This window comes from Pseudomonas sp. PGPPP4, from assembly GCF_002256045.1.
In the GTDB taxonomy this organism is placed as follows: Bacteria; Pseudomonadota; Gammaproteobacteria; order Pseudomonadales; family Pseudomonadaceae; genus Chryseomonas; species Chryseomonas oryzihabitans.
On record NZ_NKID01000002.1, the window covers coordinates 112,309 to 168,561 of the forward strand.

Sequence of the window (56,253 nt, forward strand, 5' to 3'; positions counted from 1 at the left end):
CCTGTTCATGATCTGAGGTGTGTCCATGAGTGCGTCCCTGCGTATCGAGCAGCTCGAGGCTGCCGCCTTCACCCGTCACCTGGATGACTTCCAGCGCCTGCTGGCCGCCTGTGTCGAGCAGGGCGCCAGCATCGGCTTCATCCTGCCGCTCGCCGACAGCGTGAATCGGCGTTTCTGGACCGAAGCCGTGGCGCCGGGCCTGGCCCGGGGCACCCGGCTGCTGTTTGCCGCGCTGCAGGACGACCGGGTGGTCGGCAGCGTGCAGCTGGTGCTGGATACCCCGGCCAACCAGCCGCACCGCGCGGACGTGGTCAAGTTGCTAATGCATCCGGACTACCGGCGCCAGGGACTGGCGCGCCGGCTGATGCAGGCGGTGGAAGCGGCCGCGCGGGCCGAAGGACGGGAATTGCTAACCCTGGACACCCGCAGCGACGACCATGCCGAGCCGCTCTATCTGTCCCTCGGCTATCAGGTGGTCGGCAGGATTCCCGGCTATTCCCTGGATGCCCGCCAACCGGAACGCCGCGACAGCACCACCCTGATGTACAAGACGCTGAACGCTGTGCCCGTTAAGCTGGGCGCCTTCAGTTAAGGACGCCTATCCGCCATGCCGCCTCGCTCCGCTCCCGAACTCTGGCAACTCCTGCGCGCCCAGGCCGAGGCCGGGCGTCGCGATGCCCCGGCCCTGGCCGCGGGGCTGACGCGCGCGCTGCTGCAGCCGGTGGATCTGACGGCAGCCCTGGTCCGGCGCTGCGCCGAGGCCCTGGCGGAGGATCCAGGGCAGGCCGAGGCCCTCGCCGAGCGCTTCGCCGCCCTGCATGCCGAGGGGCCGGCATTGACCGCAGCGGCCTGCGCGGACCTGGAAGCGGTGCTGGCGCGGGATCCGGCCTATGCCAGCCTGCTGGAGATCTTCCTGTTCTCCAAGGGCTTCCTGGCGCTGCAGACCCAGCGCCTGAGCCATGCCCTCTGGTGCAACGACGAGCGGCTGCTGGCCCTGCACCTGCAGGTGCGTTGCAATCGGCTGCTGGCCATCGACATCCACCCGGCCGCCCGGCTGGGGCGCGGCATCATGCTCGACCACGGCACCGGTATCGTCATCGGCGAAACCGCGGTGGTGGAAGACGACGTCTCCATCCTGCAGCAGGTGACCCTGGGCGGCACCGGCAAGGAGCAGGGCGATCGGCATCCCAAGGTGCGGCGCGGGGTGATGATCGGTGCCGGGGTCAAGATCCTCGGCAATCTGGAGATCGGCGAAGGCGCCAAGATCGGCGCCAACAGCGTGGTCCTGCACCCGGTGGCGCCCCATACCACGGTGGTGGGCATTCCCGCCCGTCCGGTGGGGCGTCCGCGCGATGCTCACCCCGCCGAGAGCATGGATCAGTCCTTCGACGGCTGAGCGAGAAAGACCTCGGCCTTGGGATAGCGCTCGCTGTTCAGCGCACTCGTCTGCAGGCCCTCGGCCTGCGCCAGGCTGCGCACCAGCTCGCGATTGAAGGCGCTGTTGCCCGGATCCGCCAGGTACTCGGGCAGCGCCAGCCAGCGGGCGTCCTCGATCTCCTCCGGATCCTGGATGGCGATCTCGGCACTCAGTGGATCGAGGCGGCAGACCACATAGAGATTGGACTTGCCGAAGCGGTAGGGATGGGTGGTCACCAGGCCGACCACGCTGCGAAAGGCACTGCGGATGCCGGTTTCCTCCCAGACTTCGCGGACCACCGCCGGCGCCAGGTCTTCGCCCAGTTCGACATGGCCGCCCGGCAGCTTGTAACCCTGGCTGCCGCGCTCGCGGATCGCCAGCAATTCGCCGCGGTCGTTGAGTACCAGGCCGCCCACGCCCAGGCTGTGGGTCGGCACGAAGGGCGCGAAGGCCGTGGGTGTGCCGCGCCAGACCAGGGTCAGCTCCTGCTCCAGGCAGTTGTGAAAGACGAAGCCGGCGGCGGTGGCGACCCCCACCAGATCGCCGAGGGCCAGGGGCAGGGGCAGCCAGATCAGGTTGCGTCCCTCGCGCCGGGCGCTGGTGAGCAGCTCCGCTAGCGCCGGGGCAAAGGCCTCGCGGTCGGTGGGCAGCGAGGCGGCATCGATGATCAGGCCGTTGAAGGCGTCTTGGCGGTACTGCACGGGGTTTACTCCGCAGGGCGTGACGGGATGGGCGTGGAGGGTACGATACCGGCTTCGCTGGGCAGCAGCAGACTGGCGCGCGGATTGGCGATCTCGATGCCGCGCTCGCGGAAGCGTTCGAGGATGCGGCGATTGAGTTCGCGCTGCACGCCCCAGCGGCCCTTGTCGAGGCATCTCATCTGGCCGGCGATGGTCACCATGGAGCCGTCGACGGCGTCCACGCCCCAGATCTCCAGATCGGCGAGGATCAGGTCCTTGAAGGCATCGTCGGCGCGCATGCCGGCGCCGATGTCCTTGAGTTCGGCGATGACGCGCTCGATGTCTTCCGCGTAGCCCACGCTGATGCGCAGGGCGGCGTTGCCCAGGCCGCGGTTGATGTTGTTGACCGCCGACACCGAGCTGAAGGGCACGATGTGCAGGGAGCCGTCGCCGGCGCGCAGGCGCACGGTACGGATCGACAGGTATTCCACGGTGCCCGAGACCCCGGCCACGGTGACCCAGTCGCCCACCTGCATGGCGTTTTCCAGCAGCAGGAAGATGCCGGTGATGAAATCCTGCACCAGCTTCTGCGAGCCGAAGCCCAGCGCCACCCCGATGATGCTGGCGCTGGCCAGCAGCGGGGTGGTGTTGATGCCCAGCTCGCTCAGCGCGGTGAGGCCGACGATCAGCGCGACCAGGATGAACAGGCCGGTACGCAGCATGGGCAGCAGGGTGCGCAACCGGGCGGCGCGCACCGTATCCCCGCGTTCGCTCCAGCGGCTCAGCCGGCGATTCACCGCGGCGTTGGCGCCTTCCCAGATCACCACGGCGATGATGGCGGCGATGAGGATGGTGAGGAAGGCGGACAGCAGGTTGCGACCGATGCTGCCCTCGCCGAACCAGTCCAGCACGCCCCAGCCCCAGGACTGGAACAGCGCCAGGGCGGTGATCAGGGTGACGATCACCCCCACCAGCCAGCGCGCCAGCGGATAGTAGCGCTGCAGGTGCAGCTCGCTGCCGCTGGCGCCTTCGCCTGCCGCCGGCTGGAACAGCCGACCCAGCAGGCCGAGCAGGAACACCGCCGCCAGCCGCCCGAGGATGACGATGCCGGCGGACAGCGCGACGAAGTTCATCAGCCGCGGCAGGCCGTTCTCGATGTCCAGCGCCCACATGGTCCAGCCGCCCATGACGAACACCGCGGCGAATACCGCCCAGACCTGACCCAGCCAGGTGCGCAGCACGGCCAGGGCACCGCTGCCATCCTGACGCCCGGCGATGCGCGCGGCCACCGGCCGGCGCACGTGGAAGATCAGCCCCACCACCAGCAGGTGGGCCAGCAGCGAGACCAGCTTGACGATGGCCTCGCGGCCTTCTTCGTTGGCGCCGAGGATGTCCGCGGCCTGGGCCAGCGCCAGGCCGAAGGTGATCAGGGCGACGAAGGCGTGCAGCCAGCGCAGCAGGGTGCAGGCGAGGGGCGCCTTGACCTTGAGCAGGCGGATGCCGTGGGCGGCGGGGTCGATCAGCAGGCGGATGACGATCAGCGCCAGCCGGGTGGTGAGGTAGGCGCCGAGGAAGCCGCCGACCAGCTCGCGCAGGTTGGCATCCGAGCCCACCAAGTAGTGGATGAGCAGCGCTGCCATGGCCCAGAAGACCAGCAGCGGCAACAGCTCCAGCACCAGCAGCCCGAGGGCGAAGGGCAGGTGCCGCAGGGTGGTCCAGTGCTCTTCACCGCTGCGTCGGGCGGGGCTGGCGGGAGCGGGATCGGCCGGGATGGAGCTGGGCGCGGGCTCATCAGGCATCGGTGCGGCGCTATCGGACGGGGCGATGGGTACCTCTTCGAGCTGATCCACGCCGTCGCGCTGGGTCATGACCAAGGCGACCGCGGGTTCGGCCGGGCGGGTGGCGGCCTCTTCGGCGGCGGGTGCCGCGGCCGCAGGCGGTGGCTGCTGGGCCGCCTGCTGCTGGGCCTGGCGGCGGGCGCGGCTGTCGGCGTGATCGGCCTGGCGCTGCAGCCGTTGCCGAGGGCGCTGGAGTGCGCGGCGGATCAGCCACTCCACGACCAGACCGGCGGCGAAGAGGGTGGCCAGGGTCAGCAGGGCCTGCAATAGGGCCCGGCGACCCGCTTCGGAGGTGAAGCTGGCGCGTGACCAGTCCGGCAGGCTGCGCACCGCCCGCTGCACCTGATTCAGTTCGCTGCCCAGGTTGTCGGCCCAGCGCCCGACGCGACTGAGCGTCTGGGCGATCAGGCCATTGGCTTCCAGGGGCACCAGCGTCTTTTCCGTACCCGCCGCCGGGGTGGCGGCGGTGGCCGGCGCAGCGGCGGTCGTTGTGCTCGCCGGCGCCGGGTTGGTCGCGGCCGCGCTGGCCGGCTGGCTGGCGATGGCCTGCAGGGTCAGGATCAGCTCCTGGCGCCGCTGCGGATCCTGCAGCAGGGCCGCAACCTGGCGCGCCTGCTGGGAATCGAGGCCGGTCGCGGCCTGGGCGGGGGTTTCGGCGGCGCGCAGCGGCAACGCCAGGCACAGCAGCAACAGGGCAAGCAGGAAATTGGGCATGGGGCGAGCGCAGTCCTGGTGAAGGATCAGGCTGTTAGGACCCACGATCGGCGCCTATGCTCCCTTCAGCCGGCCACGCCCTGCCGCTGCAGGCGCCGCCAGTCGCCGGGGGTCTGGTCGGTCCAGCGCTTGAAGGCGCGCTGGAAGGCGGCGGGGGAGGCGAAACCGAGCAGGTAGGCGATCTCGCCGAAACTGGCCTCGGTGTCGCGGATATAGGCCAGGGCCAGGTCGCGGCGGGTCAGGTTGAGCAGGGCGCGGTACTGGGTGCCTTCCTCGGCCAGCTTGCGCCTGAGCGTCCAGGAGGGCAGGCGCAGTCGGCTGGCGATCTGCTCCAGGGTCGGCTCGCCATGCCGCAACAGCGGCCCCATGACCTCGACCACCCGCTCGGTGAGGCCGCGGGTGCGGGTCAGGCGGCCGTGTTCGACATCGCTCAGCGCCAGCAACTGGCGCCAGGTGGCGGGGCAGTGTTCGGGACCGGGCCGGCTCAGGGTCGCGGCATCGAGCAACAGGGCATTCTCGGCGGCGCCGAATTCCACCGGGCAACCAAAGGCGGCCGCGTAGGGCCCGAGGTCAGCCGGGGCAGGGTATTCGATGAGCACGCGGCGCGGTTGCAGCGCCTGGCCGGCCACCGTGCCCAGCAAGGCCAGCCAGGCGCTCAGCACCGCGTCCACCACGAAGCGGTTGTAGGCGTTGTAGGGGCTGATGCTATAGAAGTGCAGCCAGGCGTCGCGACCCTGGGCGGCATAGCGCGACCGGCCCCGGTAGTTGCGGCCATAGAGCGGCTCCAGCCTGAGCAGCGTCTCGGCGGCGTGGCGCACGTCCGGCGCCTGGCCCACGGTGACGCCGGCGAGACCGAGAAAGGCCGGGCGCATCGCCCGGCCCATGGCCAGGCCCAGTGCCGGATCGCCGGTCAGCTCCAGGGCGGCGTGGCCCAGGCGCATGTAGTGGGGAATCGACAGCCGTCCGCCGGGTTCGGCCAGCCGCGCCGCGCTCAGGCCAAAGCGCGCCAGCAGGCCGGCGGCATCGGCGCCCCGCTGGTCGACGGCCGCGGCCAAGGCCAGCACGAAGCCGGTGGAGAGATCGCCCAGGCGCAGCGCCGGCGCGCTCATAGCCGCAGATTGATCAGCTTGCTGCCGGAACGGGCAGGATCGGTGCCGGCTTCGGCGTCCGGGGTGAAGGCCCGGCTGCCGCCGCCGGCCTGCCATTCCCAGAGCCGTCCGCGCAACTGCACTTCCAGCGCGGCGCGAATGCCGGCGGCGCGCAGACGCTGCACATCGAAGGGCGCCGGTGCCGGGGTGGCACCCGAGGCGAGGGCGGGGATCGCCAGCAGTTCCACCTGGGGATCGTCGAGCACCCTGGCGCGACCGGTGTCGCTGCCCTGGATAACGCCCAGACGGCCCAGCGGCGTCTCCAGCCGCAGCAGGGGCGGGCTGAGATCGGCGCCGCGTTCCCGGGCTGTCAGGGGCCGCACCAGCGGCTGGCCGAGCACCTTGCCATCGGGTCCGAAGACCAGGGTGACATTGCGCAAAGGTCCCGTGCCCACCTGCAATTCGCCGTCGACCAGGGTCGGACCGGGCAGTACGATGGAGCCAGCCACCAGGGTGACGCCGTACTGGCGGGCGAGTCCGCCGAAGAGTTGCTGGTAGGCGCTGGCCATGTCCCAGGCCTTCATGCGCAACAGGCTGTCGGCCAGGCGGCGGTCACCCTCGGCCTGGAACCAGGCGCGGGCCACGCGCAGCGGATTGCCCAGCAGCAGCCACTGGATGGCGTCTTCGCTGCGGGCGGCGGCATAGACCTCGGGCTTCTCGCCCACCAGCGCCAGCGGGGTACCCAGGTGCTCGGGCAGCACCACGATGGTCTGGGCGCCGATCAGGCCCAGGCGCCGCGCATTGGCCAGATAGGCATCGAGCTTGAGGCGCAGTCGCTCGGGATTGCCGTAGTCCAGGGCGATCAGCTCGGGCTCGATCCCCAGCAGGTTGCCGGTGGTGGCGGCCGCCGGCGTGGTGGTCAGGTCCACCGCCAGGCTGCTGCGCAGATCCGACAGGTAATGGAAGGCTGGCCGCTGGGCCACCCAGCCCGCCAGCACGGCGAACAGGGCGATCAGCACCAGGAACACGAGCTTGCGCATCGGCACTCCAGAGCGGTCCGGCCTCCTGGGCCGGGCGGGATAAAGGTGCTCAGGGTAGGAGACCAGACCGCCACTGCCAAGGGGCGGCTGTGCATTTGGGTAAAGAGGTTGTCATTTCCGGTGATTGAGACGGGGGCGCGCTCCTCCTATCGTGGCGCCAGGCTTTCCCAGAAAGGCCAACCACCGGAGACCGCCATGATCGAGCTTGCCCCCCGTAATACCACCCCTATGGATAGCTATCCGCATCTGCTCGAACCCCTGCCCGTGGGGTCGATCACGTTGCGCAATCGCGTGGTGATGGGGTCCATGCACACGGGGCTGGAAGAGCGGCCCGGCGGTTTCGCGCGGATGGCGGCCTTTTTCGCCGAGCGGGCGCGGGGCGGGGTGGGGCTGATCGTCACCGGCGGCATCGCGCCGAACGAAGAGGGCGCCGTGGCCAAGGGCGCGGCCAAGCTGACCACCCCCGAAGAAGCCGAACACCATCGGCCGGTCACGGACGCGGTGCACGCCGCCGGCGGCCGTATCTGCCTGCAGATCCTGCACGCCGGTCGCTATGCCTATAACCCCCAACTGGTGGCGCCCTCGGCGCTGCAGGCACCGATCAATCCCTTCACCCCGCGCGAACTGGACGAGGCCGAGGTGGAGGGGCAGATCGCCGCCTTCATCCGCTGCGCCACCCTGGCGCAACAGGCCGGTTACGACGGCGTCGAGGTGATGGGTTCCGAAGGCTATTTCATCAATCAGTTCATCGCCGCGCGGACCAATCACCGCACGGATCGCTGGGGCGGCGACTTCGCTCAGCGCTGCCGCTTGCCGCTGGCCATCGTCGAGGGCATCCGCGCCGCGACCGGTCCGGATTTCCTGATCATCTTCCGTCTGTCGCTGCTGGACCTGGTGGAGCAGGGCAGCACCCCCGAGGAATGCCTGCAGCTGGCGCTCTGGCTGGAAGCCGCCGGGGTCAGCCTGATCAACACCGGCATCGGCTGGCACGAGGCGCGCATCCCCACCATCGCCACCCTGGTGCCACGCGGCGCCTTTGCCGCCGTGACCGCCCAGCTCAAGGGCCGGGTGCGGGTGCCGCTGATCGCCACCAACCGCATCAACACCCCCGAGGTGGCCGAGGCCATTCTCGCCGCCGGCCAGGCCGACTTGGTGTCCATGGCCCGCCCGCTGCTGGCCGATCCGGAGTTCGTCGCCAAGGCCGCCGCCGGCCGCGCCGACGAGATCAACACCTGCATCGCCTGCAACCAGGCCTGTCTGGACCATACCTTCGCCGGCAAGCTGACCAGCTGCCTGGTCAATCCGCGCGCCTGCCACGAGACCGAATTGCAGATCCTGCCCGCCGCCGAGCCCCGCACCTTTGCCGTGGTCGGCGCCGGGCCGGCGGGGCTGGCGGCCGCCTGCACCCTGGCCGAGCGCGGCCACAGGGTAGTGCTGTTCGAAGCCAGCGAACGTATCGGTGGCCAGTTCAATGTCGCCCGGCGCATTCCCGGCAAGGAAGAATTCGGCGAGACCCTGAGGTATTTCCAGCGGCGGCTGGAGCGCCTGGCGGTGGATGTCCGCCTCAACCATCGCGTCAGCGCCGCCGAATTGCAGGCCGAGGGTTTCGCCGCGGTGATCCTGGCCACCGGGGTGACGCCGCGGGTGCCGCCCATTCCGGGGGTCGACCATCCCAAGGTGCTGGGCTATTTGGACGTCCTGCTGGAGCGCAAGCCGGTAGGCCGGCGGGTGGCCCTGATCGGCGCCGGTGGCATCGGCTTCGACGTGGCGGATTTCCTCACCCATGGCCATCAGGAGGCGGAGCCCATCACCGCCTTCTACCGCGAGTGGGGCATAGACCCCAGCTTCAGCAGCCGTGGCGGCCTGGCCCCGGCCGCGCCGCCGGCCGTGCCGCGCGAGGTGTGGCTGCTGCAGCGCAAGCCGGGCAAGCCCGGCAAGGGCCTGGGCAAGACCACCGGCTGGATCCACCGCGCGCGCCTGCAGCAGCGCGGCGTCAAGGCCATTGGCGGGGTGGAATACCTGGGCATCGACGATGCCGGTCTGCACCTGCGCCTGCCCGATGGCGGCGAGCAGGTGCTGGACGTCGACAACGTCGTGCTCTGCGCCGGCCAGGAGTCCCTGCGCGAGCTGGAAGACGAACTGCTCGGCGCCGGCATGGCGGTGCATCGGGTCGGGGGCGCGGATGTCGCCGCCGAACTCGATGCCAAGCGCGCCATCGATCAGGCCACTCGCCTTGCCGCCGAGCTGTAACTCTTCGTTGCAATCAGGGATGATTTCTGTGATCCACTCCGCATAACATCGGTTCCGGACCGACCCTCGTCCCAATGTCTGGCCTCTCTTCCATCCCGCCGACCAGGATTGGCTAAGCTGCCGTCCTGATGCGTCGGGTGGGGGCCCGGCGCGTTGGAGCAGTCGGGCGGCGACGCGGATCAAGCGCGGCGCCGCCCGAGGTCGGCGCGCGGATGCAGGTCCGGTCGCCAATTGGCGAGATGCCGGCCTCGGTATTCATGTGGGATCGACAGAGCACGCGGCGAGAGATGGCAGAGACGTTGAACGAAGAGGCGGTACTGACCCCGGTGGTGCTGGGGTTCGGCGACCAGGGTGTGAATCGCGCCTTGCTGTTTCCCGATTTCCAGGCGCTCTGGCAGGGCGACCAGACGCTGCTCGACTGCGCCGGACGGCGCCATCGCTTCGTCTATCTGCTGCTGGACGACCACCGCCGGGTCAAGGCCGCGGTGTTTTTCCTGCTGGCCTTCGATGCCCAGGGCAGTCCGCTGCCGGAGTGGGACCTGCCGCTTACGGAGCTGGCCGAGCGCGGCGATGTCGGTCCCGACCTGGGCGCCGGGCCGATTCGCCTGGCCAGTCGCAGCCACTGTCCGATTTCCTGGCACCAGGGCGATCTCTGGGATCCGCGCAGCGAGGCCGAGCATGACGACTGGCAGGCGATCCGCGATTGCCTGGGTCTGGTCGCGCCGCGCGACGGCGAGGTGGAGCTGGCCGGGGAATACCACCCCAGCGCCGCCGACGGCATCGATGTCGAGGCCCGTCTCGAACGGGTCCGCCGCATCCTCGCCCAGGAACACCAGGAGGCACTGGACAAGCTGATCGCCGGCCAGCGCACCCGGCTGCTGACCCTGACCCGCCAGCACCAGGAAGACCTGGCCCGCCTGCAGCGCGACGCCGACGAAGTCCGCGCCGCCAAGGCCGAGCTGGAGGTGCGCTACGCCGCCCTGGCCCAGCACCTGGAGCAACAGCACGACCTGGCGCGCCAGGAGCGCGAAGAACTCAACGAACAGATGCGCACCCTGGAGCGCAACGCCCTCTACAAGATCGAGGCGCTGCGCATCCAGTCCGAAGCCGAAAGCGAAGCCCGGGTGGCCGCCGCGGTGGGCGAGCTGAAGAATCAGCTGACCATCCGCGAGGTGGAACTCAAGTACCGCGACGAGCTGGACGGCCAGTTGCAGGAAGACATCCGCCAGCTGCGCGAGCGCTGCGCCCAGCTGATCGGCGACAGCAACGAAGGCCAGCTGGAGCGCCTGGCGCGCCAGGGCATCCTGTTCGTCACCTTCCAGCCGGGGGCGGGTCATCTGATCCTCAGCCGCCAGGACGTGCCGCGGTTCAGCGCCGATCCCCTGGGCTATGTCGCCGAGCACTGCAAGGTCAGCCGCGAGCAATACCAGCGCTGGCTGGAGCATCACCAGCAGCCGGTGTGCCAGGCCGAGGTGGAGGGCGAGCGCTGCGGGCGGCCGGTGGTGCGGGTCGAGCACCCCGCCCAGTTCGATCCGCTGCGCTCGACGCTGTGCGCCGAGCACCGCGGCGATGACAGCGATGGCGACGTCGCCAATCTCTGAATCCCCGGCGGATGACATCTCTCCCACCCGCCGCGCTGCAGGAGGTACAGCTCGCCGCCCTGGCGCCGCGCGACCTGCGCCTGGCGGTGCTGCGCCTGGATCAGCGTCCGGCCGCGCATAACGGCAACAAGGGCTACAAGCTGCGGCCCTGGCGCGAACGCCTGGCCCGGGGCGAGGGCCGAGGACTCATCAGTCTCGGCGGTGCCCACTCCAATCATCTGCATGCGCTGGCCGCCCTGGGTCGGGAAGACGGCTTCGCCACCGTCGGCCTCCTGCGCGGCGAGCCCTGCCTGACGCCCACCGTCCAGGATCTGCAGGCCCAGGGCATGACCCTGCACTGGCTCGGCTATGGCGGCTATCGCCGTCGCCATGATGCCGACTTCTGGCAGCCCTGGCAGGCGCGCTATCCCGGCTTGCTGCCCATTCCCGAGGGGGGCTGCGACGAGCAGGCCGCCGCGGCCTGCGCGGCCATCGTCACGGAGTTGCGCCAGGGCCTCGCCGCCCTGGATTGGCCCGATTGCCAGCAAGTCTGGCTGGCCGCCGGCACCGGCACCACCCTGGCCGGGGTGATCCGCGCCGCCGATCCCGCCTGGCAGGTGGTGGGCGGCCTGGCGGTGCCGCCCGGGCACGGCGTCGAAGCCAACCTCGACCGGTTGCTGGCCCAGCACACGGCCCCGAACTGGCGCCTGCTGGACGCCAGCCGCGGTGGCTTCGGCCGCCTCGATGCCGAACTGGCCCGGGCCATGGCGGAGTTCGAGGCGCAGACCGGGATCGCCCTGGAGCCGCTCTATACCGGCAAGCTCTGGCTGGCCCTGCGCCAGGCAATCGAGGGCGGCGCGCTGGCTCCGGGCAGTCGCCTGGTGCTGATCCACAGCGGGGGCTTCCAGGGCCGCCGCGCGCTGAAGACTCAGCTGGCGACCTTGGCCAGCGGCTGAAGCGGCCAACCCGCAGGCACCAGGAACAACCGGGCGTCTTCGTCGCCACGTGCATCGCGACGCACCAGCAATTGCGGCCAGATCGGCTCGCCGTCCGGCAGCGGCAGGCAGGGCGTATCGGCGACCGCGGGTGCCAGCCAGTGGCCCTTGGGCAGCACCTCCCAGGGACCCCCCGGCAGTTGCCCGCGCGCGCACCACAGCTGGGGTTGCCGGGGTGGCAGGGCGTCCGCCGGCCAGGGCAGGGGGCGGTCGAGCGGCTGGAACAGGTAGCCGCCCAGCCACAGCGCCGCCCGCGGCGGGGCGATGTCCAGCGCCGCCAGGCTGGCCCGGGCCAGAGGCGTGGCCGACAGCGGCAACTGGCGCTGGCGCAGGTGGGCGAGTTTGCGCGCCAGCTGGTCTTCGCCACCGGGGCCCAGCCAGCGGGGTGCGTCCGCCGGGCCTTCGCCCAGGTAGAACTTCACCGCCAGCTCCAGGTGATGGACCCCCTCGGCGTCTTCCACCAACAGGTCCAGTTCACCCAGGGTACGGTCACCGTCGCGCAGGGGCAGGTTGGCCGCGCGCAACCTGAGTCCCGGCGCCCGTTCGAGGGCGAATTGCCAGAGTCTTTCGTACTGGCGCCCCAGGCGGCGGTCGCTGCCCTGGGCCAGCCAAGCCGCCAGGGCCGCGGGGGCCGCGTCCTGTTGCCGCAGCCAGTCGGCCAGACGTTCGGGGTGGCTCGCCCAGTCGCTGGCGGCCAGCGGATGACGGGTGTCGGCGGCTGCCAGCAAGGGCGGCGCGACCAGGGTCCAGGCGAGATCGCGCACCTGGGGCTGGCTCAGGCGGCGGGGCAGGGCGTGCAGCTCGGCGAAGGGAGTCATGGTGCCAGCATAGGCCAAGCCGGGCCGCTGCGGATCACCGGCGGCGACCCGTGGTCGGATGAGGGCGGTTTGCCGCTGCCACGGGCTTTCGCCCATACTTTCCGCACTTTCCAGCCAACGGGGCCGCCGGCGCGTCATGGACTCCTTTCGTAACATCGGCATCATCGGTCGACTCGGCAGCACCCAGGTGCTGGACACCATCCGCCGGCTCAAGACCTTTCTGCTGCAACGCGGGCGCAACGTCATCCTGGAAAACACCATCGCCGAGGTCCTGCCCGGACACGGCCTGCAGACGGTGTCGCGCAAACTCATGGGCGAGATCTGCGACCTGGTGATCGTGGTCGGTGGCGACGGCAGCCTGCTCGGCGCCGCCCGCGCCCTGGTGCGCCCGCGGGTGCCGGTGCTGGGGATCAACCGCGGCAAGCTGGGCTTTCTCACCGACATCCGCCCCGACGAGCTGGAGACCAAGGTCGCCGAGGTGCTCGACGGCCAGTACCTGATGGAGACGCGTTTCCTGCTGGACGCCTTCGTCGAGCGCGGCGGCGAGATGATCGGCCAGGGCGATGCCCTCAACGACGTGGTGCTGCACCCGGGCAAGTCCACCCGGATGATCGAGTTCGAGTTGTACATCGACGGCCAGTTCGTCTGCAGCCAGCGCGCCGACGGCCTGATCGTCGCCACCCCCACCGGTTCCACCGCCTACTCGCTGTCGGCGGGCGGTCCCATCATGCATCCCAAGCTGGATGCCATCGTGGTGGTGCCCATGTATCCCCATACCCTGTCCAGCCGACCCATCGTGGTGTCCGGCGACAGCACCCTGTCGATCCTGGTGTCGCCGAACATGACGATCTATCCGCAGGTCTCATGTGATGGCCAGAATCATTTCACCTGCGCACCCGGCGATACCGTGACCATTCAGAAGAAGCCCCACAAGCTCAGGCTGATCCACCCGCTGGATCACAACTACTACGAGATCTGCCGGACCAAGCTCGGCTGGGGCAGTCGCCTGGGAGACGATTGATGCCCTGCGGCTACGATCTGATCGGCGACATCCACGGCTGCGCCCATACCCTGGACCTGCTGCTGGAGCGCCTCGACTATCAACAGGTGGACGGCGTCTGGCAGCATCCCGAACGCCAGGCGATCTTTCTCGGTGACCTGGTCGATCGCGGCCCGCGCATCCGCGGCGCCCTGCGTCGGGTGCGCGCCATGGTCGAGGGTGGCCATGCCCACTGCATCCTTGGCAATCACGAACTCAATGCCCTGGCCTGGCACACCCCGGCGCTCCCCGGCACCGGCCAGACCTGGGTGCGCGAACACACCCCCCGTCATCGCCAGCTGATCCAGGAGACCCTGGCCGCCTTCGCCGATCATCCCGGCGAGTGGCAGGACCACCTGGACTGGCTCTACACCCTGCCGCTGTGCAAGGACTTCGGTCATTTCCGCATCGTGCATGCCTGCTGGGATCAGCGGCTGATCGACGAACTCCTCCACCACTATCCGGACGCCTGCATCGACGAGGACTTCGTCCGCCAGTCCATCGTCGGTGGCAGCCTCGCCAGCCGGGTCGCCTCGCGCCTGCTCAACGGCGTCTCGCTGCCCTTGCCCCACGGCCTGCGCCTCACCGGCAGCGACGGCTACGTGCGGGCGCGCTTTCGCACCAAGTTCTGGGAGAGCGATCCCCAGACCTATGGCGACGTGGTCTTCCAGCCGGATGCGCTGCCGGCGGAAATCGCCTGCGAACCCCTGAGCGACGAGGAAAAGGCCGGGCTGCTCTGCTATGGCGAAGAGGAGCCGATGCTGTTCGTCGGTCACTACTGGCGCGATGGCCATCCCGAACCCCTGCGGCCCAACCTGGCCTGCCTGGACTACAGCGCGGTCAAGTACGGCAAGCTGGTGGCCTACCGCCTCGACGACGAACGCCAGATCGATCCGGCCAAGTTCGTCTGGATCGACGTCCAGCGCGAGGAGGGGCGATGAACCAGCCGCAACCCGTGCTGCGCGTGCCCCTGGGTCGCGACCTGCTGGGCTTCACCCGCCTGCTGCGGCGCCTGCAGATCCGCCACCGGGTGGTGGAAGAGGGCGACAGCCAGGTGCTCTGGGTGCTGGACCCGGCGCGGGTCGAAGAGACCCGCAGCCTCTATGAGCGCTATCCCGATGGCGATCCGCGTGGCGAGGTCCAGGCCGCCCGCGGCCCCCGCGGCTTCGGCCTGCTGGCGCAACTCAAGGCCAGTCCGGTCAGCGCCGTCTTTCTCGCCATCACCCTGCTGCTGGGCCTGGCCACCGAACTGGGCGACAACCTGGCGCTGATCCACTACCTGACGCTGCAGGAATTCCGCCTGATCGACGCCGAGCACATCGCCTTCCTCGATCTCGACGCCAGCCTGGCCCGTGGCGAATGGTGGCGGCTGGTCACTCCGATCTTCCTGCACTTCGGTCTGCTGCACCTGGCGATGAACGCCCTCTGGTACTGGGAGCTGGGTCGGCGCATCGAATTCCGCCAGGGCGGCCTGATGCTGCTGCTCCTGACCCTGGTGTTCGCCGCCGGCTCCAACCTGGTGCAGTACGCCTGGACCGGCCCGGCCCTGTTCGGCGGCCTGTCCGGGGTGCTCTATGGCCTGCTCGGCCACTGCTGGCTGTTCCAGTGGCTGGCGCCCAATCCGGCCTATCGCATGCCGCGCGGCGTGGTGGCCATGATGCTGATCTGGCTGGTGATCTGCCTGACCGGCGTCTTCGACCTGCTCGGTTTCGGCTCCATCGCCAATGGCGCCCATGTCGGCGGCCTGGTGCTGGGTTGCCTTACCGGCCTGCTGGGCGGTGGCCTGGCACGCCTGCGGCAGCGCTAGCTAGCGCCGCCGCTTGAGCTCGGGCGAGAGGCTCAAGGCATTGCGATAGCGCCAGCGCCGCTGGCTGCGGCGGCGCAACCAGAGCCCTACCAGCAAGAGCAGCGCACCGCCACCCAGGAAGCCCTGGGCGGTCTCGCGGGCCATCGTCAGATAGGGCGCCAACTGCGGCAGCTGCAGCAGTGCGGCACCGCCTGCCAGCAGCGCGGCCAAACCCGTCAGCACCGAGAGGGTGCCGAGGCCGGCGGCGAGGGAGGTTAGAAAGGGCCGCCGCAGGCGCAGCGGCGGCGGATCGAAACGGTCTTGCTCGGGCAACTGCATGCTCATACCCCAGGCGCTGTAAGGCCGCCGAGGTTATACGCCTCGGCGGTCCTTGGCGAGCCTGAGAGGTGCGGGCTAGCGCAGCAGCTGTCGGGCCCCCTGCTTGAGCATGTCCCAGCGATTCGGATCACCACTGGCGATGGCGCCGAGAAAGGCCCGGGCCTGCTCGAAGCTGATGTGCGGCGGCAGCGGCGGCACGCTGGGGTCGGTGACGAACTCCAGCACCACCGGGCGATCCGCTTCGAAGGCCTGCTGCCAGGCATCGGCCATCTCGTCCGGACGATGGATGCGCAGGCCCTTGAAGCCGAGCAATTCGCCATAGCGGGCATAGGGGAAGTCCAGAACGTCCTGGGCCGGGGCGAACTTGGGATCACCGGCCAGGGCGCGTTGCTCCCAGGTCACCTGGTTGAGATCGCCGTTGTTGAGCACCATGACGATAAAGGTCGGGTTACTGAATCTCTTCCAGTACTGCTGCAGGGTGACCAGTTCGGCATTGCCGTTCATCTGCATGGCGCCGTCGCCCACCAAGGCGATCACCGGACGATCCGGATGGGCGAACTTGGCGGCGATGGCATACGGAATGCCACAACCCATGGTCGCCAGCTTGCCCGACAGCGACCCCAGCATCTGCCCGCTCATGCGGATGTCGCGGGCATACCAGTTGGTGTGGGAGCCGCTGTCGCCACAGAGGATGGCGTCACGCGGCAGTTGCTGGGACAGCTCATGGAAAACCCGCTGCGGATTGATCGGATCGGCGGGCGCCAAAGCGCGCTGCTCGATGGAATGCCAGGAGTCGGCCACGCTCTTCTCGATGCGCGCGCGCCATTTGTCGTGGGGCTTGCTCTGCAGCAGCGGCAGCAGGCGCCTCAGGGTCTCGGCGGCATCGCCCAGCAGCGGCTGCTCGATGGGATACCTCATGCTGATGTTGCGCGCATGCAGGTCGATCTGCACCGCCCGCGCCTGGCCTTCCTTGGGCAGGAATTCGGTATAGGGAAAGGTCGAGCCGACGATCAGCAGGGTGTCGCATTCCTTCATCAGCAGATCGCTGGCCTCGGTGCCGAGCAGGCCGATGGAGCCAGTGACATAGGGCAGTTCGTCGGAGACCACGCCCTTGCCCAGCAGCGCCTTGGCGACCCCGGCGCTGAGCTTCTCGGCCACCGCCATCACCTCGCTGCGCGCCTGCAGGGCACCGGCGCCCACCAGCAGGGCCACCTTCTTGCCGGCATTGAGGATGTCGGCGGCGGCCTGCAGGTCGTCTTCCTGGGCATAGGGCCGTGGCGGGATGGCACCGGCCCCGGAAAGGACATTGGCGTGCTGGTGCGGCGGGCTTTCCACCGCCGGCAACTGCTGGATGTCGTTGGGAATGATCACCGTGGCCACCTGGCGCTCGGCGATGGCCACGCGAAAGGCGCGGTCGATGACATGGCGCAGTTGCGCCGGATGCACCACCGTCTCCACGTAGGCGGAAACGTCCTTGAACAGGGTGTGCAGATCGACTTCCTGCTGGTAGTCGCTGCCGAGCGAGGAGGCGGCCTGCTGGCCGACCAGGGCGACCACCGGCATATGGTCCATCTTGGCATCGTACAGGCCGTTGAGCAGGTGGATGGCCCCGGGCCCGGAAGTGGCCAGGCAGACGCCCACCTCGCCGGTGAACTTGGCATGGGCGCAGGCCATGAAGGCGGCCATCTCCTCGTGGCGCACCCGGACATAGTCGAACTGCTCGGCCACCCGCCCCAGGGCACCCATGATGCCGTTGATGCCATCGCCGGGATAACCGAAGACGCGCTCGACGTTCCACTGCCCGAGGCGCTCCCAGAGATGGTCGGCTACGGTCTTGCTCATGACGTTCTCCTAACTGGACCTTTAGGGTTAGGAAGAAGGGGGCCGGCGTTAAGTTCCTGCAGCCGGACCGGGCGCGGGTTAGAATGCGCGGCTGATCATCCGGAGCCTTTCATGAGCGAATCCCGCCTGCGCACCTTGCGCGACCACATCCGCTGGGCCGTCAGCCGCTTCCATGCCGAAGAGCTGTTCTTCGGCCATGGCCACGACAACGCCTGGGACGAGGCCCGCGCCCTGGTGCTGGGCGCCGTGCACCTGCCCTGGGACACCGCCGACCGCTACCTGGACTGCGCCCTGGAAGACGACGAGCGCTACGAACTCGGGGTGCTCTTGCACAGGCGCATCCAGGAGCGCGTGCCCACCGCCTATCTGCTCGGCGAAGCCTGGTTCTGTGGTCTGCCGTTCACCGTCGACGAGCGGGTGCTGGTGCCGCGTTCGCCCATCGGCGAGCTGATCGAAGCGCACTTCGCCCCCTGGCTGCCGGCCACGCCGGCGCGCATCCTCGATCTCTGCACCGGCTCGGGCTGCATCGGCATCGCCTGCGCCTATGCCTTCCCCGAGGCCGAGGTGGCCCTGGGCGATCTGTCCTACGACGCCCTGGAAGTGGCCTGGCAGAACATCGAGCGCCACGGCCTGGAGGAGCGCGTCTATACCGTCCAGGGCGACGGCTTCGCCGGTCTGCCGGGGCAGCGCTTCGACCTGATCGTCAGCAATCCGCCCTATGTGGATGCCGAGGACTTCGCCGACATGCCGGCCGAGTACCAGCACGAACCGGCCCTGGGCCTGGCCTGTGGTGACGACGGCCTGGATCTGGTGCGACGGATGCTGGCCGAGGCGGCCGATCACCTCACCGAACAGGGCATCCTGGTCGTGGAGGTGGGCAACAGCCAGGTCCACGTCGAGGCGCTCTATCCGGAAGTCGATTTCACCTGGCTCGAATTCGAGCGCGGCGGCCATGGCGTCTTCCTGCTCGCTGCCGCCCAGTGCCGCGAGCACCAGGCACTGTTCCGCAGCCGTCTGGTCCCCTGATCACCTGCGGTCGCCGGTGGCGGCCGCCTTTCTTCACCGAGGTCTACCCCGTGTTTACCGAACTCGCTCTGCACGAGCGCCTGCTCAAGGCCCTCGACACCCTGGGCTTCAAGACGCCCACCCCGGTCCAGGCCGCTGCCGTGGGCCCGGCCCTGGACGGCCATGACCTGCGCGTCACCGCCCGTACCGGCAGCGGCAAGACCGCGGCCTTCCTGCTACCGCTGCTGGATCGCCTGCTCAAGGATCCCAAGCCGCGTTCCGGCGCCCGCGCCCTGATCCTGCTGCCGACCCGCGAGCTGGCCCAGCAGACCGCCAAGGAAATCGAACGCTTCGGCCAGTTCACCTTTCTCAAGGCCGGCCTGGTGATCGGCGGCGAGGACTTCCGCGTCCAGGCCGCCGGCCTGCGCAAGAATCCGGAGATCCTGGTGGCCACCCCCGGTCGCCTGCTGGAGCAGCGCAACGCCGGCAACGTGGATCTCAAGGACATCGAGATGCTGGTGCTGGACGAAGCCGACCGCATGCTCGACATGGGCTTTTCCGAGGACGTGCTGCAGATCGCCGCCAGCTGCGCGCGTGAAGGCCGCCAGACCCTGCTGTTCTCCGCGACCAGCGGGGGCAACAGCCTGCGCCAGGTGGTCGAGCAGGTCCTGCGCGAGCCGCAGAACCTCATGCTGGACCGCACCGGCGAGCTCAACGAAGCCGTGGTGCAGCAGGTGATCCTGGCCGACGAGCCGCCGCACAAGGAGCGCCTGCTGCAGTGGCTGCTGGCCAACGAGACCTATCGCAAGGCCATCGTCTTCACCAACACCAAGGTGCAGGCCGATCGCCTGACCGGCCGCCTGGTGGCCGAGGGCCTCAAGGTCTTCGTGCTGCACGGCGACAAGGACACCAAGGACCGCAAGCTGGCCGTGGAGCGGCTGCAGAGCGGCGCGGTCAAGGTGCTGATCGCCACCGACGTGGCCGCCCGCGGCCTGGACGTCGACGGCCTGGACCTGGTGATCAACTACGACCTGCCGCGCAGTGGCGACGAATACGTCCACCGCATCGGCCGCACCGGGCGCGCTGGCGAGGCCGGTCTGGCGATTTCCTTCGTCACCCATGGCGACTGGAATCTGATGTCCAGCATCGAGCGCTATCTCAAGCTGAGATTCGAGCGCCGTCACCTGCCGGGTCTCAAGGCCAGCTACAGCGGTCCGAAAAAGCTCAAGGCCTCGGGCAAGGCGGCGGGCGTGAAGAAGAAAAAGACCGAGGGCAAGAAGGACGGCAAGGCCAAGAGCAAGGCCAAACCCAAGTCCGAGCGTCGCCCCGGCGCCCTGGTGCCGACTTCGGCCGACGGCTTCGCGCCGCCGCGCAAGCGCACCCAGGAGTGATCCGGCGCCGGGCCTGAGGCGCCAACCCGCGGCAAGGCCGCGGGGCAGGGCGGGCTCAATGCTTGGCGGCGTTGTCGAACAGCTGGAAGACCGGCGCACGGCGGGTCGAGCGTTGCAGATCCGGTTGCTGGATCAGCAGCCAGGCCTGCAATTCCGGTTCGGGCATGGGTTTGCCGATCCAGAAACCCTGGCCTTCGTCGCAGCCCATGGCCAGCAGACTGGCCAGGGCCTCGGCGGTCTCGATGCCCTCCGCGGTGATGCGAAAGCCCAGTTGATGGGACAGTTCGATCAGCGAGCTGACGATCAGCCGGTCCTTGGTGCGATGGGTCAGCTCGCGGACGAAGCTGCGGTCGATCTTGATGGTGTCGGCCGGCAACTCGCGCAGGTGCGAGAGGTTGTTGTAGCCGGTCCCGAAGTCGTCGATGGCGATGCCGATGCCCAGCTCGCGCAGGGCGGCCAGCTGCCGATGGATCAGCGCCACGTCACCCAGCAGGGCATTCTCGGTGACCTCCAGCTCCAGCCGTCGGGGATTGACCGGATAGCGCTGCAGCAGGTCGGTGGTGTGCTCGGTGAAGTCCGGATCGTTCAGGTCATGGGCGGAGATGTTGATCGCCACCCCCAGGCCCCGGCCTTCCCGCTGCCAGGTATAGGCCTGGCTGATGGCCTGCTGCATGACCCAGCGACTCAGGGCGGTGATCAGCGCGGTCTTTTCTGCCAGCGGAATGAATTCCGCCGGACTGACCGGGCCCAGGTGCGGATGCTGCCAGCGCAACAGCGCCTCGACGCTGTGGCAGCGACCGGTGGCCAGGTCGATGCGCGGCTGATAGACCAGGCTCAGTTGGTCCTCGGCGCGCAGCGCCTGGGGCAGGGCGCTGAGCAGGGCGAAGGCGCGACGGTAGGCGGCGTCATGCTGCGGATCGAAATACCGGCAGCCGCGCATTTCCGCGCGGGCATCGTCGGCGGTGGCGATCAGGGCGCGCAGCCAATCGGTAGGATGATCGTCGGTCAGGGACATCACCCCCAGGCCCAGCCGGGTCTGGATGGGAATGCCGTTGTAGTCGAGCACCCCGGTCAATTCCTCCTGCAGGCGTTCGAGCAGCGCCCGCTGCGCGGCCTCGTCGGCATCGTGCAGCAGAAAGCCGAAGCGGGCCGGTCCGAGGCGATACAGCGGTTGTTCGGCCGGTAGCAGGCGGCGCAGGTGCTGCTTGATGGCCCGTTGCAGGCCATCGAAATGCGCCTGGCCCATGGCCTTGATGAAGTCGTTGAGATAGCTCTGGGCGAACAGATCGGCCGCCACGGCCACCACCGGGGTGCCCGCCCGCGCCAGGGCTTCTGCATCCTCGCTGAAGCGCTGGCCATTGGGCAGCTGGGTGACCGGGTCCCAGAAGGCCTCGGTGCGCAGCAATTCGATGTGCTGGCTGGCGAGGGCCGCCAGTTGCTGCAGCGCCACCAGCCGATCCTGGGGCAGGGCGGCGCGGGGGGCAACATCGAACAGGCATAGACTACCGAGCATCAGCCCCTCGGCGGTGCGCAGCGGTGCGCCCAGGTAATAGCGGATGTGGGGTGCGCCCGTGACCACCTGGAGATCGGCGAAGCGGGCATCGTGGCGGGCGTCTTCCACCTGCAGCGGCAAGTTGGTTTCCTGCAGGTGCTGGCAGAACGACTGGGCGCGCGGCACGGTCAGGGGCGCGCAGCCCACGGTGGCGCGACAATGGACCTGCTGGCCGTCAAGAAAGCAGATCATTGCATAGGGGACATCGAACAACCGGGCGCAGAGATCGGTGAGATCCTGGAAGGCACGGTCGGCAGGACGGTCGATCAGGGCAAGATCGCGCAGCAGTGCAAGACGCTGGCGTTCGTTGGCCGCAGTGAGTGGAGCGGGCTCCATAGCAACGTCTCAGTGCGCTGTAGTAGCAGATTGCTACTTAGAGCGTGATCGGGTCGAGAGTTCCCTCACTACCCGCCTCACAGTCTACCGGTTGTCATTTACCTGTCGAAAGGTTCAGGCCGCGAAGTAGAAAACGGCGAACAGCCCCTCGGGGTCGGTCCACACCCGCACCTGTCTGAAGCCGGCGTCTTCGGCCAGGGCTCGAAAGCTCTCCAGGCTGTACTTGTAGGAATTCTCGGTATGCAGCCGCTCGCCTTCGCGGAAGGTGAAGCGGCGGCCTTCGAGACGTACGGTCTGGTCGCGGGTACTGACCAGGTGCATCTCGATACGCGCCTGTTCCTCGTTGAAGAAGGCCAGGTGGCGGAAGCGCTGCGAGTCCAGATCGGTGTCCAGCTCGCGGCGGATGCGTTCGAGCAGGTTGAGATTGAAGTCGGCGGTCACTCCCGCGGCATCGTTGTAGGCCGCATCCAGCCGCGCCCTGTCCTTGATCAGGTCCACGCCGATCAGCAGGCCCCCGGTCGCCGGCAGCATCCGGTGCAGATTGCGCAGGAAAACGCCGGCTTCTTCCGGAGTGAAGTTGCCGATGCTCGAACCGGGAAAGAAGGCGATGGGGCGCAGGCCGTCGAGGCTGTCGGGCAGGGTCATGGGCCGGCTGAAGTCGGCGCAGGCGGCGCTGACGTCCAGCCAGGGATAATCGGCCGCCAGACGCTGGGTGCTGCTGAGCAGGAATTCCCGGGAGATGTCGATGCCCAGGTAGCCGGCCGGGTGCATGGCTTCGAGCAGCAGGCGCACCTTGCGACTGGCGCCGCTGCCCAGTTCGACCAGGGCGGCGTCGCGCCCCGCCAGGCGGGCGATCTCACCGGCCGCCGCGGCCAGGATGCCCTCTTCGGTGCGGGTGGGGTAGTACTCGGGCTGCCGGGTGATGGCCTCGAACAGCTCCGAACCGCGCTGATCGTAGAAGTACTTGGGTGACAGCGCCTTGGGGGTCCGGGCGAAGCCCTGGAGCACATCGTCCCGCAGCGAGCTGTCGGCGACGGTCACCGGTTGCTGATCGAAGAAGCGCACGGCTAGGGCCATGGGTCAGACCTCTCTGGCCAGGCGCAGACCGGAGAACTGCCAGCGCATGGTGGGATAGAAGAAGTTGCGGTAGGTGGCACGCACATGGTCCTGGGGCGTGGCGCAGCAGCCCCCGCGCAGGACCATCTGGCCGGACATGAACTTGCCGTTGTATTCGCCCAGGCTGCCCGGCAGCGGCTTGAAGCCGGGGTAGGGGCGGAAGGCGCTGCCGGTCCACTCCCAGACGTCGCCGAACAGCTGGCGCATGCCCTGGCCCGCATTGGCGACCGGTTGCAGGTGATCCTGGTCGACGAAGTTGCCCTGGATCGGCTGGCGCGCCGCCACGGTTTCCCATTCCGCCTCGGTGGGCAGCCGGGCACCGGCCCAGCTGGCGTAGGCATCGGCTTCGTAGAAGCTCAGGTGACAGACCGGCGCGGTCGGATCCACCGGGGTTAGACCGCCCAGGGTGAAGTGGTGCCAGACGCCATCGAGCTTCTGCCAGTACAGCGGCGCCTGCCAGCCGAGGGTGCGGATGGCCGCGGCGCCGTCGGACAGCCAGAGATCGCTGCGGCCGTAGCCGTTGTCTTCGATGAAGGCCAGGTATTCGCCATTGGTGATCAGCCGGTCGGCCAGCTGGAAGTCATCGACGAATTGCCGATGCACCGGCGTCTCGCAATCGAAGGCGAAGCCGTCGCCGCCATGGCCGACATGCCGGACGCCGCCCGGATGGGCTTCCCAGCCCAGCGGCGCGACCGCGCCCGCGGGACCCTTGGCCAGGTCGGCGCGATAGACCGGGTGCAGGGGGTTCTGCGCCAGGATGTGCTTGATGTCCATGAGCAGCAATTCCTGGTGCTGCTGCTCGTGGTGCAGGCCGAGTTCCAGGCGCCGGGCGATCTCGGCGGCATGTTCGGCCGGCGGCGCGCTGAGCAGCTCGGCCATGGCCGTGTCCACCGCCGCGCGAAAGCGATAGACGTCGTCCACGCCCGGCCGCGACAGGTGCCCGCGGGCCGCCCGCGGAAAGGGCTTGCCGTGGGTCTCGTAATAGGAGTTGAACAGGTAGTCGTAGGCCGGATTGGGCGTCTGGTAACCCTTGAGGAAGGGCTTGAGGATGAAGGCCTCGAAGAACCAGGTGACGTGGGCCAGGTGCCATTTCGGCGGACTGACGTCGGCCATGCTCTGGATGACGTAATCCTCGACGGTGAGCGGAGCGCAGAGCGCCTCGCTGGCCCTGCGCACACGCTGGAAGCGCTCGAGCAGGGTGGTGGCGGTGTCACTCGCTGCGGGCAGCTCGCGGGCGAGAGGATTCATGGCGTTCTCCCTGGTCGGCCATTTGGTTGTCAGGAAACCGACCGGGCGGCATAAGTTTAGTTCGCCCGGTTATGACGGGCGGTCTCGCTTACCCCTGTCTACCACCAGGTTTCCAGCTGCACGCCGAAGTTGTTGCCGTGACGGGCGTCGCCGAAGGCGCCGCTGTCGGACAGCGCCGTACCGGCCACGGCGGCATCCTGGGCACCGCGGTTCCAGCTGGCGTAGGTCCAGTAGAGGCGGATCTCCGGCCGGTCCATCAGCCCCATGCCGCCCAGCGCCAGGGTCGGCGCCACGGTGACCTTGTTCAGCGTGCGGGTGGCGCCGCTGTCGGGATGAATCTGGTCGTGGCCGAACTCCACCTGCAACTTGAACAGGCGGGTGAAGGCATAGCTGGGCCGCACGCCGAAGGAGTACCAGGTCTGGCCGCCATCGCCGGGGGCGCGGTCGCGCTGATAGAGCGCCAGCAACTGGCCGCCGAAGCGCGGGGTGAGCTGCCAGCGCGGCGATTCGAGCACGCGCAGGCTCTCGTAATCCCGGTCGGCGGTCAGGCTGCCGGTGGCGCCCAGGCCGGTGCCCGGCCCGCGACCGTATTGCACGGTGAAGACGTTGACCCCGCCAAAGAACTGCGCCTGTTTGTGCTCGGCGGTGGCCGACCAGCCGCTGTGGGCGTTCTGGACCTGACCGGCGCGCTGGATATAGGACAGCCCCAGTTCGATCTCGCCGCCGGGATTGGTCTTGATGCCGCCCAGGTTCAGGTCGTGGCGGTTGGCCTTGTCCGGCTGGTCGATGTTGTCTTCGCGACTGAAGGCGTAGCTCAGCCGCAGGCCGCTGTCGCCCAGGCCGTAGTCCTCCACGCCGAAACCGGTGCCGCTCGGATTCCAGTAGTAGAAGTCGTTGATATGGATGTCGTGACGCTTGTAGTAGCGACGCCCGGCCCAGAGACCGCCGCCATTGAGCGCCGGCAGGCTGAGGCTGGTCCAGATCTGCGGCAGGCGCACGTTGCCGTTGTCGCCACTGAAGGTGGGGGTCTGGTCATAGACGTTGTAGAGGCTGGCCATGCCGTGCACCTTGAATTCGGTGCCATCGACGCCCTTGTACAGGGTCTGGTGCAATTCGAGTTCCCAGTAGGTCTCGCATTCGTTACCCAGGCGATATTTGGCCGGTGCCCCGGGCAGCTGGAAGCAGCTCTGCTTGCCACCTTCCGCGGAGCCACCAACACCTACCCGGCCGTAGCCGCTGAATTCCAGCGCCGTGGCGCTCAGCGGCAGACCGGCGAGCAAGGCGAGGCAGGAGGCAGTGCCGGCCTGGCGGAGAACTCTGGTCATCCCGAAAATCCCTGTGTGGTTGGCGGACGCCGATCGGACCTGGACCCGGCTCGACAAGTTGCGCGAATTTCCCAGCCGATCAAGGACTTGGCTTGGTTCGAAGGCACGGATCAAGACCGCCGAAAGTGGCAGCCTAAAGAGAATGGTTGACGACCACGGCTCCTGCTGGCGACGCTTGGGTTTTGTCTCAGGGAAAGTATTACAAAATGAAACAAACGCTGCTGATGGCCCCGCAATTGCCCCAGGGACTGGTGACCCAGCTCGAAGCCCACTACCGGGTGCTCGGCCCGTTCCCGTCGGCCGACCCCGCGGCGCTTCCCGCGGGGGCCGAGGAGGCCGTAGCGCTGCTGACCATCGGCGGCCTGCCGACCCGCGCCGCGCTACTGGATGCCCTGCCGGCGCTGCGGCTGGTGGCCTGTTACGGCACCGGCTACGAAGGGGTAGAACTGGACGCCTGTCGCGCGCGCGGTATCGCCGTGACCACGGCCGGCGATGCCAACGCCACCGCCGTGGCCGAATTCGCCTTTGGCCTGATCCTGGCCAGCGCGCGGCGCCTGCTGCAGGGCGACGCCTTCGTCCGCAGCGGCCGCTGGCAGGGCAATGCCGTCGAGCGCATGCCCCAGGTCCCGGGCCTGGCTGGGCGGCGCCTGGGCATCTATGGCCTGGGTGAGATCGGTCGGCGCATCGCCCGGCGCGGCGCGGCCTTCGACATGGAGATCGGCTACTTCAATCGCTCAAGGCGGGAAGGGCTGGACTACACCTATCACGGCAGCCTGCTGGAGCTGGCGCGCTGGAGCGACGTGCTGGTGGTGGCGGTCCGCGCCAGCGCCGAGACCGTGGGGGCGGTGGATGCCGAGGTCCTGGCCGCGCTGGGAGCGGAGGGCCATCTGGTCAATATCTCCCGCGGCAGCGTGGTCGACGAGGATGCCCTGGCCGACGCCCTGGAGCAGGAGGTGATCGCCGGCGCGGCGCTGGATGTCTTCGCCCGCGAACCCGAGGTGCCCGCGCGCCTGCGCCAGCAGCCCAACCTGGTGCTCAGTCCCCATGTCGCGGCCAATGCGGCCTCGGCCCAGCAGGCCCAGCAAGAGGTGATGCTGGCCAACCTCCACGCCCTGCTGCAGGGGGGCGAATTGCGCAATCGCATCGCCTGAGCCGCCGGTCGGCTTGGGTTGTGGCCCCGGATGGCCCCTCCCATATTGGGCAGATGACCTCGAATTTGCCTGCCGCCGTCCTGGCGGACTTTCACGACGCGCCGCGCAGCTGGTTCACGACGCGCTTTCCCGCCCCGACTGAGGCGCAGCTGCAGGCCTGGCCGGCCATTCGCGCCGGCGCCTCGGTGCTGGTGGCGGCGCCCACCGGTTCAGGCAAGACGCTGACCGCCTTTTTCGCCGTGCTGGATGGCCTGGTGCAGGAGGCGTTGCAGGAGGGCGGCCTGCCCGAGGCCTGCCTCTGGCTCTATGTGTCGCCGCTCAAGGCCCTGTCCAACGACATCCGCCTCAATCTCGAAGAGCCTCTCGCCGGGATCGGCGCGGCGCTGGACGCGCGGGGTTTGCCGCCGCTGCAATTGCGCACGGCGGTGCGCACCGGCGATACCCCGCAAAAGGAGCGGGCCGCCATGCGCCGGCGGCCGCCGCACCTGCTGGTCACCACCCCCGAATCCCTCTATGTGCTGCTGGGTTCGGATTCCGGGCGACGGATGCTGGCCAGCGTGCGCGGCGTCATCGTCGACGAGATCCATGCCATCGCCGATGGCAAGCGCGGTAGCCACCTGACCCTTAGTCTGGCGCGTCTGGAGGCCCTCACGGGCCATCCGCTGCAGCGCATCGGCCTGTCCGCCACCCAGAAGCCGCTGGCCGCCGTGGCCGCCTTCCTGGTCGGCCGCGATGCCGCGGGGCAGCCACGGCCCTGCACCGTCATCGACATCGGTCACCAGCGCGCCCGCGATCTGGCGCTGGAGGTACCGCCCCTTCCCCTGGAGGCCATGCTGTCCACCCAGGCCTGGGAGCTTATCTACGACCGCCTGGCCGAGCTGGCCGAGACGCACCGCACTACCCTGGTGTTCGTCAACACCCGCCGGCTGGCCGAGCGGATGGCCCGGCAGCTCTCGGATCGCCTCGGCACTGCCCAGGTGGCCGCCCACCACGGCAGCCTGGCCAGGGAGCAGCGACTGGACGCCGAGCAGCGCCTCAAGCGCGGCGAATTGCGCCTGCTGCTGGCGACTGCGTCCCTGGAACTGGGCATCGACATCGGCGATGTCGACCTGGTCTGCCAGATCGGCTCTCCAGGCTCCATCGCCGCCTTCCTGCAACGGGTCGGCCGCGCCAATCACCAGGTCGGCGGCCTGCCCAAGGGGCGGCTGTTTCCCACTTCGCGCGACGACCTGGTGGAGTGCGTAGCGCTGCTCGACTGCGTGCGCCGCGGTGAGCTGGATACCCTGCACATCCCCTTGGCGCCGCTGGACGTGCTGGCCCAGCAACTGGTGGCCGAGGTCGCCTGCCAGGAGTGGTCGGAAGCAGGCCTGCTGGCCGTACTGCGCCAGGCCGAACCCTATGCCGCGCTGAGCGAAGCCGACTACCGGGCCGTGGTGGAGATGCTCAGCCAGGGCTATACGGATCGCCGCGGTCCGCGCGCTGCCTATGTCCATCGGGACGCGGTCAACGGACTCCTGCGCGGCCGCCGCGGCGGCAAGGCGACCGCCGTGATGAGCGGCGGCACCATCCCGGAAAGCGGCGATTTCAGCGTGCTGCTCGAACCCCAGGGCCATACCGTCGGTAGCGTCAACGAGGATTTCGCCTTTGAAAGCCTGGTGGGCGACGTCTTCCAGCTGGGCAACACCGCCTACCGCATCGTCAAGATCGAAGGCAGCAAGGTGCGGGTGGAGGATGCCAAGGGCCAGCCGCCCAACATTCCCTTCTGGCACGGCGAGGCGCCGGGGCGCAGCGATGAGCTGTCGGCGGGTCTGGCGCGCCTGCGCGCGGAACTCGAACCCCTGCTGCCCGGCGCCGACGAGCCGCCCGAATCGGCCGTCGCCCGCATTGGCGCGGCCTATGCGCTGGCCGAGGACGCAGCGCGCCAGCTGGTGGACTATCTCGGTCGGGCGCGCCAGGCGCTGGGTGCCTTGCCGACCCAGCAGACCCTGGTGATGGAAAGGTTCTTCGACCAGGCCGGCGGCATGCAGCTGATCATCCATGCGCCCTTCGGCAGCCGCATCAACCGTGCCTGGGGCCTGGCCCTGCGCAAGAGATTCTGCCGCACTTTCAATGTCGAGCTGCAGGCGGCGGCGACCGAGAACGCCCTGATCCTCTCGCTGGCCACCAGCCACAGCTTCGTGCTCGATGAGGTCTGGCGCTATCTGCATCCGGCCACCGCCGAGACCGTGCTGATCCAGGCGCTGCTCGACGCCCCGCTGTTCGCGGTGCGCTGGCGCTGGAACGCCACCACGGCCCTGGCGCTGCCGCGCTTCAGCGCCGGGCGCAAGGTGGCGACCCAGGTGCAGCGCATGCGCAGCGAAGACCTCCTGGCCACGGTCTTTCCCGATCAGGCGGCCTGCCTGGAAAATCTCGCCGGCGAGCGCCAGGTGCCGGAGCACCCGCTGGTCCGCCAGACCCTCGATGATTGCCTGCACGAATCCCTCGACAGCCGCGGTTGGCTGGCCCTGCTGGGACGCATCACGGCGGGCCAACTGACCCTGCTGACCCGCGACCTGCCCGGACCTTCGCCGCTGGCCGCCGAGGTGCTCACGGCCAAGCCCTATGCCTATCTGGACGACGCGCCCGTCGAGGAGCGGCGGACCCTGGCGGTGCAGAATCGCCGCTTCGGCGGTGCCGATCCCGACGAACTGGGCGCCCTGGATCCGGCGGCCATCGCCCTGGTGCGGGAGGAAGCCTGGCCGCGGCTGGAAAGCGCCGACGACCTGCACGAAGCCCTGCTGGGCATCGGCTTTCTCACCGAAGCTGAAGTCGCACCGCAGCAGACCCAGGCGCGCCAGCTGGTCAAGGCCGGGCGGGCAGGGCGGCTGCGGCTGCCGGCGGCGACCCTGTGGATCGCGGCCGAGCGACTGCCATTGTTCCAGGCGCTGTTTCCCGGCGTCGCCACCGAGCCGGCGCTCGAGGCGCCGCCGGGTTTCGCAGCGCCCGCGGATGCCGAGGCGGCCTTGGTGGAGCTGCTGCGCGCGCGCCTCACCGCCCTGGGTCCGGTAGACCAGGATGGACTGGCCGCCAGTCTCGGGTTGCCGTCGGCCCAGCTCACACCGGCGCTGCTGGCCCTGCAGGGTGAAGGCTATGTCCTGCAGGGACGCTTCACAGCGGCGGACAGCGCCGGGGAATGGTGCGAGCGCCACCTGCTGGCGCGGATCCATCGCTATACCCTGGGGCGGTTGCGCAAGGCCATTGAGCCGGTGGCCCTGGCCGATTACCTGAGATTTCTGCTGGAGCACCAGCATCTGACCGGTCCGGCGATCCTGAGAGGCAATGAGGGCCTGGAGCAGGTGATCGGCCTGCTGGAAGGCTTCGAGGTCGCCGCCGCCGGCTGGGAAGGCGAGATCCTGCCCAGTCGCCTGCCGAACTATCAGTTCACCTACCTCGATGACCTCTGCCGCGCCGGTCGCGTGGTCTGGTTGCGCCTGCCCCAGGCGGGGCGCGGAGGCGGCGGACCGGTCAAGGGTTCGCCCATCGTCCTGCTGCCGCGCCGCCACCTGGCCGACTGGAACAGCCTGACCGAGCCCGCCGGCAGCGAAGTGCTGTCACCCAAGGCGCAACGGGTGCTGGAGGTGCTGACCCACCGCGGCGCCTCCTTTTTCGATGAATTGCTCGGCGAGGCGCGCCTGCTGCGCAGCGAGCTGGAGACGGCCCTGGGCGAGCTGGTAGGGGCCGGTGCGGTCAACGCCGACAGCTTCGCCGGCCTACGCGCCCTGCTGCAGCCGGCGGCCAAGCGTGGCAGTGGTCGCAGCGATTCGCGCCGCGGGCGCATGGCGCTCTATGGCGGGATGGAGGATGCCGGTCGCTGGGTCGCCTTGCGGCCCGCCGAGGCGCCGGACGAGGCGCGGCTGCCGGATGCGCTGCTGGAGCGGCTGGTCGGGCTGCTACTGCGTCGCTATGGCGTGCTCTGCTGGCAGCTGCTGCAGCGTGAGAGCGCCGTCCTGCCGCCCTGGCGCGATCTCCTGCGCGCCTGCCATCGCCTGGAAGCCCGCGGCGAAATCCGCGGCGGGCGCTTCATCGCCGGTCTGTCCGGCGAGCAATTTGCCGATCCGGCGGCCATCGCACCCCTGCGTGAGTGGCGCCAGCGTCCGGCGGAAGATCTCTGGGTGTGCGTCTCGGCGCTGGATCCGCTCAATCTGGTCGGCACCCTGCTGCCCGGGGCCAAGGTGCCCGCCGTGGCCGGCAATCGCCTGCTCTATCGCGACGGAGTGCCGATCGCCACGCGGGTGGGAACCAGGGTCGACTGGCTGGTGGAGCTGGACGCAGGAGAACAGGTGCGGGCGCGGCAGGCGCTGCAGCAACTGGGACGGGAACGGCCCCAAGTCGGCATCGGGCGCAGCCTGCTGCGGCAGTAACGACTAGAAGAAGGGGTGCGAGGCCTTGAGCATCAGGGCGCTGTCGCAGTAGGTGTTGTGGCCCGAATACACCGAGCAGTCGGCGCCTCTCAGGCTGGTGCCGCTGTAGGTCAGGTTGAACAGGGTATTCACCCACTTGCGACTCAGATTCACCGACCAGTCGTTGAAGCTACGCACCATGCCGCCGCTGTCGAGGGTCGTGGGTACGTCCAGCACATAGTTGGTGTACTTGAGCGAGACACCGGTCTTGATCAGCGGCAGGGTCCCCAGGTCGGCATAGACCGAGGCATTGTGGCGCCCCGGGTCATTGGCGAAGGCGGCGCCCAGGCGCTTGCCATAGACGGTCATCCCGGAATACAGCTCGCGACTGGAATCGACGTTCTGGATCAGGTTGCTGTAGTTGATCACGCCCAGTTCGTAGCCATAACCAGGAGCGAAGCGGTGCTTGTAGCCGGCGTAGGTGTCCATCTCCAGCAGCGGCGCTTCCGCGGACGAGGCGTTGTTGGTCGTCCACTGGCCAAAGTACAGCCCGCTGTCGTGGGTGAGATCGAAGCCACCGCCCATGCCGGCGGAGTTCGGTGCGACCAGTCCCTGGGCCATGCTGCGTGACGGCGCCGTGCCCATCTTCAGATCGAAATCCCCTACCTCGCGCTGCATGCCCCAGCTGGCCGCCAGCGCCGGACTGGCCAGCAGCCCTAAAACGAGGAAGAGAGGTAAGGATCTGGTCATGGGAGCACTCCTGCCGTGCCGGTCACGCTAACTTGAGAAAGGATGTGATGGGGATAACAACAAGCAGGGAGAACATCGAGGTGCGAACACCCTGATGACATCGTTGTTATTGGATGAGAAACCGCGGCTAACCCGTTATCGTCCCTCGATGATAACCAACGAAGAGGGCATTTTTTCGCCATTCGTCAGTTTTCAGATCGAGAATTGAACTCGTCGTTAGGCTCCAGACAGTCGAATTTGATATGGGTTCCGATAACAATCGGCAACCGACTGCTCTGCGAGCGAGCATCCACGCGGCCGCTGCCGTCCAGGTAAAAGACACACTTTTTGACAAAGCGCAGCCCTGTTGCGACGAACAACCGCACGCCGGTGGATTGAATCGACAGGGAAAGGCTCAATATTGTGGAGGAGGGCAGCACGCGCTGCCCGCCATGGCTGTCCCTGACTGAGCGCTGGCTCGAGGAGTTTTCATGAACGACCGTATACAAGCTCTGATGCTGGACCTGCTCGCCCGACTCGGTCTGGTCAAGGCCATCCCGATTCCCAGTCGCGAGCGCGAGCAACTGGCTGCCCAGCGTCGTCGCCAGCAGCCGCGCCGCTGAGCGCGCTGACGCGAATCCGAGCGGCGGGCGCCGCCGGGTTCGCGTAGGGTCCCCGGCCGGGGACCCGAGGCCTACTTCAGATTGCCGCTGAGGAACTGGCGCAGGCGTTCGCTCCGCGGACTGACCAGCACTTCGCTCGGCGGACCTTCTTCCTCCACCACCCCCTGGTGCAGGAACAGCACCTGGGAAGACACCTCGCGGGCGAAGGCCATCTCGTGGGTCACCATGAGCATGGTGCGACCTTCTTCCGCCAAGGCGCGGATCACCTTGAGCACCTCGCCGACCAGCTCCGGGTCCAGGGCCGAGGTGGGCTCGTCGAACAGCATGATCTCCGGTTCCATCGCCAGCGCTCGGGCGATGGCGACCCGCTGCTGCTGACCGCCGGACAGGAAGGCGGGGTACTGGTCGGCGACCCGGGCCGGCAGGCCGACCTTGTCCAGGTACTTGCGCGCGCGGTCTTCGGCTTCCGCCTTGCCCACACCCAGGGCCTTGCGCGGCGCCAGGGTGATGTTGTCCAGCACGCTCAGGTGACTCCAGAGATTGAAGTGCTGGAAGACCATGGCCAGGCGGGTGCGCAGATTCTGCAGCTGGGCCGCATCGGCCACCCGGACGGCGCCGCGATCATCGGCCATGCGGACGGTCTCGCCGTCCAGGGTCATGGTCACGGCGTTGGGCTGCTCGAGGAAGTTGATGCAGCGCAGGAAGGTGCTCTTGCCCGAGCCACTGGCGCCGATCAGGCTGACCACATCGCCGGTCTTGGCCTTGAGCGACACGCCCTTGAGCACTTCGTGGTCGCCGTAACGCTTGTGCAGGCCTTCGACGGTCAGTTTGTACATGGATAGGGATTCCACAGCAGAAAAGGGGTAGGGATCACGGCGAGAGCAGGTAGCCGCTGCGATAGGCCTCGGTGCCCGCCACATGGGCGATCACCATGCCGGCCGTGGCCATGCGGCGATTGGAACGCGCATAGAGGATGCCGGCGACCGCGCTGCGCACCTCTTCGACGCGATCGCTGATGGGGTCCACGACCTGCGCCAGCACCTGGCCGACCGCGATGCGTTCGCCCACCTGGGCCTTGAGCACCAGCACACCGCCCTGGGTGGTCGCCACCGGCTCCACGGCCGCCAGCGGCGTGGCCGGTTGCAGCAGCGGTGGCAGGGGTGCGGCAGCGCCGCTCAGGAAGCCCTGGTGGCGCAGGTAGTTGACGATGGACTCGGCATCCGCCGCGGCGAGTTCGTCACGCACGTCCAGCTGGCCGCGCAACTCCAGGGTTACCGACAGGCTGCCCAGGGGCAGGCGTTCGCCAAAGCGCTGGTTGAGATTCCACCAGAGCAGGGTGAAGCATTCGTCGAAGGACTGGCCGCCCGAATCGGTGGCGAGCAGGCTGGCTTCGGAACCGAAGTAGCGCGCCAGCGGTTCGACCTGGGGCCAGGCTTCCGGCGTGGTGTAGAGATGCGCCACGGCGTCGAAATCGCAGTGCAGATCGAGCACCACCTCGGCGTCGCAGGCCAGGCGCTGCAGGGTCAGGCGCTGACTGTCGAGCTGGGTGGTGGCGGATTCCGCGGCCAGGGCCTCGCGGAAGGCCGCGCGGACCAGGGCCTGGTTGGCGGCCACGTCATCGCCGAGGCGCTCGGCGATGACCGTCTCTACCTGGGCAGTCATGTCGCGGAAGCGGCGATTGAAGTTCTGCCCCGTCTCCAGCTCGTAGCGACCGAGGTGGACGTCGGCGACCTGCTGGTCCTGGCCGATGGGGTTGGCTACCGGCACCAGCACCACTTCCGCCAGGAGTTCATCGGCGGCTTCCAGCGCCTTGAGGCGCTGCTTGAGGTGCCAGGCGGTGAGCATGCCGGGCAATTCGTCGGCATGCAGCGAGGCCTGGATATAGACCTTGCGACCGCTGTCGGCGGGGCCGAAGTGGAAGCTATGGATGCAGCGCTCGGTGCCCGGGACCGGGGCGACCAGCGGATGGGTGAGATGGCGCATGACAACTCCGGGGCCGCGCCGGGCGCGGCCGCTTGGGTCAGTGGGTCGGGCCGAGGAAGGCCAGCCAGCGGCGCTCCGCCAGGCGGAACAGGCCGATCAGGATGAAGGACACCGCCAGGTACAGCAACGCGGCCAGGCCGAAGGCCTGGAAGGTCAGGAAGGTGGCGGTGTTGGCATCGCGGGCGATCTTGAGCAGGTCCGGCACCGTGGCGGTAAAGGCCAGGGTGGTGGAGTGCAGCATCATGATGACCTCGTTGCTGTAGAACGGCAGCGAACGGCGCAGCGCCGAGGGCAGGATCACGTGCACATAGAGGCGCCAGCCGTCCAGGCCATAGGCCTTGGCCGCCTCGACCTCTCCATGGGGGGTGTTGCGGATGGCCCCGGCAAAGATCTCGGTGGTGTAGGCGCAGGTGTTCAGGGCGAAGGCCAGGATGGTGCAGTTCAGGCCGTCGCGGAAGAAGCTGCCCAGCATCGGCTGGTCACGCACGAAGCCCAGGCTGTAGATGCCGGTGTAGCAGATCAGCAGCTGCAGATAGAGCGGGGTGCCGCGAAAGACGTAGGTATAGAAGCCGATCGGCCAGCGCAGCCAGCGACGCTCCGAGACCCGGGCTACCGACAGCGGCACCGAGACGATGAAGCCGATTACCACCGAGGCCACCAGCAGCCAGAGGGTCATGGCCAGGCCGGTGATGTGGTAGCCGTCGGTCCACAGCAGCGGTTTCCAGTATTGCTGCAGGAGTTCGATCATCGCTTGGCCTCCCGCACGCCGACGTGATAGCGCCGTTCCAGCGCCCCGAGGATGGCGTTGGTCACGGCGGTGATGAGCAGATAGATGACGCCGGCGACGATCAGGAAGTAGAACAGCTTGAAGGTGCCCTTGCCGGCCTCCTGGGAGGCGCGGACCAGATCGGCCAGGCCGATGATGGAGACCAGCGCGGTGGCCTTGAGCAGCACCTGCCAGTTGTTGCCGATGCCGGGCAGGGCGAATCTCATCATCTGCGGGAAGGTGATCAGGGTGAAGGTCTGCCAGCGGGTCAGGCCGTAGGCCAGGGCCGCTTCGCCCTGGCCACGCGGCACGGCGAGGATGGCGCCGCGAAAGGTCTCGGTGAAATAGGCGCCATAGATGAAGCCGAGGGTGGCGATACCGGCGGCCATGGGATCGATGTCGATGTAGTCCCAGCCCATGTAGTCGGTGAGGGCGCCCAGCCAGTTCTGCAGGCTGTAGAAGATCAGCAGCATCAGCACCAGATCGGGCACGCCCCGGATCAGGGTGGTGTAGCTCTGGGCAATGAAGCGCAGGGGCGCGAGGCGCGACAGCTTGGCCGAGGCGCCGAGCAGGCCGAGGATGACCGCCACGATCAGCGCGAAGCCGGCGAGCTTGAGGGTCGTCAGGGTGCCTTCCAGGATCAGCGGGCCGTAGCCATGCAGGCTGAGCGTGCCCAGTCCGATGGACTGCAAGAAGGAGTCGAAGGAATTCTGCTGCATGCGTCTTGGGAGAATCGCCTGGTGAGGCCGCGGGCGCCACGGGCGCCAACGGTCATACGTAAAACGCCCCCGGTGGCACCGGGGGCGTCTGCCGAACCGACCTTACTTGGGATCGTAGAGGTTCAGGTCGCCGAAGTACTTCTTCTGGATCTTGTCGTAGGTGCCGTCGGCGTGGATGGCCGCGATGCCCTTGTTGACGAAGGTCTTGAACTCGTCGTTGCCCTTGCGGATACCGATGGCGGTATCGGCCGGCAGCAGCTCGTCGTGGATGGCGGTGTTGGTGTAGCCCTTGCCCTGGGGCGACTTCATGAAGCCACCTTCGGCCTGCAGCATGTCCTGCATGGCGACGTCGATCCGACCGGACACCAGGTCGGCATAGACCTGATCCTGGTTCTGGTAGCTCTGGACGTTGACGCCGTTGGGCGCCAGCTTCTGCTTGGCGAAGGTTTCCTGGATGGTGCCCTGCTGCACGCCGACGGTCTTGCCCTTCAGGCTTTCCGCGGTGGCCTGGAGGTTGGCACCTTCCTTGGTGACCATGGAGGAGGGACCCGACCACAGCAGGTCGGAGAAGTCGATCTGCTCGGCACGCGCCGGGGTCTTGGTCAGCGAGGACAGGATGCCATCGAACTTGCGCGCGCGCAGGCCGGGGATCAGGCCGTCGAAGTCACTCACCACCCACTTGCACTTCACTTCCAGCTTTTCGCAGATGGCGTTGCCCAGCTCGATGTCGAAGCCGACGAAGCTGCCATCGGCGGCCTGGGATTCGAAGGGCGGATAGGTGGTATCCACACCGAAGCGGATCTCTTTCCATTCCTTGGCCATCGCCGAACCGGCGGCCAGACACAGGGCGAGCGCAGAGAGAGTCAGCCAGCTTTTTTTCATGTCGGATCCTAGTGCGAATGTGGATGAAATCATGGCGCCAGTACGACGCCCGTGCCCTCGCGGGAGCAATAAGCTTACCAGTCGGCGAAGATCGTCCCAAATCTGTACGCGGTTGCCGCGTTGGTTACATCCTGTAGCAGCCGACTCAGCCAAACGGCGCGCATTATGCACCGGAAAGGCGCGGCTTTCCTGCCCAGGGCGGACGAACGCACTGCTTTGGGTCTAAAAAGATACGCGTGCGCCAAAGGTGGGCAGAAAGGTAGCAGAAGACCCGGTTCGATAAGACATCGTACTTGCTCGGTAGCAATAGCGGCGTCCGGCTGTGTGCAAAGGAAACGGGAGCGAGGCGAGATGACCTGTCAGGGAAAAGCTGTGACGCCAGGCGATATCCAGGTGGCGACGATTGACCAGGCTGCGGTGGTCGCCCGCGGTTTTCAGGCTTTCGTCAGCGCCCAGCATCCCCAGTTGGCCGACGAGTCGGCCGATGTCCCGCTCCGATTGGTCGTCGTCGAGGCCTCTAGAGTCATAGCTGGCCTCCTGGGTCGGGTGTTCTGGCAGGGTCTGGAGATCGAGGTGCTCTGGGTCGAAGAGGGCCATCGCCAACGAGGGTTGGGGCGACGGCTCTTGCAGCAGGCGGAAGTCGATGCTCGCGCCCTGGGGGCCCAGGTGGCCTATCTGCGTACGGCCCAGGCCGCAGCCTTCTATGAACGCTGTGGGTACCAGCACTGCGGCTTTCTGCCGCGACCGCTGGCGACGGGGCTGCACAGCTATCACAAGGCTCTGGGCTAGCCGGTGGCGAGCGGCCTGGGCAGGCTACTGGTGCTGATCGCCCTGGCCGCGCTCTATGGGGCGCTGCATGACCAGCTCAGCTATGGCCTGGGTCCGGATTACTTCACCTGCCTGAAATTTCCGCAATTCGGCCTGCTCGACACGGCGCTGGCGCCCCGCTGGCGAGCCGCCCGGGTCGGCCTGCAGGCCGGTGCGGTGGCCGGACTGCCGCTGGGCCTGGCGCTGCTCTGGCTGGCGCGCGGGCGGCCTGGCGGTGACCGCTATCTCTGGCGCGGCAGCGCGGCCGTGCTGCTCGGGGCACTGGGCTGCGCCCTGCTGGGCCTGGGCCTGGGTTGGCTCGCCCTGGAGCTGGGCAGCGTCCTGCGGGTGCCGGCCTGCGTGCAGGATCGTCGTGGTTTCCTGCTGGCGGCCTGGATGCACGCTGGCAGCTACCTGGGCGCCTTGCTGGGGTTGCTGGTGTTCGCCTGGCGCAACCGCCGTCGCCGCTGAAGGCGGGCGAGTCCCCGTTCGACGCTGGCTTCCAGCGCCAGAAAGAGCAGGGCGACCGCGCCGCCGAGCAGGGTGCTGCCGATCCGTTCGCGGGCGATACTGGCCTCGGGCGCGCCGGCCAGGGCGACCATCAGGACCGTGGTGCCGGTGATGAACAGCGTCTGCAGTGAGTAGCGCCCGTCCTGCAGCAGATAGGCGCCCGCCGCGCACAGCAGGCAGGCGCTGCCCAGGACGGCGGGGGTGTCATCGAGCCAGACCACCGCGCCCGCCAGCAGGCAGCCGGCCAGGGTGCCGCCCAACCGGCCGAGGCCGCGCCGCCAGGTGTCGCCCAGGCGCGGCTTGAGCACCAGCAGCGCGGTCATGGGCGCCCAGTAGCCGTGACCGTACTCCAGCAGGCCGGTCAGGGTCTGGCAGAGGGCGACCACGGCGGCGGCATAGAAGCCGTAGCGGCCGAGGCGAAACCTGTCCGCGAACAGCGCCACGACTTCATGGAGGTGGGCCTTCAGGGAGCCGGTGCGCAGCCGCCACTGGGAGCGGTAGAGCGCCTTTTGCACCAGGGCGAAGAGCAGCAGTTGCAGCAGCCCGCCGCCCAGCACCAGGCCGCCCCGCAGCAGCGCCTGCTGCAGGTCACCGGGAAAGCCGCCGGCCACCAGCAGGGCCACCGTCCATTGCTGGGTGATCCACCAGGGGCCGTTGCCCACGGCGAACAGCCAGGCGCAGCAGGCGGCCCAGAGGGCGCCGGCCAGGACCAGCGCCGGCAACTGATGACCCAACAGGGAGCCGACCACGGCGGAAAAGGCCATCCCCAGCGCCGCCACCAGCATCGGTGCCAGGGGTTCGGCGGCAAAGCTCTTGTAGGCGCCAAAGCCGACGGTATAGGCGCCGCCCAGTGCCACCACGCAGGGCAGCCAGGCACCCGTGCAGCCGCCGGTGAGCAGGATGATCGCCAGCGCCGGCAGGCAGGCGAGCGCCAGAGCCCAACGCGGTTCCTGCGGGGCCGCGCCATCGGCGACCGGCGGCGCGGTCTGACCGGCCATGGGCTAGGCCAGCAGATTTTGCAGGATGTCGAGGGTATCGGCTTCGGCCACCGGCTTGTCGTGGCGCCAGCGCAGCATGCGCGGAAAGCGCACCGCGACGCCGCTCTTGTGGCGCTTGGACAGGGCGATCCCCTCGAAGCCCAGTTCGAACACCAGGGTCGGCTCGACGCTGCGCACCGGACCGAATTTCTCCACCGTGGTGCGCCGGACGATGGCGTCCACCTTGCGCATCTCTTCGTCGGTCAGGCCCGAATAGGCCTTGGCGAAGGGCACCAGGGTCCGTTCGCTGCTCTCCGGCGGACCGTCCCAGACGGCAAAGGTGTAGTCGGAATAGAGACTGGCGCGCCGCCCGTGGCCGCGCTGGGCATAGATGAGCACCGCATCCACCGAAAAGGGATCGACCTTCCACTTCCACCAGGTGCCCATGTCCTTGGTGCGGCCGACGCCATAGAGCGAATCCTGAGCCTTGAGCATCATGCCTTCGACGCCCAGGGTGCGGGAGGCCTCGCGCTGGCGGGCGAGGTCCTGCCAGTCGCGCCCGTGCAACAGTGGCGAGGGTCTCAGCAACGGGCTGGCGCAACGGGCCACCACTTGCTCCAGCTCGGCGCGGCGCTGGCGTTGCGGCTGGCTGCGCAGGTCGTGGCCCTGCCATTCCAGCAGGTCGTAGGCCAGCAGGATGACCGGCACGTCTTCGAGGATCTTCTTGCCCAGGGTCTTGCGGCCGATGCGTTGCTGCAGCAGGGCGAAGGGTTGCACGCCGAAGGGGATGGGCGCGGCCGGATCGCGGCCGTCCTGCTGCTCGCTCACCTCTTCGCTGCTGAGTAGGGCGTCGGGTGCGACGTCTTCCTTCCAGACCACGATCTCGCCGTCGATCACGGTGCCATCGGGCAGTGACTCCGCGAGGGGATGCAATTCCGGAAAGCGATCGGTGACCAGGTCTTCGCCCCGCGACCAGATCCACAGCCGACCGTCGCGCTTGACCAACTGGGCGCGGATGCCATCCCACTTCCATTCCACCTGCCAGTCCTCGGCCGGCCCCATTTGCGCCTCGAACTGCTCCACCGGCAGTTGCAGGGCGTGGGCGAGAAAGAAGGGATAGGGCTGGCCGCCGCGCTGGGCGTGCTCGTCCGGGCTTTCCGGGGCGACCAGGCGGGCATAGCCCTCGGCGGTGGGACGGTGGGAGAGATCGGTATAGCCCACCAGGCGCTGCGCGACGCGCTTGGGATCCAGGTCCGCCAGGGTGGCCAGGGCACGGGTCACCAGCAGCTTGGAGACACCGACACGGAATTCGCCGGTGATCAGCTTGATGCAGACCATCAGGCTCTGGCGATCCAGCTGGCCCCAGAGCGGCGGCAGGCGCTCGGCCAGCTCTTCCGGAGGCAGGCCGCGCAGGGGCAGCAGGTACTCCTCCAGCCAGAAGGCCAGGCCCTCGGCGTTGGCGGCATCGGCGGTGGGAATCAGCAGGGCCATGGTCTCCGCCAGGTCACCCACCGCCTGGTAGCTCTCTTCGAACAGCCACTCGGGCAGGCCGGAGAGGGCCATGGTCAATTCGCGCAGCTGCCGGGTCGGCACCAGCCGACGGGGGCGGCCGCCGGCGAGGAAGTACACCGCCCAGGCGGCATCCGCGGCCGGGGCGCTGCCGAAGTAGTCCACCAGGGCCGCGAGCTTGGCATTGCTGGAGGTGGTGGCGTCGAGACGCCCGTAGAGTTCGGCGAAGGCCTTCATGCCTGGGCCTCCGCGGCGACGGGGGTGTCGTCTTCCTCACCGTATTCGGTGGTGAAGCCCTGGGCGTCCAGCCCCTGGTCGCGCAGGTAGCGCACCAGGGTGGCGACCGAGCCATGGGTGACCATCACCCGCTCGGCGCCGGTCTGCTCGATGGCCCACAGCAGGCCCGGCCAGTCGGCGTGGTCGGAGAGCACGAAGCCGCGATCCACGCCGCGCCGGCGGCGGGTGCCGCGCAGCATCATCCAGCCACTGGCGAAGGCGTCGCTGTGTTCGCCGAAGCGGCGGATCCAGGTACTGCCCCCGGCCGAGGGCGGGGCGATGATCAGCGCCTGACGCAACGCGGGATCGCTCTTCTTGAAGTCGCCGGCGTAGTGGGTCTCGGGAATGCGGATGCCGGCCTCGCGATAGACCCGGTTGAGCGGCTCCACCGCGCCATGGGCCAGGATGGGGCCGATCTGTGGATCGAGGCCGTGCAGCAGGCGTTGCGCCTTGCCGAAGGCGTAGCTGTAGAGGACGCTGGCCAGCCCCTGGGCCTGGTTGGCGCGCCACCATTGGTTGACCTCGGCGAAGATCTCGGCCTGGGGTCGCCAGCGATAGATCGGCAGGCCAAAGGTGGATTCGGTGATGAAGGTATGGCAGCGCACCGGCTCGAAGGGGGTGCAGGTGCCATCGGGTTCGACCTTGTAGTCGCCCGAGGCGACCCAGACCTCGCCGCGGTATTCCAGACGCACCTGGGCCGACCCCAGCACATGGCCGGCCGGATGGAAGCTTAGCCTGACCCCGTGGTGGTCGATGACCTCGCCGTATTCCAGGGTCTGGAGGTTGATGTCGGCACCGAGCCGGGCGCGCAGGATGCCGGCACTGGCCGAGGTGGCGAGATAGTGACCGTTGCCTACCCGGGCATGATCGCCGTGGCCATGGGTGATGACCGAACGTTCCACCGGATGCCAGGGATCGATGTAGAAGTCGCCGGGCGGGCAGTAGAGGCCGTCCGGGCGAGCGATGACGAGGTCCATGGGCGCCGCTCTGCTGGGGGATTACCCATAGGAACGGCGGCTGGGCTCCGGAGTTCGCCGCTCAGGCCTGGGCGGCGAAGCTCAGGGCCTGTTGCAGGGCGGCCTGGCCGACCACCTCGCCGATCACCAGGATCGCCGGACTGCGCAGCTGGAAGAGGGCGGCGTCCACCTGCAGATCCTGCAGGGTCGAGCGGCACTCGCGCTGGCTGGGCAGGGAGGCGTTCTCGATCATGGCCACCGGGGTGGTCAGGCCCAGACCGCCGTCCAGCAGGCCCTGCTGGATCTCGGCCAGGCGCGCCACGCCCATGTAGACCACCAGGGTGGTGCCGGTGGCGGCCAGGGCCGGCCAGTTGGGCGCGCTGTCGTCTTGGGTGTGGGCGGTGACCAAGGTCACGCCCCGGGCCACGCCTCTCAGGGTCAGGGAAATGCCGCAGGCGGTGGCGCCAGCCAGGCCGGCGGTGATGCCGTTGACGATCTCGCTGCTGACGCCACGGGCGGCTAGCCATTCGGCTTCCTCGCCGGCGCGACCGAAGATGCAGGGATCGCCGCCCTTGAGCCGGGCCACGCAACGGCCCTGGCGGGCATAGCGCAGCATCAGTCGATGGATGAAGGCCTGGGGCGTGGAGCGGCAACCGCCGCGCTTGCCGACGCGGATCACCCGGGCGTTCGGGCAGTGTTCGAGCACCGCCGGATTGACCAGGTCATCGATCATCACCACCTCGGCCTCGCCCAGGGCGCGCACAGCCTTGAGGGTCAGCAATTCGGGATCGCCGGGGCCGGCACCGATCAACCAGACTTTCCCGCTCATGTAGTGACCTCTCGTATCCAGGGTGGCGACTGTAACGCAAAAAAAAGGCGTCCCGCTGCAAGCAGCTGGGACGCCTTTGTCCGGAGGGTCTTTCCTCGCCGTTGAAGAAAGACCTATGTTGTCTGAGGATTTGCAGGCTTCGTGCCAGTTGCCCCAGCGAGACAAACCCTGGGTTTGTGCGCCCGGGAGACCGCAAAATCGCCCCGTTTCGAGGCGTGTTGCCTTGAAACGGTGCGAATCGTCAGGCTACGGCACCAGGGTGGCTGTGCTTCTCGTAGAGGAAGCTCAGCACCGCGTGGCGATAGCCGTTGTAGCGGGGATCGTCGACCAGGGTGATGCGATCGCGTGGCCGCGGCAGGTCGATGGTGAGGATCTCGCCGATGGTGGCTGCCGGGCCGTTGGTCATCATGACGATGCGATCCGAGAGCAGCACCGCCTCGTCCACGTCGTGGGTGATCATCATCACGGTGTTGCGCAATTCGCTCTGGATGCGCATCACCTCATCCTGCAGATGCGCCCGGGTGAGGGCGTCCAGGGCGCCGAAGGGCTCGTCCAGCAAGAGCACCTTGGGCTCCATGGCCAGGGCCCGGGCGATGCCGACCCGCTGCTTCATGCCACCGGAAATCTCGCTGGGTCTTTTGTGCAGGGCATGGCTCATGTTGACCATTTCCAGGTTGTGCAGCGTCCAGGTATGGCGCTCGGCCTTGCTCTTGGCGCCCCGGAACACCTTGTCCACCGCCAGGGCGACGTTCTCGTAGACCGTCAGCCAGGGCAGCAGCGAGTGGTTCTGGAACACCAGGCTGCGCTCCGGACCAGGACCGCGGACCTCGCGGTTCTCCAGCAGGATGGAGCCGGAAGTGGGTTCGATCAGGCCGGCGACGATGTTGAGCACCGTCGACTTGCCGCAGCCGGAGTGGCCGATGATGGAGATGTACTCGCCGCGTTCGATCTTGAGATTGACGTCGCGCAGCACCGTGGAGGTCAGGCCGTTGCGGGTGAAGCTCTTGTCGACGTGCTCGATGCTCAGGTAGGGCTGGGCCATGGTGGGAGTCCTCTAGTTCGCGGTGCCGCGGGTGACCAGCCGGCCGATGAGGGCCACCAGCCGGTCGAGCAGGAAGCCGATGACGCCGACGTAGACCAGCGCCAGGATGATGTCGCTGATGCGCGAGGCGTTCCAGGCATCCCAGATGAAGAAGCCGATGCCCACGCCACCGATCAGCATCTCGGCGGCGATGATGGCCAGCCACGACAGGCCCACGCCGATGCGCAGGCCGGAGAAGATGTAGGGCGCGGCGGCCGGCAGCATGATCTTCTGGAAGTATTCCCAGCCATTCAGGCGCAGGACGCGCGCCACGTTGCGGTAGTCCTCGGGGATGTTGCGGATGCCCACCGAGGTATTGATGATGATCGGCCAGATGGCGGTGATGAAGATGACGAACAGCGCCGAGGGGTGGCTGTCCTTGAAGCCGGCCAGGGACAGCGGCAGCCAGGCCAGCGGCGGCACGGTGCGCAGGACCTGGAACAGTGGATCGAGGCCGCGCATGGCCCAGGCCGACTGGCCCACCAGCACGCCCAGGGCGATACCCACCACGGCGGCCATCAGGTAGCCGTAGGCGACGCGTTCGAGGCTGGCCAGCAGTTGCCAGGCCATGCCCACGTCATTGCCGCCGTTGTCGTAGAAGGGCTGGGTGATCAGCTCCCAGGTGTCGTTGACCACCTGGCTCGGCGGCGGCAGGGCCGCGCCGGGGCGACTGCACAGCAGTTGCCAGACGATCAGCAGCAGGGCGCCCACCACTAGCGGTGGCAGGCCATTGCGCAGCACCTGCTGGCCGAAGCGACGCAGATGGGTTTGCGGACGAAAGGTCGCGAGGGCCTTGGGTGGCCGGGTGTGGGCGTTCATCGGCGGCACTCCTTGAGGGATGGTGGACGTCAGGCCTTGAGCGTCAGGCTGGCGAGATAGGCCTTGGGATCGGCGGGGTCGAACACCTTGCCGTCGAAGAAGCTTTCCTTGCCGCGCGAGTTGCTGGCGGGAATGTCGCCGGCCGTGACACCAATGGCCGCCGCCGCTTCGCGCCAGAGATCGGCGCGGTTGACCTTGGCGATCAGGCCCTGGGCATCCAGGTCGCCGGGTAGATAGCCCCAGCGCTGGTTCTCGGTGATGAACCAGAGGTCGTGGCTCTGGTAGGGGAAGGAGGCGTGCTCGTTCCAGAACTTCATCAGGTGCGGACTGTTCTGCACCACCCGGCCGGTGCCGTAGTCGAAGGTGCCCTGCAGGCGGCCGACCACGTCCTCGGCGGGTGCGCCGATCCAGCGCCGCTTGGCGCAGATCTCGGCGACCTTCGGCTTGTTCGCCGCCACGTCGCAGTATTGCTGGGCCTCCAGCACCGCCTTGAGCAGCGCCACGGTGGCCTTGGGATTGGCCTGGACATAGTCGCCGCGCAGGGCCAGGGCCTTCTCGGGGTGATTGGCCCAGAGCTCGCCGGTGGTCAGGGCGCTGTAGCCGATGTTCTGCTTGATCAGTTGGGCGTTCCAGGGCTCGCCGACGCAGAAGGTGTCCATGTTGCCGACCTTCATGTTGGCGACCATCTGCGCCGGGGGCACCACCAGGGTGGTGATGTCCCTGTTCGGGTCGATACCGTTGGCCGCCAGCCAGTAGCGAATCCACAGATCATGGGTGCCGCCCGGGAAGGTCATGGCGGCCGAAGTCTTCTTGCCAGCGGCCTGGCGCGCGGCCAGGGCGGTCTTGAAGCCGCTGGCGTCGAGGCCGACCTGCTGCTCCTTGTAGTCGTTGGACAGCGAGATGCCCTGGCCGTCGACGTTCAGCCGCGCCAGCAGCGCCATGGGCAGTGGCTGGCCGTTGGGGGTGATCTTGCCGGAGGCCAGCTGATAGACCATGGGGGTGAGGATGTGGGCGCCGTCGATGCCATTGGCCGCCGAGCCCAGCACCAGGTTGTCGCGGGTGGTGCCCCAGGAGGATTGCTTGAGCACCTCCACCTCGGTCATGCCGTGCTTGGCGAACAGCCCCAGCTCGTCGGCGACGAACAGCGGTGCGGCATCGGTGAGGGCGATGAAGCCCAGTTTGGCCTTGGTCGTCTCCACGGCATCGCTGCCGGAGGCCCAGGCGGCGGACCTCAGCCCGGGTGGCAGCAGCGTGAGCGCGGCGCCAGCGCCCAGTACGCCGAGCGACTGCTTGAGGAAACTGCGGCGGGGGAGTCCGCGACCGGCCTGGTCATCGTTACGCGAGCTGTCGTCCATCGTCCTTCCTTATTTCGCGGGCACAAAAAAAGGCATCCACTCTCGGCAGGCTTGGGCTGCGAGCGTGGACACCTTCGTCCGGGGATTGCTGTGGGAGCGCCAGGCGCTCGCCAGGACTTTTGCAGGGACTGTGCCAAGCCCGGAATCCCGGGCGATCCAGGACTTTTGCGGGTCTTGGGCGCACAGTCAGGGGGCGTTTCTCTGCCGGGGTGCGCCCTGGCGGCGCATGGAGGTGCCGAACGGGCCCGGGCAGCACGATGGCCAATACCGATCGATGAATAGCGCCGACCTAGGGCTCCTGGCCGAGTAGCTGCCGGACCAGTTCGGGCAGCGGTCGGCCACTGCGCATCGCCAGTCGCTGCAGATGCTGGTGGGCGTCCGCCTCCGGCAGTTGCAGCTGCTGCATGAGCTGCTGCTTGGCGCGCTCCAGCAGCTTGCGCTCGACCAGGGAGCGGCGGGTTTCCTGCAGCTCCGCCTCCACCTCGTGCAGGCGGCGGGTCTGCTCGTGCAGCAATTCTAGGATGCCGGGCTGACCTTCGCCTGGCCGGGCTTCACCCAGCGGATTGGCGGTCAGGCTGAACAGCAGTGGCGTGCTCGGCTCGCGGTCGAGCTCGGCCAGGCGGCGGGACAGCTTGCGATGGCTGTCCAGGTCCGCCTGGGCCTGGGCGATGCTCTTCGCACAGCGCGCGCGGAGTTCCAGGACCAGGTGCTGGGCGACCTCCTGCATGGCGTCCAGGCGGCGGGTATTGAGTTCGAACCAGAGTTCGGCCAGCGCCGGTTCCACCTGGGCACGCGCCGAGGTGCGCTGGGCGACGCCGCGCAGTCGTTCGATCTGCTGCCGCGAGGCGCACTCCTGCACCCCGTGCCAGAGGACCAGGGCCTGGGGATCGGCATGGTCGAGGAAACCGGCGAAGCAACGGGCCTGGCCACTGTCCAGGTCGTCGAGACGAGCCAGCAGCACGGCATCGAAATGACCTTGGGCGAAGCCGACCACGCCGGTCGCCCGGGCCTGGCCCGCCAGTTCCTTGCCCTGCATGAAGTTGAACAGCGCCACCAGGGCCCGGCTGAGACCCGGGTCGCTCGCCGTGTCGGCCGCCTCGAAGATGACCGCCAGCAAGCCGCCGATCAGGTGCGAGAAGGCCGCGGTGGCCTCTTCCATACCCAGGCGCCGGTCGAGCACGCCGCGCCTCAGACCCGGCAGGCCATCGAGCAGATGCAGGACACAGGCGATACGATTGAGCAGGCGCGGGCGATCCTGGGCCAGGCTGGCGTCGAAGGTGTCCAGGCCTTCGCGCAGGCGCTTCTCGCTGCAGCGCGTCGTCGCCGAATGCCGTTCCAGGGCGCTGCGATAGCGATCGCTGCCCGTCCCCAGCAGGATATTGCTGAAGCCGCGCTCGCGCTGCAGGTCATGCACCAGCGCGCTGGCGCCCTCCACCAGTTCGCAGGTCAGGGCAAGACCCTCCAGTTGCTGCAGTTCGCAACGGCGGGCCGCCAGCATGAAACGCAGGGCAGGGGGCATCTGGCGATCGGACATGGGGCGAGACTCGAACAGGAGGCTGGCCACTGGCCTGCAAAAGCTGCTCCAGACCGGGACGCCTCAGTGGCGATAGAGCCACAACAGCACGAGCACCAGGTTGGCCAGAAGTGACAGGGTGGCGACCACCTGCCAGGTGCGCAGCGGATCGCGGTGCAGCAGCGGCAGGGCGCGGACCGCCGGTTGCCGCTCGCCCTGCTCCAGCAGCAGCAGGGCTTCTTCCGCGGTTTCGAAGCGCTCGGCGGGGTCGACCGCCACGGCCCGCTGCAGCCAGTCGTCGAGCCAGGCCGGTACATCCGGGCGCCGGCGCAGGACGCTGGCCGGCGTGCCGAAGCGAGGGCGCTGGAAGGGTTCCACCTCGCCGTAGGGATAGCCACCAGTCAGCAGCTGATAGAGGGTCACCCCGGCCGCATAGAGATCCTGGGCGGGACTCGGTTCGGCACCTTCGAAGGATTCCGGCGCCCGGTAGCTGGGGGTGCCCGGGCTGTCCTGCAGATCCTGGGACAGTTGCGGACAGTAGGCCAGGCCGAAGTCCAGCAGGCGCAATTCACCATCCTGGCCACGGTGCAGATTGTCCGGCTTGATGTCGCGGTGAAGGATGTTGCGTCTGTGCAACTGGCCGAGCGCACGCAACAGGCGCGAGGCGACGTCCAGCCAGTCGGCCAGGGCCAGGGGCCCGTCGCTGGTCAGCTGTTGCGCCAGGGTGCGCCCCGGATATTCGCGCTGCACGAAATAGAGATGGGCGCGCCGTGGCAGCGGATGCACCTCGACGAAGGCGCGGCCGGCGACGCGCCGCAGGAACCACTCCTCCATGAGCAGGGCATGACCGGCCAGGGTGTCGAATTGCAGCGCCGCGGGGAGGGTCTTGAGCAGCCAGGGGCGGCCACCCTCGTCGGTGACCCGGTAGAGCAGCGATTGCCGCGACTCGGCCAGGCGCTCCACCACCGTCCAGCCTTCGAAGGCTTGGCCGGGCTTCAGGGCGGGCAGCGGCGGCCAGGTGTCGGCATTGGCCAGGGTATCGGCCAGGGAGATGTCCGGCAGGCGATCGACCCGCACCAGCAGGGCGCTGGCATTGTCCTGGCCGCCGGCATGCAGGGCGCCAGCCACCAGCGCCTGGGCGGTCGCGTCCAGATCGCTGACGCCGTCGACGAGGATGCGCCTCATGCTGTCTTCGCCCAGCGCGGCCCAGACCCCATCGCTCACCAGCAGCAGGGTTTCGCCGGCTTCCAGTTCGCCTTCGCGAAAATCCACCACCAGGTGGTTTTCCAGCCCCAGGGCGCGGGTCAGCACATGCTGCATGCCGGCCTGCTGCCAGACGTGGTCGACGGTGAGACAGGTCAGCCGTTCGCCGTGCCAGCGATAGGCGCGGCAATCGCCGACATGGGCCAGGGTGTAGCGCCGGCCGCGGATCACCAGGGCGGTGAGGGTGGTCAGCAGTGGCTGGCCATTGCCGGCGGCCTGCAGCCAGCGATTCTGCGCCAGCAGCAGTCGTTCCAGCGCCTGGGCCACCGGCCAGGTTTCCGGAGTGGAGTAGTAGTCCTGGGCCAGGGCCTGAAGGGTGGCGCGCGCCGCCAGGCCACCATCCGGACAGCCGCTGACGCCATCGGCGAGGGCGAACAGATGCCCCTTGGTCGCCGCCAGCGCCGGGCTGGGCTGGACACTGCGCAAGGCGTCCTGGTTTTCCTTGCGCGGACCGGTCGCGGTGGCTTCGGCGAAGGTGAGTTCTAGGGGCATGGACGGGGCGCCAGAGGAGAGAGAAGGCGAGCGATGCAAAAGCGATACCCGCTCGACCGACGCCCCTGGTTCGTCACCAGATTTCCACGCGCTGCTCGTCCGGCCGGACCATGGCATCGCCTGCCTTGCAGCTGAAGGCCTGGGCGAAGGCTGGCATGTTGGATGGCGCGCCGATGGCACGGAATCTCATGGGCGCATGGGGATCGGTGTTGAGGAACAGGCGCGCCTGCTCTTCACGGATCGAGCCGCGCCAGACCCGCGCCCAGTTGAGGAAGAAGCGCTGGTCCTGGGTATAGCCGTCGATCTTCCGGGCAGCCTCTTCCGGCTTCTTCGCCAGGGCCAGTTGCAGGGCGTCATAGGCGGCATTGATGCCGCCGAGGTCGCCGATATTCTCGCCCAGGGTGAGCTTGCCGTTGACGTGCAGCTCCGGATGGTCCGGCAGCGGCCGATAACCGTCGAATTGCTGCACCAGCTTGCCGGTGCGGGCCTCGAAGGCCTTGCGGTCGGCCGGGGTCCACCAGTCGACCTGGTTGCCGGCACCGTCGAATTTGCTGCCCTGGTCGTCGAAGCCATGGCTGGCCTCGTGGCCGATCACCGCGCCGATGCCGCCGTAGTTGATGGCGTCGTCGCCGTCCGGATAGAAGAAGGGCGGCTGCAGGATGGCCGCGGGGAAGTTGATGGTGTTGTCGGTGGGGCTGTAGTAGGCGTTGACCGTCTGCGGATACATGCCCCATTCCTTGCGGTCGGTGGGCTTGCCGATCTTGTCCAGGTCATGCCGGTAGTTGAAGCGCGAGGCGGCTTCCAGGTTGGCATAGAATCCCTGGGGCTGGAGGGTCAGGCCGCTCCAGTCACGCCAGCGTTCCGGATAGCCGATCTTGGGTAGGAAGCTGTCCCACTTGGCCAGCGCCTTCTGCTTGGTCTCGGGGCTCATCCAGTCGAGCTGCTCGATGCGCGCCTTGAGCGCCAGCATCACGTTGTCCACCAGTTCCTGGGCGCGGGCCTTGGCCTGGGGCGAGAAATGCTCCTGCACATAGAGCTGGCCGAGACCTTCGCCCATGGCGCCGTTGACCGCGCGCAGCACCCGCTTCCAGCGCTCGCTCTGCTGCTGCTGGCCGCTCAGGGTCTTCTGGTTGAACTCGAAGCTCTCCTGCTGGAAGGGTCGGGACAGCAGCGGCGCGGCGTCGTCGATCACATGGGCACGCAGATAGGCCTGCCACTGCTCGACGGGGGTCTCCGCCAGCATCCGGTCGAATTCGGCGAAGAAGCCCGGCTGGGACAGCGAAAAGCCCTGCTGGCCGGTGACGCCCTGGCTGGCGAAGAACGCCTGCCAGTCGAAGTGCGGGGTCACCTTGTTGGCCTCGGCGAAGCTCAGGTAGTGATACTGGTTCTCCGGATTGCGCAGCTCCACCGGCTTGACCGAGGCGCGCGCCAGGCGACTTTCGAAGGCCAGCACCAGTTCGGCCTGGGCGGCGGCCTGGGCCTTGGGTACGCCGGTCAGGACCAGCAGCCGGGCGATGTGGCCCAGATAGGCCTGGCGCAACTTGGCGTAGTCGGCTTCGGTGTAGTAATCGGGGGTCGGCAGGCCCAGACCGCCCTGGTAGGCATAGGCGATCTGCTGCTTGGCATTCTGGTAGTCGGCGCCGGAGCCAAAGGAGAATACCTGCATGTCGCCGCGGGCGAAGCTCTGTTGCAGGTACTTCACGACATCGGCCGTGGTGCGCAATCCGTCGATGGCCGCCAGTTGCGCCTGGATCGGCCGATAGCCGGCGCGCTCGATGGCGGCCTCGTCCATGCCCGAGCGATACAGCCAGCCGATCTTCTGTTCCACCGAGCCCGCTGCCGCCCGATCGGCCGTGCGGGCCGCCCGCTGCAGGATGGCGTGCTGGTCGTTGAGCGATTTCTCCCCCAGGGCCATGAAGGAACCCCAGCGCGACTTGTCCGGCGGGATCGGATTGGCGGCGACCCACTTCTGGTTGACGAAGGTGTCGAGGTCGCTGCAGGCGGTGGCGAGGTCACCCAGTTCGGTGACGTCGAAGACAGGGGCGGCTAAGGCCTGGCCGCCGAGCAGCAGGCCGATGGCGAGGGTGAGGGGTTTCAACGCAGGCATGGGAGAAAAGGGTCTCCAGGAAAGGACAGGAAAAGCAGGGTAGGGCGCCGAGGGTAGCGGTCGGGGCGCGACCCTGCCAAGGGCGGGTCTCTTGCGGACCCCAGAAACGACGATCCCCGCCGAAGCGGGGATCGTGGGCGACGTCCTGGATCAGAACACCGTCAGCTGCGCCAGTTGCAGCAGCGGCTGCGGATAGACGCCGAGGACGAAGGTCGCGATGGAAATGGCGATCAGCATCACGCCACCGGCGCGCTGACCCCAGTTCATCGGCGCATCGTGGCGCTGCAGGCCCTGCTCGGTCAGGTACAGGGTGACCATCACGCGCAGGTAATAGAACAGGCCGATGGCGCTGCCCAGCACGATGGCCGCGGTCTGCCACCACATGCCCGCTTCCACGCCCACGGTGATGACGTAGAACTTGCCGATGAAACCGGCGGTGAGCGGGATGCCGGCCAGGGACAGCATCATCACCGTCAGCGCCGCGGTCAGGTACGGGCGGCGCCAGAACAGGCCGCGGTACTCGAACAGGGCATCGGCGTCACGCTGGCCGTTGCTCGGGCTGGACATCAGGGTGATCACGCCGAACGCGCCCAGGCTGGTGAAGACATAGGTCACCAGGTAGACCGCCACGGCTTCCATCGACAGGCCTTCGCCCGAGGCCACAGCCACCAGCAGGTAGCCGAAGTGGGAGATGGAGGAGTAACCCAGCAGACGCTTGAGGTTGCTCTGCATCAGCGCCAGCAGGTTGCCCACCAGCATGGAGGCGATGGCGATGAAGGCGATGGCATCGTGCAGCCAGCCGTCCTCGGTAGCCATGGGCATGGTCTGGAATACCCGTACCAGCACGGCGAACACGGCGACCTTGCTGGCGGTGGCCAGGAAGGCGCCGACCGGCGCCGGGGCGCCTTCGTAGACGTCCGGGGTCCAGAGGTGGAAGGGCACCAGGGACAGCTTGAAGCCGAGACCGACGATCAGCATGCCGAGGCCGATTTCCATCAGCAGGCCGGTGCTGGCCGGGGCGTCCATCTGCATGCCGATGTCGGCGAAGTTGAGGCTGCCGGACTGGGCATAGAGCAGGGCCATGCCGAACAGCAGGATGGCCGAACCGGCGGCGGACAGCACCAGGTACTTCATGCCGGCTTCCAGGGAGCGGCGATTGAAGTAGCTGTAGGCCACCAGGCCGTAGACCGGTACCGACAGCAGTTCCAGGCCGATGAACAGACCGGCGACGTTCTGCGCCGCCACCAGCACCAGACCGCCGGTGGCGGAGATCAGCAGCAGCAGGTACAGCTCTTCGCGATTGCCCGGATAGCCTTCCATGTAGGCATGCGACAGGGTCATGCAGGCCAGGGTGGCGATCAGGATCAGCGCCATGTAGAAGCAGGTGAAGCCGTCGATGCGCAGCAACGGGGTGACGTCGATGGCGCCGACGCCAAGGGCCGGGATGCAGGACAGCAGGGCCAGGTTGAGACCGATCACGCCCAGGGTCGGGATGATGGTGTGATCCCGCCGCCAGGCGATGCCCAGCATCACCACCACGGCGGTGAAGCCGGTGATGATGATCGGCAGGAGGGCGATGAAGTGTTCGTAGGTAAAGGTCATGGCGCTCTTACCGGGCGGAAACGAGAGAGGAGAAGGCTTCGCCGAGCCACTGCTGGACACCGGCCATGCTCGCGGCCGAGGTATCCAGCACCGGCTGCGGATAGACGCCGAGCAGCACCAGCAGCACGCCAAGCAACAGCAGCATCGACAGTTCCCGTGCGTTCAGACCCGGCAGGGCGCCTTCGGCCTTGGCCGGACCGAAGTAGGCGCGGTGGATCATGATCAGCGAGTAGACCGAGGCGAACACCAGGCCGAAGGTGGCGATGACGGTGATCATCGGCACCACCGGGAAGGCGCCCAGCAGGATCAGGAATTCGCCGACGAAGTTGCCGGTACCCGGCAGACCCAGAGAAGCCGAGGCGAAGAACAGACTCAGGGCCGGCAGGTAGGGCACCCGCGCCCAGAGCCCGCCCATCTGGCGCATGTCACGGGTGTGCATGCGCTCATAGAGCTGGCCGCAGAGGATGAACAGGCCGGCGGCGGAGAGGCCGTGGGCGATCATCTGGACCACCACGCCCTGCAGCGCCTGGGGGCTGCCGGAGTAGATGCCGATCAGCACGAAGCCCATGTGCGAGACGCTGGAGTAGGCCACCAGGCGCTTGATGTCGGTCTGGGCGAACGACAGGATGGCGCCGTAGAAGATGCCGATGATGCCCAGCCACATGGCGATCGGCGCGAATTCCGCCGAGGCGTTGGGGAATAGCGGAATGGCGAAGCGCAGCAGGCCGTAGGCGGCGGTCTTGAGCAGGATGCCGGCGAGGTCGACGGAACCGGCGGTCGGCGCCTGGGCGTGGGCATCCGGCAGCCAGGAGTGCACCGGCACCACCGGCAGCTTCACCGCGAAGGCGATGAAGAAGCCCAGCATCAGCAGGTATTCCAGCTTGGGATCCAGTTGCAGCTGCAGCAGGTCTTCGTAGTCGAAGGTCAGGACGCCGGTCGCACCGTAGTTCACCAGCACCAGGGCGATGATCGCCACCAGCATGATCAGACCGCTGGCCTGGGTGAAGATGAAGAACTTGGTGGCGGCGGTGATGCGGCTCTTCTTGCCGTCCGCGGAGCTATGGCCCCACAGCGCGATCAGGAAGTACATCGGCACCAGCATCATTTCCCAGAAGAAGAAGAACAGGAACAGGTCCAGCGCCAGGAACACCCCCACCACGCCGCCGATGATCCACAGCAGGTTGAGGTGGAAGAAGCCGACGTGGCGCTGCACTTCGCGCCAGGAGCAGGTCACCGCCAGCACACCGAGCAGGCCGGTGAGCAGGATCATCAGCAGCGACAGGCCGTCGAGACCGAAGTGCAGGCTGATGCCGAAGCGCGGAATCCAGTTCATCTGGAATTCCGCGGTCCAGGCGGTTTCGGCGCCAGGGGCCGGAGCCAGGCTGTAGTCGCCGTGGGCCCACAGCCACAGGCCGAGCACCAGCTCCAGCAGCATGGTGAACAGAGCGATCCAGCGGGGCACCAGCGGGCCGGTCTTTTCCGTGAGGAAGCAGAGCAGGCCGCCGATGAAGGGGATCAGGATTAGCCAGGGCAGAAGCATGACGTGTACTTATCCTTAGTCAGGGGGTCAGGCCAGCAGCAGCGCGCCGAGCAGCAGCACGGCGCCTCCCACGATGGAAGCCGCGTACCAGCGCAGACGGCCGTTCTCGGTGATGCTCAGTGCCAGGTTGCCACCGCGCGCCAGCATCGGGATCAGGCCGATGGCCTGGTCGATGGGATCGCGGCGCAGCAGGCGGGCCAGCAGCAGGTACGGCTTGACGAAGATCAGGTCGTACAGCCAGTCGAAGCCCCAGGCGTGATACCACCAGGTCCCGAAGAAGCGACCCGGTGCGCTCTTGGCCAGGCCGTTCACGAAGGAACGCTTGCCGAGGAAGAGCAGGGCGGCTAGCAGGATACCGGCGATGGCGATGGCCCCCGAGGTGATCTCCAGCGAGTGCTTGGCTTCGCCACCGGCATGGCCGATGGATTCCGGCAGCACGCCGGCCAGCGGCGGCACGATCATCGCGCCGACGAAGGTCGAGAGCACCAGCAGCACCGCCAGCGGCAGGTTGTGGGCGATGCCGTGGCCGGCATGGGCCTCGGTGTGCGCCGGGCCGTGGAAGGTGATGAAGATCAGGCGGAAGGTGTAGATCGAGGTCAGGAAGGCACCGGCCAGGCCTGCATAGAGCAGGTAGGTATGACCGCTGGCCATGGCTTCCCAGAGGATCTCGTCCTTGGAGTAGAAGCCGGCGGTGACCAGCGGCAGCGCCGCCAGGGCCGAACCACCCACCACGAAGCTGGCGTAGGCCAGGGGGATCTTCTTCCACAGGCCGCCCATCTTGAAGATGTTCTGCTCGTGGTGGCAGGCCAGGATCACCGAACCCGAGGCGAGGAACAGCAGCGCCTTGAAGAAGGCGTGGATCATCAGGTGGAAGATCGCCGGTTGCCAGGCGCCGACACCCAGGGCCAGGAACATGTAGCCGATCTGGCTCATGGTCGAATAGGCCAGGATGCGCTTGATGTCGGTCTGCACCAGGGCGGCGAAACCGGCCAGCACCAGGGTCACGGCACCGACGATGCCGACCAGGTGCAGGATCTCCGGTGCCAGCAGGAACAGGCCATGGGTCCGGGCGATCAGGTAGACGCCCGCGGTCACCATGGTCGCCGCGTGGATCAGGGCGGAGACCGGAGTGGGACCGGCCATGGCGTCCGCCAGCCAGGTCTGCAGCGGCAGCTGGGCCGACTTGCCGACGGCGCCGCCGAGCAGGGCCAGGGTGGCCAGCACGATCAGCGGATCGCCGCTGGCGAAGACGTCGGGCGCCTTCTGCAGCAGCTCCTGGATGTCCAGGGTGCCCAGGGTCATGAACAGGATGAACAGACCGAAGGCCATGAAGACGTCGCCGACACGGGTGACGATGAAGGCCTTCAGCGCCGCGTTGCCGTTGGCGCGCTCGCTGTAGTAGAAGCCGATCAGCAGATAGCTGCACAGGCCCACGCCTTCCCAACCGAAGTACAGCAGCAGCAGGTTGTCGCCGAGAACCAGCAGCAACATGCTGAAGATGAACAGGTTGGTGTAGGCGAAGAAGCGCGAGTAGCCCTCTTCACCGCGCATGTACCAAGAGGCGAACAGGTGGATCAGGAAGCCGACGCCGGTAACCACGCCGAGCATGGTCAGCGACAGGCCGTCCAGGTAGAGCGCCATGTTGGGCGCGAAGCCCTCCACGTTCATCCACTGCCAGAGGACGAGGGTCAGGTGACCGTCGGCGGGCGGCGCGACGTGGAAGTTCCAGCCGACCCAGGCGGCGACCAGCGCAGCCAGGCCCACCGAACCCACGCCGATCAGCGCGGAGAGATTCTCCGACAGCCGACCGCGGGAAAAGGCCAGCAGGAAGTAGCCGACCAGGGGAAAGGCGAAGGTGAGGGGTAGCAGGTTCATCCGTGCATCTCGCTGGCGGCATCGACGTCGAGGGTGTGGAAGCGGCGATAGAGCTGCAGCAGGATCGCCAGGCCGATACTGGCCTCGGCGGCGGCCAGGCTCAGCACCAGG

At 68.0% G+C, this 56,253-nt stretch carries 47 protein-coding genes (2 of these 47 cut by a window edge); 16 read left to right on the forward strand and 31 right to left on the reverse strand.

Translation table 11 applies throughout. The annotated features are described in order from the left end of the window. The 3 genes in view from CFE50_RS03365 to cysE are tightly spaced (at most 15 nt apart) and all read left to right on the forward strand, a layout consistent with a single transcriptional unit that may run on beyond the window. A protein-coding gene (locus tag CFE50_RS03365) for a helix-turn-helix domain-containing protein (RefSeq protein ID WP_286731178.1) crosses the window boundary here: on the forward strand, positions 1-16 show its 3' portion. It extends 527 nt beyond the left edge of the window; the window shows 16 of its 543 coding nt (coding positions 528-543); its start codon lies beyond the left edge, outside the window; its stop codon occupies positions 14-16. Between the two features lie 9 nt (positions 17-25). Beyond that, a complete protein-coding gene (locus CFE50_RS03370) occupies positions 26-592 on the forward strand; it encodes a GNAT family N-acetyltransferase (RefSeq protein WP_169853572.1) in 567 nt (188 codons plus the stop codon). Between the two features lie 15 nt (positions 593-607). Then, entirely contained in the window at positions 608-1,396 is a 789-nt protein-coding gene (gene cysE / locus CFE50_RS03375; RefSeq protein WP_286731181.1) for a serine O-acetyltransferase, read from the forward strand. On the opposite strand, the gene CFE50_RS03380 is transcribed toward cysE, so the two are convergent. From CFE50_RS03380 to CFE50_RS03395, 4 genes are all read right to left on the reverse strand, one after another. Continuing rightward, the gene (locus tag CFE50_RS03380) at positions 1,378-2,118 is read right to left on the reverse strand and encodes an NUDIX hydrolase (RefSeq protein WP_286731184.1); all 741 of its coding nucleotides are present in this window, start codon (positions 2,116-2,118) and stop codon (positions 1,378-1,380) included. The two genes, cysE and CFE50_RS03380, sit on opposite strands and share 19 nt — an antisense overlap. Before the next feature lie 5 nt (positions 2,119-2,123). Further along, entirely contained in the window at positions 2,124-4,649 is a 2,526-nt protein-coding gene (locus tag CFE50_RS03385) for a mechanosensitive ion channel domain-containing protein (protein ID WP_286731186.1), read from the reverse strand. A gap of 65 nt (positions 4,650-4,714) precedes the next feature. Beyond that, positions 4,715-5,758, reverse strand: coding sequence for an AraC family transcriptional regulator (locus CFE50_RS03390; RefSeq protein ID WP_286731189.1), 1,044 nt, complete (start codon positions 5,756-5,758; stop codon positions 4,715-4,717). After that, complete coding sequence (locus CFE50_RS03395; RefSeq protein WP_286731190.1) at positions 5,755-6,777, reverse strand: carbon-nitrogen hydrolase family protein; 1,023 nt, start codon at positions 6,775-6,777, stop codon at positions 5,755-5,757. The genes CFE50_RS03390 and CFE50_RS03395 overlap by 4 nt, the downstream gene beginning before the upstream one ends. A 228-nt stretch (positions 6,778-7,005) precedes the next feature. On the opposite strand from CFE50_RS03395, the gene CFE50_RS03400 reads away from it, so the two are divergent. The 3 genes from CFE50_RS03400 to CFE50_RS03410 all read left to right on the forward strand — a co-directional run bounded on the left by CFE50_RS03400 (position 7,006) and on the right by CFE50_RS03410 (position 11,563). Further along, a complete protein-coding gene (locus tag CFE50_RS03400) occupies positions 7,006-9,027 on the forward strand; it encodes an NADPH-dependent 2,4-dienoyl-CoA reductase (protein WP_286731951.1) in 2,022 nt (673 codons plus the stop codon). A 287-nt stretch (positions 9,028-9,314) separates the two neighbouring features. Next, on the forward strand, positions 9,315-10,628 hold the full coding sequence (locus CFE50_RS03405) for a chromosome partitioning protein ParA (protein ID WP_169886929.1): 1,314 nt from the start codon (positions 9,315-9,317) through the stop codon (positions 10,626-10,628). Between the two features lie 11 nt (positions 10,629-10,639). Beyond that, positions 10,640-11,563, forward strand: coding sequence for a 1-aminocyclopropane-1-carboxylate deaminase/D-cysteine desulfhydrase (locus CFE50_RS03410; RefSeq protein ID WP_286731192.1), 924 nt, complete (start codon positions 10,640-10,642; stop codon positions 11,561-11,563). Here CFE50_RS03410 and CFE50_RS03415 read toward each other — a convergent pair. Then, complete coding sequence (locus CFE50_RS03415; protein WP_286731193.1) at positions 11,536-12,516, reverse strand: DUF1853 family protein; 981 nt, start codon at positions 12,514-12,516, stop codon at positions 11,536-11,538. The genes CFE50_RS03410 and CFE50_RS03415 overlap by 28 nt on opposite strands. A gap of 40 nt (positions 12,517-12,556) precedes the next feature. Between CFE50_RS03415 and CFE50_RS03420 the strand changes: the two genes are divergently transcribed. The 3 genes from CFE50_RS03420 to CFE50_RS03430 are packed head-to-tail and all read left to right on the forward strand — an operon-like array spanning position 12,557 to position 15,266. Beyond that, positions 12,557-13,441: an NAD(+) kinase gene (locus tag CFE50_RS03420; RefSeq protein ID WP_007158929.1), complete on the forward strand. Its 885-nt coding sequence runs from the start codon at positions 12,557-12,559 to the stop codon at positions 13,439-13,441. Further along, the gene (locus tag CFE50_RS03425; RefSeq protein WP_286731194.1) at positions 13,441-14,400 is read left to right on the forward strand and encodes a metallophosphoesterase; all 960 of its coding nucleotides are present in this window, start codon (positions 13,441-13,443) and stop codon (positions 14,398-14,400) included. Before CFE50_RS03420 ends, CFE50_RS03425 begins: the two co-directional genes overlap by 1 nt. Further along, the gene (locus tag CFE50_RS03430; protein ID WP_044340731.1) at positions 14,397-15,266 is read left to right on the forward strand and encodes a rhomboid family intramembrane serine protease; all 870 of its coding nucleotides are present in this window, start codon (positions 14,397-14,399) and stop codon (positions 15,264-15,266) included. Before CFE50_RS03425 ends, CFE50_RS03430 begins: the two co-directional genes overlap by 4 nt. On the opposite strand, the gene CFE50_RS03435 is transcribed toward CFE50_RS03430, so the two are convergent. Both CFE50_RS03435 and CFE50_RS03440 read right to left on the reverse strand, forming a co-directional pair. Beyond that, a complete protein-coding gene (locus tag CFE50_RS03435) occupies positions 15,267-15,584 on the reverse strand; it encodes a hypothetical protein (RefSeq protein ID WP_244898813.1) in 318 nt (105 codons plus the stop codon). Between the two features lie 75 nt (positions 15,585-15,659). Next, positions 15,660-17,426 (reverse strand): thiamine pyrophosphate-requiring protein, encoded by a 1,767-nt coding sequence (locus CFE50_RS03440; RefSeq protein ID WP_286731201.1) that lies wholly within the window; start codon positions 17,424-17,426, stop codon positions 15,660-15,662. A 111-nt stretch (positions 17,427-17,537) separates the two neighbouring features. On the opposite strand from CFE50_RS03440, the gene prmB reads away from it, so the two are divergent. After that, a complete protein-coding gene (gene prmB, locus CFE50_RS03445) occupies positions 17,538-18,452 on the forward strand; it encodes a 50S ribosomal protein L3 N(5)-glutamine methyltransferase (protein WP_042133433.1) in 915 nt (304 codons plus the stop codon). Positions 18,453-18,502: 50 nt separating this feature from the next. Next, positions 18,503-19,822, forward strand: coding sequence for a DEAD/DEAH box helicase (locus tag CFE50_RS03450; protein WP_286731202.1), 1,320 nt, complete (start codon positions 18,503-18,505; stop codon positions 19,820-19,822). Positions 19,823-19,877: 55 nt separating this feature from the next. On the opposite strand, the gene CFE50_RS03455 is transcribed toward CFE50_RS03450, so the two are convergent. The 4 genes from CFE50_RS03455 to CFE50_RS03470 all read right to left on the reverse strand — a co-directional run bounded on the left by CFE50_RS03455 (position 19,878) and on the right by CFE50_RS03470 (position 25,399). Next, positions 19,878-21,710, reverse strand: a complete 1,833-nt coding sequence (locus CFE50_RS03455; protein WP_286731205.1) for a putative bifunctional diguanylate cyclase/phosphodiesterase — start codon at positions 21,708-21,710, stop codon at positions 19,878-19,880. Between the two features lie 114 nt (positions 21,711-21,824). Then, positions 21,825-22,787 carry an L-histidine N(alpha)-methyltransferase gene (egtD, locus tag CFE50_RS03460; protein WP_241808909.1) on the reverse strand — a complete coding sequence of 321 codons (963 nt, stop codon included), beginning with the start codon at positions 22,785-22,787 and terminating at the stop codon, positions 21,825-21,827. A 3-nt stretch (positions 22,788-22,790) separates the two neighbouring features. Beyond that, positions 22,791-24,074 (reverse strand): ergothioneine biosynthesis protein EgtB, encoded by a 1,284-nt coding sequence (gene egtB / locus CFE50_RS03465; protein ID WP_286731207.1) that lies wholly within the window; start codon positions 24,072-24,074, stop codon positions 22,791-22,793. A gap of 98 nt (positions 24,075-24,172) precedes the next feature. After that, positions 24,173-25,399 carry a maltoporin gene (locus CFE50_RS03470; protein ID WP_286731209.1) on the reverse strand — a complete coding sequence of 409 codons (1,227 nt, stop codon included), beginning with the start codon at positions 25,397-25,399 and terminating at the stop codon, positions 24,173-24,175. 206 nt (positions 25,400-25,605) lie between these two features. Here CFE50_RS03470 and CFE50_RS03475 point away from each other — a divergent pair, with 206 nt between their 5' ends. Further along, on the forward strand, positions 25,606-26,550 hold the full coding sequence (locus tag CFE50_RS03475) for an NAD(P)-dependent oxidoreductase (protein ID WP_286731212.1): 945 nt from the start codon (positions 25,606-25,608) through the stop codon (positions 26,548-26,550). Between the two features lie 53 nt (positions 26,551-26,603). Further along, the gene (locus CFE50_RS03480) at positions 26,604-30,950 is read left to right on the forward strand and encodes a DEAD/DEAH box helicase (protein ID WP_286731215.1); all 4,347 of its coding nucleotides are present in this window, start codon (positions 26,604-26,606) and stop codon (positions 30,948-30,950) included. Between the two features lie 3 nt (positions 30,951-30,953). On the opposite strand, the gene CFE50_RS03485 is transcribed toward CFE50_RS03480, so the two are convergent. Next, a complete protein-coding gene (locus CFE50_RS03485) occupies positions 30,954-31,679 on the reverse strand; it encodes a TorF family putative porin (protein WP_286731217.1) in 726 nt (241 codons plus the stop codon). Between the two features lie 470 nt (positions 31,680-32,149). Between CFE50_RS03485 and CFE50_RS03490 the strand changes: the two genes are divergently transcribed. Then, positions 32,150-32,281 (forward strand): hypothetical protein, encoded by a 132-nt coding sequence (locus CFE50_RS03490; protein ID WP_283818375.1) that lies wholly within the window; start codon positions 32,150-32,152, stop codon positions 32,279-32,281. 71 nt (positions 32,282-32,352) lie between these two features. On the opposite strand, the gene CFE50_RS03495 is transcribed toward CFE50_RS03490, so the two are convergent. From CFE50_RS03495 to CFE50_RS03515, 5 genes are all read right to left on the reverse strand, one after another. After that, positions 32,353-33,117 carry an ABC transporter ATP-binding protein gene (locus CFE50_RS03495; RefSeq protein ID WP_241809340.1) on the reverse strand — a complete coding sequence of 255 codons (765 nt, stop codon included), beginning with the start codon at positions 33,115-33,117 and terminating at the stop codon, positions 32,353-32,355. Between the two features lie 34 nt (positions 33,118-33,151). Then, a complete protein-coding gene (locus CFE50_RS03500) occupies positions 33,152-34,264 on the reverse strand; it encodes a succinylglutamate desuccinylase/aspartoacylase family protein (protein ID WP_286731221.1) in 1,113 nt (370 codons plus the stop codon). 37 nt (positions 34,265-34,301) lie between these two features. Further along, positions 34,302-35,012, reverse strand: coding sequence for an ABC transporter permease (locus CFE50_RS03505; RefSeq protein WP_007158912.1), 711 nt, complete (start codon positions 35,010-35,012; stop codon positions 34,302-34,304). Then, positions 35,009-35,749 (reverse strand): ABC transporter permease, encoded by a 741-nt coding sequence (locus CFE50_RS03510; protein ID WP_007158911.1) that lies wholly within the window; start codon positions 35,747-35,749, stop codon positions 35,009-35,011. Before CFE50_RS03510 ends, CFE50_RS03505 begins: the two co-directional genes overlap by 4 nt. A 102-nt stretch (positions 35,750-35,851) precedes the next feature. Then, positions 35,852-36,631, reverse strand: a complete 780-nt coding sequence (locus CFE50_RS03515; RefSeq protein ID WP_007158910.1) for a transporter substrate-binding domain-containing protein — start codon at positions 36,629-36,631, stop codon at positions 35,852-35,854. A 372-nt stretch (positions 36,632-37,003) separates the two neighbouring features. Between CFE50_RS03515 and CFE50_RS03520 the strand changes: the two genes are divergently transcribed. Continuing rightward, entirely contained in the window at positions 37,004-37,420 is a 417-nt protein-coding gene (locus CFE50_RS03520) for a GNAT family N-acetyltransferase (RefSeq protein WP_286731226.1), read from the forward strand. Positions 37,421-37,423: 3 nt separating this feature from the next. Beyond that, entirely contained in the window at positions 37,424-37,909 is a 486-nt protein-coding gene (locus tag CFE50_RS03525; protein ID WP_286731227.1) for a hypothetical protein, read from the forward strand. On the opposite strand, the gene CFE50_RS03530 is transcribed toward CFE50_RS03525, so the two are convergent. The 14 genes from CFE50_RS03530 to nuoK all read right to left on the reverse strand — a co-directional run. Further along, positions 37,849-38,946, reverse strand: coding sequence for an FUSC family protein (locus CFE50_RS03530; RefSeq protein WP_286731229.1), 1,098 nt, complete (start codon positions 38,944-38,946; stop codon positions 37,849-37,851). The genes CFE50_RS03525 and CFE50_RS03530 overlap by 61 nt on opposite strands. Positions 38,947-38,949: 3 nt before the next feature. Beyond that, a complete protein-coding gene (locus tag CFE50_RS03535; RefSeq protein WP_286731232.1) occupies positions 38,950-40,671 on the reverse strand; it encodes an ATP-dependent DNA ligase in 1,722 nt (573 codons plus the stop codon). Continuing rightward, entirely contained in the window at positions 40,668-41,687 is a 1,020-nt protein-coding gene (locus CFE50_RS03540; protein WP_286731235.1) for a ligase-associated DNA damage response exonuclease, read from the reverse strand. Before CFE50_RS03540 ends, CFE50_RS03535 begins: the two co-directional genes overlap by 4 nt. A 61-nt stretch (positions 41,688-41,748) precedes the next feature. Further along, positions 41,749-42,495 (reverse strand): uroporphyrinogen-III C-methyltransferase, encoded by a 747-nt coding sequence (gene cobA, locus CFE50_RS03545; protein ID WP_286731238.1) that lies wholly within the window; start codon positions 42,493-42,495, stop codon positions 41,749-41,751. A 241-nt stretch (positions 42,496-42,736) separates the two neighbouring features. Continuing rightward, positions 42,737-43,537, reverse strand: a complete 801-nt coding sequence (locus tag CFE50_RS03550) for an ABC transporter ATP-binding protein (protein ID WP_286731241.1) — start codon at positions 43,535-43,537, stop codon at positions 42,737-42,739. Positions 43,538-43,549: 12 nt separating this feature from the next. Continuing rightward, positions 43,550-44,395 (reverse strand): nitrate ABC transporter permease, encoded by an 846-nt coding sequence (gene ntrB, locus CFE50_RS03555; protein ID WP_286731244.1) that lies wholly within the window; start codon positions 44,393-44,395, stop codon positions 43,550-43,552. 29 nt (positions 44,396-44,424) lie between these two features. Then, positions 44,425-45,750, reverse strand: coding sequence for a CmpA/NrtA family ABC transporter substrate-binding protein (locus CFE50_RS03560; protein WP_286731247.1), 1,326 nt, complete (start codon positions 45,748-45,750; stop codon positions 44,425-44,427). Between the two features lie 289 nt (positions 45,751-46,039). After that, positions 46,040-47,284 carry a nitrate regulatory protein gene (locus CFE50_RS03565; RefSeq protein WP_286731250.1) on the reverse strand — a complete coding sequence of 415 codons (1,245 nt, stop codon included), beginning with the start codon at positions 47,282-47,284 and terminating at the stop codon, positions 46,040-46,042. Positions 47,285-47,347: 63 nt separating this feature from the next. Further along, positions 47,348-49,018 carry a bifunctional protein-serine/threonine kinase/phosphatase gene (locus tag CFE50_RS03570; RefSeq protein ID WP_286731252.1) on the reverse strand — a complete coding sequence of 557 codons (1,671 nt, stop codon included), beginning with the start codon at positions 49,016-49,018 and terminating at the stop codon, positions 47,348-47,350. Positions 49,019-49,091: 73 nt separating this feature from the next. Beyond that, the gene (locus CFE50_RS03575; protein ID WP_286731253.1) at positions 49,092-51,125 is read right to left on the reverse strand and encodes a M13 family metallopeptidase; all 2,034 of its coding nucleotides are present in this window, start codon (positions 51,123-51,125) and stop codon (positions 49,092-49,094) included. Positions 51,126-51,275: 150 nt separating this feature from the next. Further along, the gene (gene nuoN, locus CFE50_RS03580; protein ID WP_027599801.1) at positions 51,276-52,727 is read right to left on the reverse strand and encodes an NADH-quinone oxidoreductase subunit NuoN; all 1,452 of its coding nucleotides are present in this window, start codon (positions 52,725-52,727) and stop codon (positions 51,276-51,278) included. A gap of 7 nt (positions 52,728-52,734) precedes the next feature. After that, positions 52,735-54,267: an NADH-quinone oxidoreductase subunit M gene (nuoM, locus tag CFE50_RS03585; protein ID WP_007158896.1), complete on the reverse strand. Its 1,533-nt coding sequence runs from the start codon at positions 54,265-54,267 to the stop codon at positions 52,735-52,737. Between the two features lie 27 nt (positions 54,268-54,294). After that, positions 54,295-56,142, reverse strand: a complete 1,848-nt coding sequence (gene nuoL, locus CFE50_RS03590) for an NADH-quinone oxidoreductase subunit L (protein WP_027601933.1) — start codon at positions 56,140-56,142, stop codon at positions 54,295-54,297. Further along, positions 56,139-56,253: the final stretch of an NADH-quinone oxidoreductase subunit NuoK gene (gene nuoK / locus CFE50_RS03595; RefSeq protein ID WP_007158894.1), read on the reverse strand. 194 nt of this gene lie beyond the right edge of the window; 115 of the gene's 309 nt are visible here — the last part of the coding sequence; the start codon falls outside the window, past its right edge — the gene reads right to left on this strand; its stop codon occupies positions 56,139-56,141. The genes nuoL and nuoK overlap by 4 nt, the downstream gene beginning before the upstream one ends.

What these genes read in the sequence shown, in the direction of transcription:
- CFE50_RS03370 (WP_169853572.1), top strand. Translation starts at nt 26, where the DNA reads ATGAGTGCGTCCCTGCGTATCGAGCAGCTCGAGGCTGCCGCCTTCACC.
- cysE (WP_286731181.1), top strand. Translation starts at nt 608, where the DNA reads ATGCCGCCTCGCTCCGCTCCCGAACTCTGGCAACTCCTGCGCGCCCAG.
- CFE50_RS03385 (WP_286731186.1), bottom strand. Translation starts at nt 4,649, where the DNA reads ATGCCCAATTTCCTGCTTGCCCTGTTGCTGCTGTGCCTGGCGTTGCCG.
- CFE50_RS03390 (WP_286731189.1), bottom strand. Translation starts at nt 5,758, where the DNA reads ATGAGCGCGCCGGCGCTGCGCCTGGGCGATCTCTCCACCGGCTTCGTG.
- CFE50_RS03395 (WP_286731190.1), bottom strand. Translation starts at nt 6,777, where the DNA reads ATGCGCAAGCTCGTGTTCCTGGTGCTGATCGCCCTGTTCGCCGTGCTG.
- CFE50_RS03400 (WP_286731951.1), top strand. Translation starts at nt 7,006, where the DNA reads ATGGATAGCTATCCGCATCTGCTCGAACCCCTGCCCGTGGGGTCGATC.
- CFE50_RS03405 (WP_169886929.1), top strand. Translation starts at nt 9,315, where the DNA reads ATGGCAGAGACGTTGAACGAAGAGGCGGTACTGACCCCGGTGGTGCTG.
- CFE50_RS03410 (WP_286731192.1), top strand. Translation starts at nt 10,640, where the DNA reads ATGACATCTCTCCCACCCGCCGCGCTGCAGGAGGTACAGCTCGCCGCC.
- CFE50_RS03415 (WP_286731193.1), bottom strand. Translation starts at nt 12,516, where the DNA reads ATGGGCGAAAGCCCGTGGCAGCGGCAAACCGCCCTCATCCGACCACGG.
- CFE50_RS03420 (WP_007158929.1), top strand. Translation starts at nt 12,557, where the DNA reads ATGGACTCCTTTCGTAACATCGGCATCATCGGTCGACTCGGCAGCACC.
- CFE50_RS03425 (WP_286731194.1), top strand. Translation starts at nt 13,441, where the DNA reads ATGCCCTGCGGCTACGATCTGATCGGCGACATCCACGGCTGCGCCCAT.
- CFE50_RS03430 (WP_044340731.1), top strand. Translation starts at nt 14,397, where the DNA reads ATGAACCAGCCGCAACCCGTGCTGCGCGTGCCCCTGGGTCGCGACCTG.
- CFE50_RS03435 (WP_244898813.1), bottom strand. Translation starts at nt 15,584, where the DNA reads ATGCAGTTGCCCGAGCAAGACCGTTTCGATCCGCCGCCGCTGCGCCTG.
- CFE50_RS03440 (WP_286731201.1), bottom strand. Translation starts at nt 17,426, where the DNA reads ATGAGCAAGACCGTAGCCGACCATCTCTGGGAGCGCCTCGGGCAGTGG.
- prmB (WP_042133433.1), top strand. Translation starts at nt 17,538, where the DNA reads ATGAGCGAATCCCGCCTGCGCACCTTGCGCGACCACATCCGCTGGGCC.
- CFE50_RS03455 (WP_286731205.1), bottom strand. Translation starts at nt 21,710, where the DNA reads ATGGAGCCCGCTCCACTCACTGCGGCCAACGAACGCCAGCGTCTTGCA.
- egtD (WP_241808909.1), bottom strand. Translation starts at nt 22,787, where the DNA reads ATGGCCCTAGCCGTGCGCTTCTTCGATCAGCAACCGGTGACCGTCGCC.
- egtB (WP_286731207.1), bottom strand. Translation starts at nt 24,074, where the DNA reads ATGAATCCTCTCGCCCGCGAGCTGCCCGCAGCGAGTGACACCGCCACC.
- CFE50_RS03470 (WP_286731209.1), bottom strand. Translation starts at nt 25,399, where the DNA reads ATGACCAGAGTTCTCCGCCAGGCCGGCACTGCCTCCTGCCTCGCCTTG.
- CFE50_RS03475 (WP_286731212.1), top strand. Translation starts at nt 25,606, where the DNA reads ATGAAACAAACGCTGCTGATGGCCCCGCAATTGCCCCAGGGACTGGTG.
- CFE50_RS03480 (WP_286731215.1), top strand. Translation starts at nt 26,604, where the DNA reads ATGACCTCGAATTTGCCTGCCGCCGTCCTGGCGGACTTTCACGACGCG.
- CFE50_RS03485 (WP_286731217.1), bottom strand. Translation starts at nt 31,679, where the DNA reads ATGACCAGATCCTTACCTCTCTTCCTCGTTTTAGGGCTGCTGGCCAGT.
- CFE50_RS03490 (WP_283818375.1), top strand. Translation starts at nt 32,150, where the DNA reads ATGAACGACCGTATACAAGCTCTGATGCTGGACCTGCTCGCCCGACTC.
- CFE50_RS03495 (WP_241809340.1), bottom strand. Translation starts at nt 33,117, where the DNA reads ATGTACAAACTGACCGTCGAAGGCCTGCACAAGCGTTACGGCGACCAC.
- CFE50_RS03500 (WP_286731221.1), bottom strand. Translation starts at nt 34,264, where the DNA reads ATGCGCCATCTCACCCATCCGCTGGTCGCCCCGGTCCCGGGCACCGAG.
- CFE50_RS03505 (WP_007158912.1), bottom strand. Translation starts at nt 35,012, where the DNA reads ATGATCGAACTCCTGCAGCAATACTGGAAACCGCTGCTGTGGACCGAC.
- CFE50_RS03510 (WP_007158911.1), bottom strand. Translation starts at nt 35,749, where the DNA reads ATGCAGCAGAATTCCTTCGACTCCTTCTTGCAGTCCATCGGACTGGGC.
- CFE50_RS03515 (WP_007158910.1), bottom strand. Translation starts at nt 36,631, where the DNA reads ATGAAAAAAAGCTGGCTGACTCTCTCTGCGCTCGCCCTGTGTCTGGCC.
- CFE50_RS03530 (WP_286731229.1), bottom strand. Translation starts at nt 38,946, where the DNA reads ATGGCCGGTCAGACCGCGCCGCCGGTCGCCGATGGCGCGGCCCCGCAG.
- CFE50_RS03535 (WP_286731232.1), bottom strand. Translation starts at nt 40,671, where the DNA reads ATGAAGGCCTTCGCCGAACTCTACGGGCGTCTCGACGCCACCACCTCC.
- CFE50_RS03540 (WP_286731235.1), bottom strand. Translation starts at nt 41,687, where the DNA reads ATGGACCTCGTCATCGCTCGCCCGGACGGCCTCTACTGCCCGCCCGGC.
- cobA (WP_286731238.1), bottom strand. Translation starts at nt 42,495, where the DNA reads ATGAGCGGGAAAGTCTGGTTGATCGGTGCCGGCCCCGGCGATCCCGAA.
- CFE50_RS03550 (WP_286731241.1), bottom strand. Translation starts at nt 43,537, where the DNA reads ATGGCCCAGCCCTACCTGAGCATCGAGCACGTCGACAAGAGCTTCACC.
- ntrB (WP_286731244.1), bottom strand. Translation starts at nt 44,395, where the DNA reads ATGAACGCCCACACCCGGCCACCCAAGGCCCTCGCGACCTTTCGTCCG.
- CFE50_RS03560 (WP_286731247.1), bottom strand. Translation starts at nt 45,750, where the DNA reads ATGGACGACAGCTCGCGTAACGATGACCAGGCCGGTCGCGGACTCCCC.
- CFE50_RS03565 (WP_286731250.1), bottom strand. Translation starts at nt 47,284, where the DNA reads ATGTCCGATCGCCAGATGCCCCCTGCCCTGCGTTTCATGCTGGCGGCC.
- CFE50_RS03570 (WP_286731252.1), bottom strand. Translation starts at nt 49,018, where the DNA reads ATGCCCCTAGAACTCACCTTCGCCGAAGCCACCGCGACCGGTCCGCGC.
- CFE50_RS03575 (WP_286731253.1), bottom strand. Translation starts at nt 51,125, where the DNA reads ATGCCTGCGTTGAAACCCCTCACCCTCGCCATCGGCCTGCTGCTCGGC.
- nuoN (WP_027599801.1), bottom strand. Translation starts at nt 52,727, where the DNA reads ATGACCTTTACCTACGAACACTTCATCGCCCTCCTGCCGATCATCATC.
- nuoM (WP_007158896.1), bottom strand. Translation starts at nt 54,267, where the DNA reads ATGCTTCTGCCCTGGCTAATCCTGATCCCCTTCATCGGCGGCCTGCTC.
- nuoL (WP_027601933.1), bottom strand. Translation starts at nt 56,142, where the DNA reads ATGAACCTGCTACCCCTCACCTTCGCCTTTCCCCTGGTCGGCTACTTC.